This window comes from Aeromonas lacus, from assembly GCF_000764665.1.
Classification (GTDB): Bacteria; Pseudomonadota; Gammaproteobacteria; order Enterobacterales; family Aeromonadaceae; genus Aeromonas; species Aeromonas lacus.
Window position 1 is genome coordinate 1 of record NZ_JRGM01000147.1, and the last position, 57,671, is coordinate 57,671.

At 58.8% G+C, this 57,671-nt stretch carries 49 protein-coding genes and 2 tRNA genes (1 of these 51 running past the window's edge); 14 read left to right on the plus strand and 37 right to left on the minus strand.

Annotated elements, in window-relative coordinates; translation table 11 throughout:
• Nucleotides 1–20: 20 nt before the first annotated feature.
• The 3 genes from LG31_RS0115600 to plsY all read right to left on the minus strand — a co-directional run bounded on the left by LG31_RS0115600 (nt 21) and on the right by plsY (nt 935).
• A tRNA-Thr gene (locus tag LG31_RS0115600) sits at nt 21–96 on the minus strand.
• Between the two features lie 53 nt (nt 97–149).
• Nucleotides 150–225, minus strand: a tRNA-Phe gene (locus LG31_RS0115605).
• A 47-nt stretch (nt 226–272) separates the two neighbouring features.
• Nucleotides 273–935: a glycerol-3-phosphate 1-O-acyltransferase PlsY gene (gene plsY, locus LG31_RS0115610; RefSeq protein WP_033115362.1), complete on the minus strand. Its 663-nt coding sequence runs from the start codon at nt 933–935 to the stop codon at nt 273–275.
• Between the two features lie 156 nt (nt 936–1,091).
• On the opposite strand from plsY, the gene folB reads away from it, so the two are divergent.
• A complete protein-coding gene (folB, locus tag LG31_RS0115615) occupies nt 1,092–1,463 on the plus strand; it encodes a dihydroneopterin aldolase (RefSeq protein ID WP_005356584.1) in 372 nt (123 codons plus the stop codon).
• On the plus strand, nt 1,463–1,972 hold the full coding sequence (folK, locus tag LG31_RS0115620; protein WP_033115363.1) for a 2-amino-4-hydroxy-6-hydroxymethyldihydropteridine diphosphokinase: 510 nt from the start codon (nt 1,463–1,465) through the stop codon (nt 1,970–1,972). Before folB ends, folK begins: the two co-directional genes overlap by 1 nt.
• Before the next feature lie 59 nt (nt 1,973–2,031).
• Here the strand turns inward: folK and mdtD are convergent, their stop codons facing one another.
• The 6 genes from mdtD to LG31_RS0115650 all read right to left on the minus strand — a co-directional run bounded on the left by mdtD (nt 2,032) and on the right by LG31_RS0115650 (nt 13,122).
• Nucleotides 2,032–3,444 (minus strand): multidrug transporter subunit MdtD, encoded by a 1,413-nt coding sequence (mdtD, locus tag LG31_RS0115625; protein ID WP_033115364.1) that lies wholly within the window; start codon nt 3,442–3,444, stop codon nt 2,032–2,034.
• 68 nt (nt 3,445–3,512) lie between these two features.
• A complete protein-coding gene (locus LG31_RS0115630; RefSeq protein ID WP_033115365.1) occupies nt 3,513–4,640 on the minus strand; it encodes a CobW family GTP-binding protein in 1,128 nt (375 codons plus the stop codon).
• Between the two features lie 9 nt (nt 4,641–4,649).
• Nucleotides 4,650–6,044: a D-arabinono-1,4-lactone oxidase gene (locus tag LG31_RS0115635; RefSeq protein ID WP_033115366.1), complete on the minus strand. Its 1,395-nt coding sequence runs from the start codon at nt 6,042–6,044 to the stop codon at nt 4,650–4,652.
• 159 nt (nt 6,045–6,203) lie between these two features.
• Entirely contained in the window at nt 6,204–7,790 is a 1,587-nt protein-coding gene (locus LG31_RS0115640) for an EAL domain-containing protein (protein WP_033115367.1), read from the minus strand.
• 252 nt (nt 7,791–8,042) lie between these two features.
• On the minus strand, nt 8,043–10,640 hold the full coding sequence (gene acnB, locus LG31_RS0115645; RefSeq protein ID WP_033115368.1) for a bifunctional aconitate hydratase 2/2-methylisocitrate dehydratase: 2,598 nt from the start codon (nt 10,638–10,640) through the stop codon (nt 8,043–8,045).
• A gap of 229 nt (nt 10,641–10,869) precedes the next feature.
• Nucleotides 10,870–13,122 carry a patatin-like phospholipase family protein gene (locus LG31_RS0115650; protein WP_033115532.1) on the minus strand — a complete coding sequence of 751 codons (2,253 nt, stop codon included), beginning with the start codon at nt 13,120–13,122 and terminating at the stop codon, nt 10,870–10,872.
• Nucleotides 13,123–13,355: 233 nt separating this feature from the next.
• Here LG31_RS0115650 and LG31_RS0115655 point away from each other — a divergent pair, with 233 nt between their 5' ends.
• On the plus strand, nt 13,356–15,266 hold the full coding sequence (locus LG31_RS0115655; protein ID WP_033115369.1) for a methyl-accepting chemotaxis protein: 1,911 nt from the start codon (nt 13,356–13,358) through the stop codon (nt 15,264–15,266).
• Nucleotides 15,267–15,423: 157 nt separating this feature from the next.
• On the opposite strand, the gene lpdA is transcribed toward LG31_RS0115655, so the two are convergent.
• The 5 genes from lpdA to ampD form a co-directional block, all read right to left on the minus strand.
• The gene (lpdA, locus tag LG31_RS0115660; protein WP_033115370.1) at nt 15,424–16,851 is read right to left on the minus strand and encodes a dihydrolipoyl dehydrogenase; all 1,428 of its coding nucleotides are present in this window, start codon (nt 16,849–16,851) and stop codon (nt 15,424–15,426) included.
• Nucleotides 16,852–17,015: 164 nt separating this feature from the next.
• Nucleotides 17,016–18,887 carry a pyruvate dehydrogenase complex dihydrolipoyllysine-residue acetyltransferase gene (gene aceF, locus LG31_RS0115665; RefSeq protein WP_033115371.1) on the minus strand — a complete coding sequence of 624 codons (1,872 nt, stop codon included), beginning with the start codon at nt 18,885–18,887 and terminating at the stop codon, nt 17,016–17,018.
• A gap of 119 nt (nt 18,888–19,006) precedes the next feature.
• A complete protein-coding gene (gene aceE / locus LG31_RS0115670; protein WP_033115372.1) occupies nt 19,007–21,667 on the minus strand; it encodes a pyruvate dehydrogenase (acetyl-transferring), homodimeric type in 2,661 nt (886 codons plus the stop codon).
• A gap of 79 nt (nt 21,668–21,746) precedes the next feature.
• Nucleotides 21,747–22,511 carry a pyruvate dehydrogenase complex transcriptional repressor PdhR gene (gene pdhR / locus LG31_RS0115675; RefSeq protein WP_033115373.1) on the minus strand — a complete coding sequence of 255 codons (765 nt, stop codon included), beginning with the start codon at nt 22,509–22,511 and terminating at the stop codon, nt 21,747–21,749.
• Between the two features lie 278 nt (nt 22,512–22,789).
• Nucleotides 22,790–23,359 carry a 1,6-anhydro-N-acetylmuramyl-L-alanine amidase AmpD gene (ampD, locus tag LG31_RS0115680; RefSeq protein ID WP_033115374.1) on the minus strand — a complete coding sequence of 190 codons (570 nt, stop codon included), beginning with the start codon at nt 23,357–23,359 and terminating at the stop codon, nt 22,790–22,792.
• Nucleotides 23,360–23,482: 123 nt separating this feature from the next.
• Here ampD and LG31_RS0115685 point away from each other — a divergent pair, with 123 nt between their 5' ends.
• The 9 genes from LG31_RS0115685 to yacG all read left to right on the plus strand — a co-directional run bounded on the left by LG31_RS0115685 (nt 23,483) and on the right by yacG (nt 31,148).
• Nucleotides 23,483–23,953 carry a retropepsin-like aspartic protease family protein gene (locus tag LG31_RS0115685; protein ID WP_033115375.1) on the plus strand — a complete coding sequence of 157 codons (471 nt, stop codon included), beginning with the start codon at nt 23,483–23,485 and terminating at the stop codon, nt 23,951–23,953.
• A 3-nt stretch (nt 23,954–23,956) separates the two neighbouring features.
• On the plus strand, nt 23,957–24,814 hold the full coding sequence (gene nadC / locus LG31_RS0115690; protein WP_033115376.1) for a carboxylating nicotinate-nucleotide diphosphorylase: 858 nt from the start codon (nt 23,957–23,959) through the stop codon (nt 24,812–24,814).
• Between the two features lie 323 nt (nt 24,815–25,137).
• A complete protein-coding gene (locus LG31_RS20560; protein ID WP_084059653.1) occupies nt 25,138–25,518 on the plus strand; it encodes a pilin in 381 nt (126 codons plus the stop codon).
• A gap of 3 nt (nt 25,519–25,521) precedes the next feature.
• A complete protein-coding gene (tapB, locus tag LG31_RS0115695; protein ID WP_033115377.1) occupies nt 25,522–27,228 on the plus strand; it encodes a PilB family type IVa pilus assembly ATPase TapB in 1,707 nt (568 codons plus the stop codon).
• Between the two features lie 147 nt (nt 27,229–27,375).
• Nucleotides 27,376–28,617, plus strand: coding sequence for a type II secretion system F family protein (locus tag LG31_RS0115700; protein ID WP_033115378.1), 1,242 nt, complete (start codon nt 27,376–27,378; stop codon nt 28,615–28,617).
• A 61-nt stretch (nt 28,618–28,678) separates the two neighbouring features.
• Nucleotides 28,679–29,551: a prepilin peptidase gene (locus LG31_RS0115705; protein ID WP_033115379.1), complete on the plus strand. Its 873-nt coding sequence runs from the start codon at nt 28,679–28,681 to the stop codon at nt 29,549–29,551.
• A 17-nt stretch (nt 29,552–29,568) separates the two neighbouring features.
• Complete coding sequence (coaE, locus tag LG31_RS0115710) at nt 29,569–30,177, plus strand: dephospho-CoA kinase (RefSeq protein ID WP_033115380.1); 609 nt, start codon at nt 29,569–29,571, stop codon at nt 30,175–30,177.
• Nucleotides 30,178–30,221: 44 nt separating this feature from the next.
• A complete protein-coding gene (zapD, locus tag LG31_RS0115715; RefSeq protein ID WP_033115381.1) occupies nt 30,222–30,944 on the plus strand; it encodes a cell division protein ZapD in 723 nt (240 codons plus the stop codon).
• Between the two features lie 9 nt (nt 30,945–30,953).
• Nucleotides 30,954–31,148: a DNA gyrase inhibitor YacG gene (gene yacG, locus LG31_RS0115720; protein WP_005336142.1), complete on the plus strand. Its 195-nt coding sequence runs from the start codon at nt 30,954–30,956 to the stop codon at nt 31,146–31,148.
• A 73-nt stretch (nt 31,149–31,221) separates the two neighbouring features.
• On the opposite strand, the gene mutT is transcribed toward yacG, so the two are convergent.
• From mutT to mraZ, 18 genes are all read right to left on the minus strand, one after another.
• Entirely contained in the window at nt 31,222–31,626 is a 405-nt protein-coding gene (gene mutT, locus LG31_RS0115725; protein ID WP_033115382.1) for an 8-oxo-dGTP diphosphatase MutT, read from the minus strand.
• 74 nt (nt 31,627–31,700) lie between these two features.
• Nucleotides 31,701–34,421 (minus strand): preprotein translocase subunit SecA, encoded by a 2,721-nt coding sequence (gene secA / locus LG31_RS0115730; RefSeq protein WP_033115383.1) that lies wholly within the window; start codon nt 34,419–34,421, stop codon nt 31,701–31,703.
• Nucleotides 34,422–34,480: 59 nt separating this feature from the next.
• Nucleotides 34,481–35,386 (minus strand): M23 family metallopeptidase, encoded by a 906-nt coding sequence (locus LG31_RS0115735; RefSeq protein WP_033115384.1) that lies wholly within the window; start codon nt 35,384–35,386, stop codon nt 34,481–34,483.
• 140 nt (nt 35,387–35,526) lie between these two features.
• The gene (gene lpxC, locus LG31_RS0115740; RefSeq protein WP_005336146.1) at nt 35,527–36,450 is read right to left on the minus strand and encodes a UDP-3-O-acyl-N-acetylglucosamine deacetylase; all 924 of its coding nucleotides are present in this window, start codon (nt 36,448–36,450) and stop codon (nt 35,527–35,529) included.
• A 99-nt stretch (nt 36,451–36,549) separates the two neighbouring features.
• Nucleotides 36,550–37,701: a cell division protein FtsZ gene (gene ftsZ, locus LG31_RS0115745; RefSeq protein WP_005336147.1), complete on the minus strand. Its 1,152-nt coding sequence runs from the start codon at nt 37,699–37,701 to the stop codon at nt 36,550–36,552.
• Between the two features lie 39 nt (nt 37,702–37,740).
• Nucleotides 37,741–39,000 (minus strand): cell division protein FtsA, encoded by a 1,260-nt coding sequence (gene ftsA, locus LG31_RS0115750; protein WP_005336148.1) that lies wholly within the window; start codon nt 38,998–39,000, stop codon nt 37,741–37,743.
• Nucleotides 38,981–39,733: a cell division protein FtsQ/DivIB gene (locus LG31_RS0115755; RefSeq protein ID WP_033115385.1), complete on the minus strand. Its 753-nt coding sequence runs from the start codon at nt 39,731–39,733 to the stop codon at nt 38,981–38,983. The genes ftsA and LG31_RS0115755 overlap by 20 nt, the downstream gene beginning before the upstream one ends.
• A gap of 98 nt (nt 39,734–39,831) precedes the next feature.
• Entirely contained in the window at nt 39,832–41,286 is a 1,455-nt protein-coding gene (gene murC, locus LG31_RS0115760) for a UDP-N-acetylmuramate--L-alanine ligase (RefSeq protein WP_033115386.1), read from the minus strand.
• Nucleotides 41,287–41,395: 109 nt separating this feature from the next.
• Nucleotides 41,396–42,478, minus strand: a complete 1,083-nt coding sequence (murG, locus tag LG31_RS0115765; RefSeq protein ID WP_033115387.1) for an undecaprenyldiphospho-muramoylpentapeptide beta-N-acetylglucosaminyltransferase — start codon at nt 42,476–42,478, stop codon at nt 41,396–41,398.
• Nucleotides 42,478–43,659 carry a cell division protein FtsW gene (gene ftsW, locus LG31_RS0115770; RefSeq protein WP_033115388.1) on the minus strand — a complete coding sequence of 394 codons (1,182 nt, stop codon included), beginning with the start codon at nt 43,657–43,659 and terminating at the stop codon, nt 42,478–42,480. The genes murG and ftsW overlap by 1 nt, the downstream gene beginning before the upstream one ends.
• Entirely contained in the window at nt 43,656–44,939 is a 1,284-nt protein-coding gene (gene murD, locus LG31_RS0115775) for a UDP-N-acetylmuramoyl-L-alanine--D-glutamate ligase (RefSeq protein WP_033115389.1), read from the minus strand. The genes ftsW and murD overlap by 4 nt, the downstream gene beginning before the upstream one ends.
• 4 nt (nt 44,940–44,943) lie before the next feature.
• Entirely contained in the window at nt 44,944–46,026 is a 1,083-nt protein-coding gene (mraY, locus tag LG31_RS0115780) for a phospho-N-acetylmuramoyl-pentapeptide-transferase (RefSeq protein ID WP_005341701.1), read from the minus strand.
• Entirely contained in the window at nt 46,020–47,375 is a 1,356-nt protein-coding gene (locus LG31_RS0115785; protein ID WP_033115390.1) for a UDP-N-acetylmuramoyl-tripeptide--D-alanyl-D-alanine ligase, read from the minus strand. Before LG31_RS0115785 ends, mraY begins: the two co-directional genes overlap by 7 nt.
• Nucleotides 47,372–48,856 carry a UDP-N-acetylmuramoyl-L-alanyl-D-glutamate--2,6-diaminopimelate ligase gene (gene murE, locus LG31_RS0115790; RefSeq protein WP_033115533.1) on the minus strand — a complete coding sequence of 495 codons (1,485 nt, stop codon included), beginning with the start codon at nt 48,854–48,856 and terminating at the stop codon, nt 47,372–47,374. Before murE ends, LG31_RS0115785 begins: the two co-directional genes overlap by 4 nt.
• Entirely contained in the window at nt 48,837–50,591 is a 1,755-nt protein-coding gene (locus tag LG31_RS0115795) for a penicillin-binding transpeptidase domain-containing protein (RefSeq protein WP_033115391.1), read from the minus strand. Before LG31_RS0115795 ends, murE begins: the two co-directional genes overlap by 20 nt.
• Nucleotides 50,588–50,902, minus strand: coding sequence for a cell division protein FtsL (gene ftsL, locus LG31_RS0115800; protein WP_033115392.1), 315 nt, complete (start codon nt 50,900–50,902; stop codon nt 50,588–50,590). The genes LG31_RS0115795 and ftsL overlap by 4 nt, the downstream gene beginning before the upstream one ends.
• 3 nt (nt 50,903–50,905) lie before the next feature.
• Nucleotides 50,906–51,844 (minus strand): 16S rRNA (cytosine(1402)-N(4))-methyltransferase RsmH, encoded by a 939-nt coding sequence (gene rsmH, locus LG31_RS0115805; RefSeq protein ID WP_033115393.1) that lies wholly within the window; start codon nt 51,842–51,844, stop codon nt 50,906–50,908.
• Nucleotides 51,845–52,303, minus strand: coding sequence for a division/cell wall cluster transcriptional repressor MraZ (mraZ, locus tag LG31_RS0115810; protein WP_033115394.1), 459 nt, complete (start codon nt 52,301–52,303; stop codon nt 51,845–51,847).
• Nucleotides 52,304–52,462: 159 nt separating this feature from the next.
• Here mraZ and LG31_RS21290 point away from each other — a divergent pair, with 159 nt between their 5' ends.
• Both LG31_RS21290 and LG31_RS0115820 read left to right on the plus strand, forming a co-directional pair.
• On the plus strand, nt 52,463–52,783 hold the full coding sequence (locus LG31_RS21290) for a hypothetical protein (RefSeq protein WP_161785989.1): 321 nt from the start codon (nt 52,463–52,465) through the stop codon (nt 52,781–52,783).
• 164 nt (nt 52,784–52,947) lie between these two features.
• Complete coding sequence (locus LG31_RS0115820; RefSeq protein ID WP_238567530.1) at nt 52,948–53,958, plus strand: lytic transglycosylase domain-containing protein; 1,011 nt, start codon at nt 52,948–52,950, stop codon at nt 53,956–53,958.
• A gap of 380 nt (nt 53,959–54,338) precedes the next feature.
• On the opposite strand, the gene lafU is transcribed toward LG31_RS0115820, so the two are convergent.
• The 5 genes in view from lafU to LG31_RS0115845 are tightly spaced (at most 47 nt apart) and all read right to left on the minus strand, a layout consistent with a single transcriptional unit that may run on beyond the window.
• Nucleotides 54,339–55,286: a lateral flagellar motor protein LafU gene (lafU, locus tag LG31_RS0115825; protein ID WP_033115396.1), complete on the minus strand. Its 948-nt coding sequence runs from the start codon at nt 55,284–55,286 to the stop codon at nt 54,339–54,341.
• A complete protein-coding gene (gene lafT, locus LG31_RS0115830; RefSeq protein WP_033115397.1) occupies nt 55,286–56,143 on the minus strand; it encodes a lateral flagellar motor stator protein LafT in 858 nt (285 codons plus the stop codon). The genes lafU and lafT overlap by 1 nt, the downstream gene beginning before the upstream one ends.
• A 47-nt stretch (nt 56,144–56,190) precedes the next feature.
• Nucleotides 56,191–56,901: a lateral flagellar system RNA polymerase sigma factor LafS gene (gene lafS / locus LG31_RS0115835; protein ID WP_033115398.1), complete on the minus strand. Its 711-nt coding sequence runs from the start codon at nt 56,899–56,901 to the stop codon at nt 56,191–56,193.
• 7 nt (nt 56,902–56,908) lie between these two features.
• Nucleotides 56,909–57,367 carry a lateral flagellar basal body-associated protein LafF gene (gene lafF, locus LG31_RS0115840; RefSeq protein ID WP_033115535.1) on the minus strand — a complete coding sequence of 153 codons (459 nt, stop codon included), beginning with the start codon at nt 57,365–57,367 and terminating at the stop codon, nt 56,909–56,911.
• 35 nt (nt 57,368–57,402) lie between these two features.
• Nucleotides 57,403–57,671 carry the end of a flagellar hook-length control protein FliK gene (locus LG31_RS0115845; RefSeq protein WP_274518922.1) on the minus strand. Its footprint extends 820 nt past the window's final position, so only the last 269 of its 1,089 coding nucleotides appear in the window; the start codon falls outside the window, past its right edge — the gene reads right to left on this strand; the stop codon is at nt 57,403–57,405.

Genomic DNA, 57,671 nt, shown 5'->3' on the forward strand with positions numbered 1-57,671 from the left:
GACTGAGCTATCTGGGCAAATGGTGCCGGCTACCGGAATCGAACTGGTGACCTACTGATTACAAGTCAGTTGCTCTACCTACTGAGCTAAGCCGGCACACTTTAAACCATTGTGCATGAACAAGTTTTTTATTTCATGGCACCAAAATTTGGTGCCCAGAGACGGAATCGAACCGCCGACACGGGGATTTTCAATCCCCTGCTCTACCGACTGAGCTATCTGGGCGTGGGCGCTATTAAACGGATTTTAAGGCGGATGGTCAACGGGAAATTTTACTTTTTGTCTCGTTCGTCTCTTTTTTGCTCAACATCACCCATTTTTCCCACTTCCTCGCCACTGGCACACCCTTTTCGCCGCCAGACTTTGGGTTCTTCCCCCTTGAGCAGGCGGGAGATGTTCTCGTGATGGCGGATCAGGATAAGGCAGGAGAGCAGGGAGACTGGCAGGGTGTATTCGGGTTTAAGCAGATAGGTAAAGAGCGGCGTCAGCAGCACGGTAATGATGGAGGCCAGCGAAGAGTAGCCGCTTGCCAGCAACACCAGCAGCCAGGTGCCGATGACAGCGCCCCCCATGGTGAAGCCGAGCGGCATCATGGTGCCCAGCGCCGTCGCCACCCCCTTGCCACCGCGAAAATGAAAGAAGATGGGGTACATGTGGCCAAGACAGGCGGCCACCCCGATAAAGCCGAGGTAGACCGGCTTTATCTGCAGATACCAGGCGAGATAGACAGGCGCCGTACCCTTGAGCACATCGAGCAACAGCACCACCAGTGCCGCCAGCCGGCCACCGAGGCGCAGCACATTGGTTGCCCCCGGATTGTGGGAGCCATGATCCCGCGGGTCGGGCAGACCGCTGCAGCGGGAGACCAGCACAGCACTGGATAGTGAACCACCCAGGTAGGCCAGAATAATCATCAAAATCGTCAGGGCCGTCATCTTGGTCGTTTTTACCACGATATGAATGGGGTATGATGCGGGCCACAACGCTGGCATGGGCCCATGCCCAACCAGAGCGCCTCGGCAAGCCTGTTGCCCGGCCAGCATCCCTGCGCTGTCATCACAGCCCATCAAGAGTAAAGAAGAAGTACAGTCATGGACAAGGTGTTTATTCGCGGACTCGAGGTTTTGACCACCATAGGTGTATATGAGTGGGAGAAAGGCATTCGCCAGAAGCTCCGTTTTGACCTCGAGATGGGGTTCGACAACCGCCCCGCCGCTGCAACCGACGACATCAATCTGGCACTGGATTATGCCGACCTCTCCAACAAGATCTGCGAGCATGTCACCGGCAAGGTAGTCGAGCTGGTCGAGACCATGGCCGAACAGGTAGCCATGCTGGTGCTCGCTGACGAGCGGGTGCAGTGGGTCAAGGTAACCCTCACCAAGCCGGGCGCCGTGCCCAATGCCGCCGGTGTCGGCGTCGAGATCCTGCGCCACCGTACCCCAGCGGCGAGCAGCAACTGATGACTACTATCTATATCAGCCTTGGCTCCAACATCGAGCGGGAGCGCCATATCCGTGCCGGGCTCGATGCCCTGCACGCCGAGTTTGGCGAGCTGCGGGTCTCCCGGGTATTCGAGAGCGAGGCAGTGGGCTTCAATGGCCGTCCCTTCTACAACCTTGTTGCCGCTGCCGAGACCGACCTGCCGCTGGTTGCCGTCTGCCAGCTGCTGCGCGAGATGGAGTTCGCCCACGGCCGCGAGCCGGATGCCAAGAAGTTCGCCCCGCGCACCCTGGATCTCGACCTGCTGCTCTATGGCGATCTGGTCTGCGAGACGCCGCTGGTGCTGCCGCGCGGCGAGATCCTCACCAACGCCTTCGTGCTGTGGCCGCTGGCCGAGCTGGCGCCCAGGCTGCGCCACCCAATCGATGGCCGCACCATGGACGAGCTGTGGGAGAGCTACGACAAGGCCTCCCAGCAACTGTGCCCCATTCTCTTTCACTGGGAAGCGCGGGAGCTGCTGCACCACTGATCGAAAAGGGCACCTCGCGGTGCCCTTTTCGTTGATGTGACTTCTTATCCTGTTCTTTCTTATCCTCTGGCCTGAGCCGAAGTCGTGCCACCGTCTCGCGCCAGCTGAGCGAAGATCAGCGCCGCCAGCATGGAGAGCAAGCCAACACAGAGATAGGTAAGGTGGAACCCTGCCAGCCACTGGCCGTTGGCGGCCGATGTGCCCGCCGAGAAGAGCCCCAGCAGGCTGGCGGCAATCGCCACCCCTAAACTCATGGAGAGCTGCATTACCACAGAGAGCAGACCGTTGCCGCTGCTGGCCAGCGTCGGGCTCAAGTCCTGCAGGGTCAGGGTGTTCATGGCGGAGAACTGCAGCGAGTTGATGGCGCCGAAGATCGCCAGCCAGCCCAGCAGCACGCCGTAGGGAAGCTGGTTGTCGATAAAGTAGAAGCTGGCGATCATGGCGCCGAGCAGCATGGTGTTGCCAATCAGGATCCGGCGATAACCCACCCTGGGGATGAGCTTGTTCACCAACGTCTTGGTCAGCATGGCACCGAGCACCGTCGGGATCATGGTCATCCCCGCCTTGCTCGGGGAGAAGCCGAGCCCCAGTTGCAGAAAGAGCGGGGTGAGGAACGGCATGGCACCGCTGCCAAGACGGGCAAACAGGTTGCCCCAAACCCCGATGGCGAAGGTGGCGGTCTTGAACAGGTTCAGGCTGAAGAGCGGCTGCTCCGCATTGGCGGCATAGAGCCAGTAGCTCGCCATCGCCGCCAACCCGAAGATCAACGCAAACAGCGCCCAGCCGGTGGAGATACTGTGCTCCCCCAGCCCCTGCAAACCGACCGACACCAGCACCATGCCGAGACTGAACAGCACGAAGCCCTGCCAGTCAAAACGGGCGGTTGCCTGACGCAGATCGGGCATGAAGTACCAGCTCGCCATAAAGCCGATCACCCCCACCGGCAGGTTAATCAGAAAGACCCAGTGCCAGCTCGCCACCTCGACCAGCCAGCCACCCAGCGCAGGCCCCATCAGCGGGCCGAGCAGCCCGGGAATGGTGACGAACGACATCACCTGCAGCAGCTCCCGCTTGTCATAGACCCGCAGCACCGCCAGTCGTCCCACCGGCATCAGCAGCGCGCCGCCAATTCCCTGCAGCACCCGAGCTGCCACCAGCATCGAGAGCGAGCCGGAGGCGGCACAGGCCAGCGAACCGAGTGTGAACAACGAGATTGCCGCCAGATAGATGCGACGGGTACCGAACCTGTCAGCCAGCCAGCCGGAAGCCGGGATAAGCAGGGCCACCGTCAACATGTAGGCGATCACCACCGACTGCATCTGCAGCGGGCTCTCCCCCAGCGTCTCGGCCATGCTGGGCAGGGCGGTATTGAGAATGGTGCCATCCAGCGACTGCATGAAAAAGCCGACTGCCGCCAGCATGGGCAGCCACTTGCGCTGGGCCGGGGTCACCCCGAGTGAAACTTCCGCCATAACAGACCACCTCCACTTCAGGAATAAAAAGACCCGCTCTCGTTGTTACGGGCGGGTCATGTCAGACATCAGGCATCCGGCTGGCCAAGCATGGCCTTGAGCTGCTCTTCGAGGCTAGGCTCGGGAGCCTTGAGCGTATCAAGGAACAGCCGCTCTATCCCCGCCTTGTCCTGAGTTTTCACAATAAACACCAGTCGGGACTGGGCCTTGCCCTCCGGCCACTCACCCAATGCCTGCAGCGGATAGAGCTGGCCGTGGACACCGTGGATCACCACAGGCTGGCTCTCCCCTTCCAGCTGCAATATCCCCTTGAGGCGCAGCAGGGCATCGCCGTATTGGGCCTGCACCGCATCGATGGCAGCCAGCAGACGGGATGGCTTGAGCGGCTCGCCGATGCGCAAAGAGAAACTCTCGATGTTGCCATGCTCGAAGTGGGTGGGCGCCGCCGTGCCCACCTTGGCGGCGAACGGCTGCATCTTGGGTTGCATCGGTGACGCCAGCCCCTGCTTGGGGGATTCGGTGCGCAGCCAGGCCAGCAGCTGGCGCACATCGCGCCCCGCCGCCTCGTTGTAGGCCCCCAGCTTCTCCAGCACCGCTGACGAGAGCTCGCCATTGGTCACCAGCTCGATAGGCGCCGCCGGATTGAGGGCCGCCAGCTGGGTTTCAACCCGCGCCAGCTGCTCGCCATCCACCAGATCGCCTTTGCTCACCACCAGCAGATCCGCCAGCGCCACCTGTTTCACCGCCTCATACTGAGCCGCCAGCTGCTGCTCGATATGACCGGCATCCACCACGGTGACAGTGCCATCGAAGCGGTAACGCTGGGCGATAAATCCCTCTTCGCGCAGGGTAAAGAGCACAGGGGCTGGATCCGCCAGACCTGTGGTCTCGATAATGAGTCGCTTGAACGGTTTGATCTTGCGCTGGATGGCCTTCATAAACAGCCCCTGCAGCGCCTCCACCAGAGAGCCCTGCACCGAGCAGCAGATGCAGCCGGAATCGAGCAGCATCACCTGCTCATCCACCTGTTGCACCAGATGGTGATCCAGCCCTACCGAGCCGAACTCGTTGATCAGCACCGCGCACTCGCCGAGCTCCGGCTGCTTGACCCAGTGGTTGAGCAAGGTGGTCTTGCCGCTACCGAGAAAGCCGGTCAGCAGGGTCACTGGTATACGGGTATCTTGCATATCGGTCATGTCAGATCCTTACCGGTTGGCAAACAGGTCGCTGAGCCAGCGGTTTTCAAAGCGGCCGTGCGGGTCGAGCTCGGCTTTCAACGCCACAAAGTCGTTCCAGCGTGGCAGCAGGGCCGGGAAGTCGTAGAGATCCATCGCCAGATGTTTGCCGAAATGGGGAATGCCGCCGAGCGGCACCAGCAATTGCTGCAGCTCGCGCATCTGCTCCATGGAGCCGTTGACGAAGGTGCCATCCGCCGCCAGATAGACTAGAAAACCGATCCAGCAGACCGACTGATCATAAGCGGCGCTGAGCCAGGCCTCGGAGGGGCCGGTGCAGCGCAGAATAAAGGGGTAGTGCAGCACGCCCGGATTGGCCTGCTGCCACGCTTGCAGGGTCTCCAGCGCCTCGTTCATGCGATGAAGCGGCACCGCCACCTCGCAGTTGATCTGGGGCGCAGGGATCCCCTTGCAGAGGATCTGGTAGACGTTGCCCACCAGATCGGAGGCATCCTTGAAGCGGCGCACCGTCTCGAAGTGCTCACCGGCCAGCGCCTCATCCTTGGTATCTTTCGCCATCTTCTGCAGGGTGGCATCTATGGTGGCGTTCATGCGGGCGTCGATATCGCCATCCAGCAGCAGCGGCTCGCTGCCACCGGCGCGGTAGCGGGCCACCTCCTCATCGGAGGCGGGATCCACCAGCCAGATGTGGCTCTCGTCGGTCCAGGCAAACCACCAGCTCTTCACGAAGCCGTGCTCGCGGTTGAGCCGCTCGTTGTGCTCCAAGAGGAAGGGGTAGTCGGTGGTGAACTTGGTGCAGCGCATGATGCGGTTGGGCACGGTGCGCAAGGTGACGTCGAGCAGGATGCCGAGCATCCCCATCCCCATCACGAAGGCGCCGAAGCGCGGGTCAGAGCGATCAACCCGGATGATGTCGCCATTGGCCAGCATCACCGTCATCGCCTCTACCGCATCGCAGAGGGCTGACTGATGCAGCCCCTGACCGTGGGTGCCGGTGCTGAGCGCGCCGCCCAGGGTCTGGATACCGATAACGCCGGGGGATGCGGGCAGCATCCGCTCCATGGCGATCAGCTCGGCATAAACGATATCGAGGGGAGTCCCTGCCTGATAGGTCACGGTATCAGCGGTTTTGGCCAGCTGGCCGCGCAGGTGGTGCAAGTCCACCAGCAGCGCCTGACTGCCCTCGGCATAGACGCTGTGAATGGGTTCGAAAGAGAGGCCGGAACCGATAAGACGCAGCTTGCGCTCGGGGTGTTCCCGCAGCAGCGCCTGTAGCTCATCGCGGGTTTTCGGGCGCCACACCTGATCCAGCGCCCCGAGGGGATTGGTTCTCGACCAGTTGAACAGCACCTCCCGATTACCAATCGCCTTGATGCTGTGAAATGCCTGGAACTGAACCGTCATACCGCGCCTCATCTCTTGCTGACGTCAAAATGAGCGACGATTCTACCGAAAAGCGGGCGCCAAGGCATGGAAAACAAGACCCTGCCAATCTGGTGGAATTGGTCTCATTCCCGCTATCGCCACATTATCGGAATCATTTGGTACTGGTCGGCGAGTCTCTCAGACAGTACCCGGGATATCGCCCGCCAGCGCGGTGGCCGACTCTTCCTGCTCCTTTGGCAACAGCTCGTCGCAGAACTGGCGCAGCGGCATGGGACGGGCAAACAGGAAGCCCTGCAGATAATCGACCCCCTTGCTTCTGAGGTAGTCAGCCTGCCTGCTGGTTTCCACCCCTTCCGCCACCAGCGCCAACCCGAGGCGAGTCGCCAGATCGATCACGTTGTCCACGATATGCTCCGAGAGCGACTCGGTGCCGATACGGGCGATAAAGGACTGGTCGATCTTGAGGTAGTCGACATGGAACTGCTGCAGATAGATCAGGCTGGAGTGGCCAGTCCCGAAATCGTCGATTGCCAGCTTGACCCCCATCTCATCCAGCTGACGGAACAGGGAGAGAGTCTTGGGATCCGCCACCAGCAGCTCACGCTCGGTCAACTCCAGCACCAGAACCACCTTGCCGGGGGCAAAGTGATCGAGGAAGAGCCGGCACTCCTGCAGCAGGGCAAAGTCGTGACAGTGAGCGGCGCTGATATTGAAACTGATATGAAAACCATCGGGCAAAGAGCGTTGCACCCAGCTCAGCTGAGCTGCCACGTTGCGCATCATCTGGCTGGTCATGGGGACGATCAGCCCCGACTCCTCAGCCTGCGGAATAAAGAGGTCGGGGCGGATCACCCCTTCGGTGGCATGATTCCAGCGCATCAGCACCTCGGCCCCCATCATCCGCCGGGTATCGCTGGCCACCAGCGGCTGCAGATAGGGGACAAACTCTTTCGCCCGCAGTGCCCGGCGCAGCTCATCTGTCGGAGAGCCAGGTCGCCCAAGCACCCACCACACCAGCAGGGAGAGCAACAGGGATGCGCCAGCCAGCGACAGTAGCGCCGTCTGGCGAGCTTCCCACAGCGAACGCCAGTAGAGCGGCATGGTATAGCCGGCATAGATGGTGAAGGGGTAACGCTGGGAAGAGAGTTCAAGGCTGGTGCTGTGGTGCAATCTGGGCAGGCGTTCGAGATAGCGACCCGACTCGCTGAGCCAGGCCGAACCGACCTGCAGGAATAGCTCGCTCGGCTTGCCGCTCAGGGAGAGCATGAAGCTGAGCTGGGTACTGTCGATGGCGCTCAGGGCCGCATCAACTCCCTGTTCGAGACGCACCACCAGCAGCGGGTGATTCTTGCGTACCCGGTTGCCGCTCATCAAAAGCAGCTTGCGCCCGGTGTAGATAGTACCGTCGTCTGCGTCATTGGCCTCGCCAAACAGCGAGGTACAGTTGATCACCCCATCGCGCACCAGATTGACCGAACGCAGAAACGGTTCGAGCGCAACCGTCTTTCTCAGGATCAGCAGGTTCTGAGCACAGGGAGCATTGACCAGCGGCAATACCTCCCGGTTGGCCTCCTCGGCCCTGTCCAGCATCTCCTCCAGCAGCAGCCTCGCCTTGTGTGCCGAATCGTGAGAATCAGATTTCAGATCCTGCACATAAGTGCTGTGAATGATCCAGCTGCCCACCAGAAGCGGCAGGGAAAATACCAACAGGGCACTGCCAACACGCAGCCTGGTTCGGGAGAGATCGATCCGGAATAGAAACATAGAGAGCCACGCCACAGTTGGTCAGAGCCGCCCGCAGGCAGACATCCACGTCATACCGACCAACGCAGGGATCTCCCGACTGGTCATAACCAAACAACATAACGCAAAGCACTTATAAAACGAACAGCCAAAACAGTGGTTGGATCACAGCGCGCAGCAACAAGCTTCGAAAGAGGCTCAAGAATAGAAAGCCGCAAAATAGAAATGCCGCGTATTACGCGGCATTTCTCGTTACAGCTGTGCAGTGAGGCGTTAAACCGCCTGCTGCAGGATCACCGCATCGGCCTTCTTGGTATAAGAAGCGATCTCGTTGAAGTTGAGGTAGCGGTAAGTATCTGCCGCAGTGGCATCGAGCGCCTTGGCGTATTGCAGGTACTCCGCCACGGTCGGGATCTTGCCGAGGATGGCGGCAACGGCTGCCAGCTCCGCAGAGGCCAGATAGACGTTGGCACCTTTACCCAGACGGTTCGGGAAGTTACGGGTAGAGGTGGAAACCACGGAGGCCCCTTCCGCGACCCGTGCCTGGTTACCCATGCACAGGGAACAGCCCGGGATCTCGATGCGGGCACCGACCCGGCCGAAGATGCCGTAGTAGCCCTCTTCGGTCAGCTGATCCTTGTCCATCTTGGTGGGCGGCGCGATCCACATGCGGGTCGGCAGCTCGCCCTGATACTTCTCGAGCAGTTTGCCAGCGGCACGGAAGTGACCGATGTTGGTCATACAAGAACCGATGAACACCTCGTCGATCTTGTCGCCAGCCACGTCGCTCAGCAGACGGGCATCGTCCGGATCGTTCGGCGCACACAGGATCGGCTCCTTGATGGTGGCCAGATCGATCTCGATGATTTCGGCGTACTCGGCATCCTTGTCCGCTTCCATCAGGGTCGGGTTGGCCAGCCACTCTTCCATCCCCTTGATGCGACGGGTGATGGTGCGCGGGTCGCCGTAGCCTTCGGAGAGCATCCATTTCAGCATCACGATGTTGGACTTCAGATACTCGATGATCGGCTCTTTATCCAGCTTGATGGTGCAACCGGCAGCGGAGCGCTCGGCGCTGGCATCAGCCAGTTCAAAGGCTTGCTCCACTTTGAGGGTCGGCAGACCTTCGATCTCGAGAATCCGGCCGGAGAAGATGTTCTTCTTGCCCGCTTTCTCGACGGTCAGCAACCCTTTCTGGATGGCGGCGTAGGGGATGGCATGAACCAGATCACGCAGGGTGATGCCCGGTTGCAGCTCGCCCTTGAAGCGCACCAGCACGGATTCCGGCATGTCCAGCGGCATCACGCCGGTGGCAGCGGCGAAGGCCACCAGACCGGAGCCCGCCGGGAAGGAGATACCGATGGGGAAACGGGTGTGGGAGTCACCACCGGTACCCACGGTATCCGGCAGCAGCATGCGGTTCAGCCAGGAGTGGATGACACCGTCGCCCGGACGCAAGCTCACACCGCCGCGGTTCATGATGAAGTCCGGCAGGGTGTGGTGAGTCTGTACGTCGATGGGCTTGGGATAGGCCGCAGTGTGGCAGAAGGACTGCATGGTCAGATCGGCGGAGAAGCCGAGGCAGGCCAGATCTTTGAGCTCGTCGCGGGTCATCGGGCCCGTGGTGTCCTGGGAGCCGACCGTGGTCATCTTGGGCTCGCAGTAGGTGCCCGGACGAATGCCCTTCACGCCGCACGCCTTGCCCACCATCTTCTGGGCCAGAGTAAAGCCTTTGCCGGTATCGGCCACCGGCTGCGGACGGCGGAACACGGTGGAGAACGGCAGACCCAGCGCCTCGCGGGCCTTGTCGGTCAGGCCACGACCGATGATCAGCGGAATGCGGCCCCCGGCACGCACTTCATCGATCAGCACGTCGGTTTTCAGTTCAAACTGCGCCAGCACCTGCTCGGTACCGTGCTTGCAGATCTTGCCGGCAAACGGGTAGATGTCGATCACATCTCCCATCGCAAGTGCAGAGACATCCACTTCGATGGGCAGTGCGCCGGCATCTTCCATAGTGTTGAAGAAGATCGGGGCAATCTTGCCACCCAGCACCACGCCACCGGCGCGCTTGTTCGGCACGAACGGAATGTCGTCGCCCATGAACCAGAGCACCGAGTTGGTGGCGGATTTACGGGAAGAGCCGGTACCGACCACATCGCCCACATAGGCCAGCGGGAAGCCTTTCTCTTTCAGGGCATCAATGGTCTTGATGGGGCCGACGGCGCCATCCTTGTCCGGGGTAATGCCGGGACGAGCGTTTTTCAGCATCGCCAGCGCGTGCAATGGAATATCCGGGCGGGACCAGGCATCCGGCGCCGGCGACAGGTCGTCGGTGTTGGTTTCGCCGGTTACCTTGAACACGGTGACGGTGATCTTCTCTGCCAGTTCAGGACGGGAGAGGAACCACTCGGCGTCGGCCCAGGATTGCATCACCTGCTTGGCATGGGCATTACCCGCCTTGGCCTTCTCCTCCACGTCATGGAAGGAGTCAAACATCAACAGGGTGTGGGAGAGGCCCTTGGCAGCAAGAGGAGCCAGGGTCGCATCGTCCAGCAGGTCGATCAGCGGCTGAATGTTGTAACCACCCTGCATGGTGCCCAGCAGTTCAACGGCTTCGGCGGCAGTCAGGATGGGAGAGTGGGCTTCGCCCTTGGCGACGGCAGTGAGGAAACCGGCTTTGACATAGGCCGCTTCATCAACACCGGGGGGAATTCGGGAGGACAACAGCTCTTTCAGAAAGTCTTGTTCGCCGGCGGGCGGGTTCTTGAGCAGCTCGACCAGGGCGGCGACCTGCTCTGCGTCCAGAGGTTTGGCAACCACGCCCTCGGCAGCACGTTCTGCGACGTGTTTACGGTATGTTTCAAGCACGACTAATTCCTCTTTGGTCTTTTTTTGGGGTTCGCCCACGCTCGCGGCGATCGTCCTTGCGGGACACCCCGTAGGGTGCTCCCCACTATATAAGTTTTAACGACCAATTAAAATCCAAACCCTGTTAACCAATTCAACACAAAACCGTAACCAATTAAACAGGCTGGTATTTTTTGAAAATTAAATGCCTGTCATAGCTTCGAGTTAACAAATTGGCATCATTTTCCCATTATTGGAACGTAGTGCCCAATTGCAGATAGAAGACGCCATTTCCCTCCTCCGCCATGCCGTAGCCGAGGAACACCGGGCCAAGGAAACTCTCGACCCCGACATAGACGGAGCCGGCGGTGAAGGAGCTGTCAAAGCTGATATCTTCGCCCTTGTCCCACACCCCGCCCTGCTCGAGGGAGCCGCCCAGATAGAGCGGCATCTTGAGAGCACCGAAGTCGTTGTCTGCCACCCGGTAGATGTAGCGCAACCCGCCAAACAGGCTGTAGCGACCACTCAGCTGATAACGCTGGAAGCCGGAAAGACGGAACAGCCCTCCCAGATCCTGGATATAGAGCGGCAGCGCCTCCTGACTGCTGGATCCACCGCCCTCCAGCATCAGGTTGAGGCTGTGACGACCCCACGACCAGGGCTTGATCATGGAGAAGTTGTAGTTCCACCCCTCATCGCGGCTACTCTGCTCCAGCTCTCCCCCGGTCAGATCGACATGGGAATAACCCAGCTTCATATCCCACTTCTCGCCCGAGTAGGGGAAATAGAGGCTATCCAGGGTATCGTGCTCAAAACGGATGAAGGGCCCCCAGGCGGTGGCATCCACACTGGTATTCTTGAAGTTTTTCAGATCGATATTGCCCACCCTTCCCTCAAGCCCCGTGTAGATGCGGCTCCATGGCTGGCTGTTCCAGCCAACGGCCAGATCGGAACTGAAGAAGGAGTAGTCGCTGTCGAGATAGTTGAATGTATCCGGCTCGGAGCTGAAGATGCGGCGCTGGGTCTTGTCATAAGCCAGGCTTGCCTCGCCAAAGAAGGTCTGGGATGGCTCCAGCGGGGTATAGAAGTCGGTCTTGATATGTTTCGCCGTGCCAAGCGACGCTTCGGTCAGCCACTCCCCGCCCCAGTTGTTGACGTTGGTGAGGGTGTAGGACATGCCGACGTTGTAGTTGGAGGTGTTCTCGAAATCGTCGGAGAAACCGAACTGGAAGTTGAGGTAACCCGGCCCCCAGTTCTTCTCGCTGGCATCGACCACCAGCACGTTCTCGCCATCGCGCTCATCCACCTCGTAGGTGATGCGATCGAACGACTCCAGTGCATAGAGGCGGCGAATGCCCGCCTCCAGACTCTCGTTGGTCTGGATCTTGTCCGGTCGCACATCCAGCATGGCGCGCACCGTCTCGTCGGAGAGGCGCGACTTGTTGATGATCTCCACCTTGTCGATGTAGTAAGCGGGCAAGCCGCTGCGTTCGGCACGGCGACTCAGCTTGCGGTTGCGGTACTCGTTGTAGCGCTCCTTGCTCAGGGAGAGCTTGTCGAGCTCCAGCGACACCTTCTCGGCCGCCGCCTCGCCTATCTTGATCCCCTCCGGCATGCGGGCGAAGTCAGCAATCCCCATGTCGCCAAACTCGGGGGTGAGCAGGATATCCCTGGGCCCCAGCAGCGCCTTCTGCTTGTCGGTGCCGACCTGGGTCATGTAGGTAGTGAGCTGGTCGATCATGGCAAGGCCCGATTTGAGGGACTCACGGGTGCGCAGCCTGGCACTGATATCCACCGCGATCACCACATCGGCTCCCATCGCCTTGGCCACGTCCACCGGCATGTTGTTGACCGTACCGCCATCAGCCAGAATCCGGCCATCCCACTCCACCGGCTTGAGCGCCCCCGGAATGGACATGGAAGCCTGCATCGCCTTGGCCAGACTGCCGTGATCGAGCACGTAAGGGGTGACCGTCTCCATATCGGTTGCCATGGCACGATAAGGAATCGGCAGATCATCGAAGCTCTTCAGCGCCGGCAGGTTGGAGGTGGCAGTCCGCAGCAGGCTGGCCATAGATTGGCCCTGAAAGAAACCATCCGGCAGCTGAATGGTGTCGCCATTGACGCCAATATCGGTGCGCAGCTGATACTTCTCGGTCTGCTGCTTCTTGCGCAGGGAGAGTTCGTCCCGACCAACTTTGTCCTGATAACCCTTGTTCCAGTCGATGGCCAGCGTAGTGCGCTCCACCTCCTCGGCGCTGAGCCCCATGGCGTACATGCCCGCCACATAAGAGCCCATGCTGGTGCCCACTATGATGTCGACCGGGATGCGCTTCTGCTCCAGCACCTTGAGGATACCGATATGGGCCGAGCCCTTGGCTCCGCCGCCACTGAGCACCAGTGCCACCTTGGGGCGGCCACCATCAGCGGCCTGCACCAGCAGCGGCATGGCCGCCAGCATAATCAAAAGCAGTCGGGTCCATCCCGCACGAACGCTGCGCATCATATTTTCCATCTTGTTCAGGAAGCCGGTCACCAGAGATGGCCTCTACTATAAGGAGCCGGAGCACAAGCGCAACCGGCATTCCGGCCAATTCAGCGCCTCACGGATCTATTCGTCCGCCAGCCCCTTGTGAGCGCAAACGCAATCCATAAATAAAGGGCCGAAAGGCTCATGGGTGCCCCCTCTCTGCCGCTAATATGAGAGTCGTCAATCTCTACCTTTTGAGCACTTATATGCTGGCAACCCTGACCCTCAAACAGAAAATTCTGGCAACCGTCACCCTGGCCGTCGTTATCTCCTGCCTGCTGGTGGGCTACTTCAGCCAGCGCGCGGCGCAACAACTAATCGAAAAGCGGATGTTCGAACAGGAGCTGCCCAACCTGACCCAACGGATCAGCAAGGAGATCGAGCAGGATCTCAACGGCATCGCCCGCGCGGCGCAGCAGCTGGCCACCGACCGCTTTATTCTCGACTGGGTGGATCGGGGCATGCCCAAGGAGCAGGAGCCACTGCTCATCAATCAGCTCAAGGATGTGGCCAACCAGTACGGGCTAGTCACCGCCTCCTTTGCCGATCGCCAGACCGCGGCCTACTACAACCAGGATGGCTTTCTGCGCAACCTCACTCCGGCTCAGGATGCCTGGTTCTATGACTACACCAAGAGCCAGAAGGAGATGACTCTCAGCATCTTCCGCGAGAGCACTGGCGAGATGAAGCTGTTCGTCAACTTCCAGCAGCTCAATGGTCGCGGACTGGCCGGCTTTGCCAAATCCCTCGACGCCATGGTTGCCATGGTGTCCAACTTCCGGCTGGAAGATAGCGGCATCGTCTTTATGGTCGATGGCAGCGGCAAGGTGAAATTGCACCCCGATGCCAGCCGGATAGAACGTGACAACCTGAGCCAGCTGGCAGGCAGCGACAGTGGCAGCCTGCTGGCCAAACGTCCCTTTGCCGTGATCAGCGCCGAAGTGAATGGCGAGCCCATGGTACTGGCCAGCAGCTATATCCCGCTGCTCGACTGGTATCTGGTCGTTCAGGTGCCGGAAGCGGAGATCTACGCCGAGCTGTATCAGAACCGCAACCAGATCCTGATGATCTCGCTGGTCATCGCTCTGGCCATGGGGGCTATGGGTATGCTGCTGGCAGGGTCTGTCAGCCGCCCGCTCAACGAACTGGCGCGCCTGTTCAAGGAGTTGGGCAGCGGTGATGGCGATCTGACCCAGCGCCTCAAGGTGGAGGGCCGCGACGAGCTGAGCCAGGTTGCGACCGGCTTCAACAACTTTGTCGCCAAGATCCACGGCTCCATCGAGCAGGTGGCCAGCAACTCCCGTCAGCTGGCCACGACAGCCAACGAGGTGGCCAGCAAGGCCCAGCTGACCCAGCACAACTGTACCGCCCAGCGCGACCGCACCGTGCAGGTGGCTACCGCCATCCACGAGATGGGGGCCACCGTGAGCGAAATTGCCGGCAACGCCTCGCTGGCGGCGGATGTCGCCAAGCAGGCCAACGATCAGGCGGATGCCGGTGCCCACGTCGTGGCACAGGCCCGTCACGGTATCGTCGGACTCTCCGGGGAGATCGAGCAGGTCGCCGGCGTGATCGAGTCACTGGCCAGCCAGACCGACTCCATCGGCAGCATCCTCGAGACCATCCGCAGCATCTCGGAACAGACCAACCTGCTGGCGCTCAACGCGGCCATCGAAGCGGCTCGCGCCGGCGAACAGGGTCGCGGCTTCGCCGTGGTGGCAGACGAAGTGCGCAACCTCGCCAACCGCTCCGCCGCCTCTACCGCCGAGATCCAGGAGATGATCAACCGGCTGCAGGATCAGAGCGCCCGTGCTGTCAGCGCCATGGCTCAGGGCCGCAACCAGAGTCTGGAAGTGGTGGCACAGGCCGATGAAGCCAACGCCGCGCTCGGCCATATCACCGCCCACATCACCCAGATCAACGACATGAACATCCAGGTCGCCACCGCCACCGAGGAGCAGTCGAGCGTGGTCGGCGAGATCAACCGCAACGTTGAAGATATCAACCAGCTCACCATGGAGACTGCCGATATCGCCCACCAGCTCACCGAATCGAGCCGCAGCCTGCAGCAGCTCTCTACCCAGCTGGACAAACTGGTTGGCAACTTCCGGCTATAAACGGGGCCATTTGGCACGATAAAAAGGGCGCTGCGGCGCCCTTTCTCACATATCTGTTCACGCAGGCTAAAAACTGGAAAGGGATGTCTTCAACGTCTGATACCCAAAAACAAAAAGCCGCTCATTCGAGCGGCTTTTTCATGAGACAGGCAGAAGATTACTTTTTCTTCTTGGCCTTGGCGTTCGGCAGGTCGGTGATGGAGCCTTCGAACACTTCGGCAGCCAGACCCACTGACTCGTGCAGAGTCGGGTGAGCGTGGATGGTCAACGCGATATCTTCGGCGTCAGCACCCATCTCGATGGCCAGACCGATTTCACCCAGCAGTTCACCACCGTTGGTACCGACGATGGCACCACCGATGACACGGCCGCTCTCCTTGTCGAAGATCAGCTTGGTCATGCCGTCGGAGCAGTCGGACGCGATGGCGCGACCGGAAGCCGCCCACGGGAAGGTGGCGACTTCGAAGTTCAGGCCCTGTTGCTTGGCTTCCTTCTCGGTCAGACCAACCCATGCCATCTCCGGCTCGGTGTAGGCGATGGACGGGATCACTTTCGGGTCGAAGTAGTGCTTCTTGCCGGCGATCACTTCGGCGGCAACGTGACCTTCGTGAACACCTTTGTGAGCCAGCATCGGCTGACCCACGATGTCACCGATGGCGTGGATGTGAGCCACGTTGGTACGCAGCTGCTTGTCCACCTCGATGAAACCGCGCTCGTTGACGGCAACGCCAGCCTTCTCGGCATCCAGCATCTTGCCGTTCGGCACACGACCTACGGCAACCAGTACGTTGTCGTAGCGAACCGGCTCGGCCGGAGCGTGCTTGCCTTCGTAGGAGACGTACAGACCGTCTTCACGGGCTTCAACTGCGGTGACCTTGGTCTCCAGCATGATGTTGAACTTCTTGGCAACGCGCTTGGTGTAGATCTTGACGATGTCTTTGTCGGCAGCCGGAACCAGCTGGTCGGCAAATTCCACCACGTCGATCTCGGAACCCAGAGAGGAGTAAACGGTACCCATCTCCAGACCGATGATGCCGCCACCGATAACCAGCAGTTTGCCGGGAACGGTTTTCAGCTCCAGCGCATCGGTAGAGTCCCATACGCGCGGGTCGTCGTGCGGAATGAACGGCAGCTTCACCGGACGGGAACCGGCCGCGATGATGGCGTTGTCGAAGGTCACGGTGGTCTTGCCATCAGCGCCTTCAACTTCGATGGTGTTCGGGCCGGTGAACTTGCCGAAGCCGTTCACAACCTGAACTTTACGCATCTTGGCCATGCCAGCCAGACCGCCGGTCAGCTGGTTGATAACCTTCTCTTTCCACAGACGGATCTTGTCGATGTCGGTCTGCGGCGCACCGAAGACGATGCCGTGCTCGGCCAGCGCCTTGGCTTCTTCAATCACTTTGGCTACGTGCAGCAGGGCCTTGGAGGGAATGCAACCCACGTTCAGGCAGACGCCACCCAGGGTGGAGTAACGCTCGACGATAATGGTATCCAGACCCAGATCGGCCGCACGGAAAGCAGCGGAATAACCGGCAGGGCCAGCACCCAGTACTACGACCTGGGTTTTGATTTCTTTACTCATCATGACCTCTTTGTCGTTCTTGTATCCCCGGACAGCGCAGTCTTATGCCTTCTTTTCCTTGCAAAACAAGAGGCCGCTGCAGCCGTGAAAAAAACGGGGCAAGTTTACGATCATGTTAATGAAATGAGAAGTAAAAAGGGCAGGCTCTGGGCCCGCCCTCTCACTTACAGGACCAGTCGACGAATGTCGGACAGCACGCCATTCATGGTGGTGATGAAGCGAGCCCCATCGGCACCATCGATCACGCGGTGGTCGTAGCTCAGAGCCAACGGCAGCATCAGGCGCGGCGCGAACTCTTTGCCGTTCCACTTCGGCTTCATCTCGGACTTGGAGACACCGAGGATGGCCACTTCCGGCGCGTTGACGATCGGGGTAAAGCTGGTACCGCCGATGCCACCTAGGCTGGAGATGGTGAAGCAACCGCCCTGCATGTCGGAAGCGGTCAGCTTGCCGGCACGGGCCTTCTTGGAGATCTCCGCCAGATCGCGAGACAGCTCCATGATGCCCTTCTTGTTAACATCGCGCACCACAGGCACAACCAGACCGTTGGGGGTATCAACCGCCACACCGATGTGGATGTACTTCTTCATGATCAGCTTGCTGCCATCTTCGGACAGGGAGCTGCAGAAGCGCGGGTGGGCTTCCAGCGCCTTGGCAGCGGCTTTCAGGATGAACACCAGCGGGGTGATCTTCACGTCTGCCTTCTGCTTCTCGAGCATCGCGTTCTGCTCTTTGCGGAACGCTTCCAGCTCGGTGGTATCGGCTTCGTCGAACTGGGTGACATGAGGGATCATGACCCAGTTGCGGTGCAGGTTCGGACCGGAGATCTTCTGGATGCGGGTCAGCTCGACCTCTTCCACATCACCGAACTTGCTGAAGTCTACTTTCGGCCACGGCAGTACGCCCAGACCGTTGCCACCGGCTACGCCGGCAGAGGCAGGAGCGGACTCGGCACGCTTGATGGCATCCTTCACGTAGGCTTGTACGTCTTCTTTGACGATGCGGCCCTTGCGACCGGAGGCTTTCACCTTGGCCAGGTTGACGCCAAACTCGCGCGCCAGACGGCGTACCGCCGGAGAAGCGTGTACATAAGCGTCGTTGGCAACGAAGTCGGAAGAGGCAGCAGCCTGAGCAACCGGAGCCGGGGCAGCAGCAACGGGTGCAGCGGCGACCGGCGCGGCAGCTTGAGCAACCGGCGCGGCGACAGGCGCAGCGCCAGCCACTTCGAATACCATGATCAGGGAACCGGTGGAGACCTTGTCACCCGCCTTCACCTTGATCTCTTTGACCACACCGGCGAACGGCGCAGGCACTTCCATGGAGGCCTTGTCACCTTCCACGGCGATCAGGGACTGGTCGGCTTCAACCTTGTCACCCACGGCAACCATGATCTCGGTGACTTCTACTTCGTCGCCACCGATATCCGGTACGTTGACGTCTTTCGCGCCAGCAGCAACCGGGGCGGCGGCAGGAGCGGCAGCCTGAGCCGGTGCAGCAGCAACGGCAGGAGCAGCGCCAGCCACTTCAAATACCATCACCAGAGAGCCGGTAGAAACCTTGGCGCCAGCGGCAACCTTGATCTCGACCACGCGACCGGCGAACGGCGCAGGCACTTCCATGGAGGCCTTGTCACCTTCCACGGCGATGATGGATTGGTCGGCTTCAACCATGTCGCCTACGGCAACCATGATCTCGGTGACTTCAACTTCGTCACCACCGATGTCCGGTACGTTGACATCTTTGCGAGCGGCTGCGACCGGAGCTGCAGCAACAGGAGCGGCCACTTCTGCAGGAGCAGCAGCGCCTTCGGCTTCGAAGATCATGATCTGGGAACCGGTGGCAACCTTGTCGCCCACCTTGATCAGGATCTCTTTGACGATACCGGCGGACGGAGCCGGTACTTCCATGGAGGCCTTGTCGCCTTCTACCGCGATGATGGACTGGTCCAGCTCGACCTTGTCACCCACGGCCACCATGATCTCGGTGACTTCAACTTCATCGGCGCCGATATCCGGCACCATAATCTGTTTGGACATTGTGCTTTATCCTCTTGCGTCGATCCGCGTGACTGGCTGATGCTGCCACGCACATCTCGCGTTAACCGTTTTAAACCCTGGCAAGGTCGCGCCGCATGACGGCGCGACCCTTGATCCACTTACGCGTACAGCGGGTTGACCTTGTCGGCATCGATGCCGTACTTGGCGATGGCATCGGCCACAACCTGCTTGTCGATCTCGCCGCGCTTGGCCAGTTCGGTCAGGGCAGCAACCACCACGTAGAACTCGTTCACTTCGAAGTGACGACGCAGGTTGGCGCGGCTGTCGGAACGGCCGTAACCGTCGGTACCCAGCACGCGGTAGTTCTCGGTCGGAACGAAGGCACGAACCTGATCGGCGAAGGACTTCATGTAGTCGGTCGCGGCGATGGTGGCTTCGGAACCCAGTACCTGAGCGATGTACGGTACGCGGGCATCGCTAGTCGGGTGCAGCATGTTCCAGCGATCCGCGTCCTGACCATCACGGGCCAGTTCGTTGAAGGAGGTTACGCTGAACACGTCGGAGCCCACACCATATTCGCTTGCCAGGATCTGGGCAGCAGTGCGCACGTGACCCAGGATGGAACCACAACCCAGCAGCTGAACTTTCGCCTTGGCACCGGCTACGGATTCCAGCTTGTAGATACCCTTGCGGATACCTTCCTCGGCGCCTTCCGGCATGGCCGGCATGGCGTAGTTCTCGTTCAGGGTGGTGATGTAGTAGAACACGTTCTCAGGGTTCTCACCGTACATGCGGCGCAGGCCGTCCTGTACGATCACCGCCACTTCATAGGCGTAGGACGGGTCGTAGGAGATGCAGTTCGGGATGGTGCCGGCCAGGATGTGGCTGTGACCATCTTCGTGCTGCAGACCTTCGCCGTTCAGGGTAGTACGACCGGAGGTTGCACCCAGCAGGAAGCCACGGGCTTGCTGGTCACCGGCTGCCCACGCCATGTCGCCGATCCGCTGGAAGCCGAACATGGAGTAGTAGATGTAGAACGGGATCATCGGGCAGTCGTTGGTGCTGTAAGAGGTAGCAGCAGCCAGCCAGGAGGACATGGCGCCCAGCTCGTTGATACCGTCTTGCAGAACCTGACCCTGCTTGTCTTCCTTGTAGTAGGAGACGATGTCGCGGTCTTGCGGGGTGTACTGCTGACCGTGCGGGCTGTAGATACCGATCTGGCGGAACAGACCTTCCATACCGAAGGTACGGGCTTCGTCAGCCAGGATCGGAACGATGCGCTTGCCGATGGACTTGTCTTTCAGCATCACGTTCAGGGAACGCACGAACGCCATGGTGGTGGAGATTTCACGCGCCTGTTCACCCAGCAGCGGAGCGAAGGCATCCAGCGCCGGGATGTCCAGCTGAGTGGTGGTCTCACGCAGACGGGTCGGTACATAGCCTTTGAGCGCTGCGCGACGAGCGTGCAGGTATTTGTGCTCTTCACTGCCCGCTTCGATCTTCAGGTAAGGCAGATCGGCCAGCTGCTCGTCGGCCACCGGCAGGTTGAAGCGGTCACGCAGGTGACGCACGGAGTCCAGCTCCATCTTCTTGACCTGGTGCGCGATGTTCTTGCCTTCGGCCGCTTCGCCCATACCGTAACCCTTGATGGTCTTGGCCAGAATAACGGTCGGCTTGCCCTTGGTCTGGGTAGCTTTGTTGAATGCAGCGAACAGTTTGCGAGGATCGTGACCACCGCGGTTCAGGGCGAAGATCTCCTCGTCGGTCATGTCTTTGACCAGCGCGGCCGTTTCCGGATAACGGTTGAAGAAGTGCTCGCGGATGTAGCCACCGTCGCGGGACTTCATGGTCTGGTAGTCACCGTCCACGGTCTCGTTCATCAGCTGGATCAGCTTGCCGGAAGTATCTTTCTTCAGCAGCTCATCCCACTTGCGACCCCAGATAACCTTGGTCACGTCCCAACCGGCGCCGGCGAACAGGCCTTCCAGCTCGTTGATGACCTTGCCGTTACCGACAACCGGACCATCCAGACGCTGCAGGTTGCAGTTGACCACGAATACCAGGTTGTCGAGCTTTTCACGCACGGCAACGGTCAGGGCGCCTTTGGCTTCCGGCTCGTCCATCTCGCCGTCACCCAGGAAGGCGTAAACGGTCTGCTCGGAGCAATCCTTGATGCCACGGTCGGTCAGGTACTTCAGGAAGCGAGCCTGATAGATGGCGGCGATGGGGCCCAGACCCATGGATACGGTCGGGAACTGCCAGAAATCCGGCATCAGTTTCGGGTGCGGGTAGGAAGGGATACCCTTGCCATCCACTTCCTGACGGAAGTTGTCCAGCTGCTCTTCGGTCAGACGACCTTCAGCGAAGGCACGGGCATAGATACCCGGGGAGATGTGACCCTGGAAGTAAACCAGGTCACCACCATCCTTCTCGTTGCGAGCACGGAAGAAGTGGTTGAAGCAGACATCATAGATGGTCGCAGAAGAAGCGAAGGAAGACATGTGACCGCCCAGGTCCAGGTCTTTCTTGGAGGCGCGCAGCACGATCATCATGGCGTTCCAGCGGATGATGGCGCGAATGCGGCGCTCAATCTCCAGATCGCCCGGGTAGTCCGGCTCGTCGCTGGACGGGATGGTGTTGATGTAATCGCGGTTTGCCTTGGCAGCCACGTCCACACCGCTTGCGCGGGCTTTCTCGGCCAACTGTTCAAGGATGAACTGAGCGCGTTGGGGACCCTCTTCACGCAGCAGGGATTCCAGAGAGGCAAGCCACTCCAGCGTTTCTATCGGGTCCACATCGTTCTTCAGGATATCAGACATGGCTGGTTCCTATTTTGTTGTGATTGCACGGCATTGCACGGCGAAGGGCGCAAGCATTCGACAATAAAGCCTTGTGGGATTAGTTTTCCTGCTGACGGATCCGACGCATGGATCGCTGGATCCGGCTGTCTTCCCTCTGCATATCCAACAAGGTGTCCTCGATAAAGGCCAGATGCTCATGACAAGCTGTTCTGGCCCGCTCCGGAGCCCCCGACAGGATGGCTTCGATCAGATTCGCACGATGGCGTCGGATCTTGGCTACCACTCCCGGGCGGCGATTCAAAATCTCGTTATTTCTCAGAATGTTCTGCTCAAGCATCGGGCTCATGGCCCGCAGCAGATGCAGCAGCACCACATTGTGGGACGCCTCGGCCACCGCCAGATAAAACTGGGTAACGGCTGCCGATTCGGCCACCAGCGAACCTAACTGGCCCGCCTCTTCGATGGTGGTCTGCACCTGACGAATGCGTTCGAAATCAGCACCGGTCCCCCGCAACGCAGCATAGTAGGCGCAGATGCCTTCCAGCGCGTGACGAAACTCCAGCAGGTCATACTGGGCTTCCGGGTGAGTGCTGAGCAGTTCGAACAGAGGATCGGCGATCCCCTTGCTCAGGGCATTCTGCACATAAGTGCCACCGCCCTGACGGCGATAGAGCAACCCGCGAGCTTCAAGTCGCTGGATGGCTTCGCGCAGTGATGGGCGCGATACCTGAAACTGGATGGCGAGTTCGCGTTCGGGAGGCAATTTCTGCCCCGGCTGCAAACTTCCTTCCAGAATCATCTGTTCCAGCTCGGCGACAATGGAGTCGGCCAACTTGGGTTGCGTAATCTTGCGATAGGGCATGAGGCTACTTTGTTAAATTGGTATTACCAATTTCATGAATGGGGCGAAAATTAGCAGAGGCCTTGTCAAAAGTCCACTCAAAAGATGATCTGAATCAAGAATCACCACCACCCAATAAGAGGTAAAGCGGGGTAAATATGATTTGGCTCATAGAAATTGGTCTTACCAATATTCTTGAGCAAGCTCACAAATAACATTTGTGCAACCACAAACAAAAATGGCCTGCCATAGAGGCAAGCCATTGATTTTAAAACCCAAACTAAATTTGAATATTTACTTTAACTATTGAGCATCTCGCGGAAGCGTGACCACTGAAAGCTCTCCCCCGGATCCGTTTTACGCCCTGGCGCGATATCGCAGTGGCCAACAATTTTTTCCATGGTGACCGCCGGGTAACGGGCGGAGATGGCTCGGGTGAGCCCCGCCAGTGCGAAATATTGCGCATCTGTATAGGGGGTTTCGTCCGTCCCCTCCAGCTCAATGCCGATGGAGAAATCATTGCAGGCCTCCCTCCCCTGCCAGCTCGATACCCCGGCGTGCCAGGCGCGCGCGCCAAACGGCACATATTGCACCAGCTCGCCATCGCGGCGGATCAGGCAGTGGGCCGAGACCTGCAGCTGATGGATACCAGCAAAATAGGGATGGGCAGCGGGATCAAGGCGTCCCATAAAGAGATCGTCGATAAAGGGGCCACCAAACTCCCCCGGCGGCAAGCTGATGCCATGCACCACCAGGAGGGAGATATCGTCCGGCGCGGCCCGCTCGTTGTGATGGGGAGAAGGAACCCGGTGCGCCTGCTGGCACCAGCCGGCATCATCGATGGAAAAAATGGGGTCAGGATGGGTCATTGGCTACTCGATACGAGTTGAACAGAAAAGCGCGATCCGTGCTGGCATCTTGCCACCAAGCCGCTGAATCAGTGGAAAATTATGTGTTAGGCTGAGTCATCTTCCGCTCGCAATGGATGGGATATGCAGCATACGGCACGCTGGATGTGGTTACTGGCCTGGCTCTCTCTGATGGGTCTGCTGACCCTCTATTTTCACTCCCGCAGCCAACCCAGCGTCACCGCCAGCGGCGAACTGCTGCTGCAAGCTGACCAGAGCGGCCACTATCGTCTGGAGGGTGCCATCAACGGCCACCCAGTGCAACTGCTACTCGATACCGGCGCCACCCGTGTCACCATCCCGCAGCAGGTTGCCAAGCGGCTGGGTCTGACAGCCCGCGGCAGCAGCCAGGTCAACACTGCTGCGGGTCAGATCAGGGTCGGCAACGGTACCATCGAAACGCTGGCGATGGGGCCATTGACCTTGTACGATTTGGCCATCTTTATCAATCCGGCGGCTGAGGGCGACGAGGTGCTGGTTGGCATGAACGCCCTGGGCCGGCTGGAGCTGGTTCAAAAAGAGCGGCAACTGCTGCTCAGACCCTTGCAGGAATAAGGCATGTTTCAACAGGATGTCAGCCGCGCCGTACGCGCCGCACTACTCGAAGATCTGGGCGATGCCCTCACCGCATTGGACCAACCGGACGCCAGTGCCGATATCACGGCCCAGCTGATCCCGGCCGACCGGATGGCCAGCGCCCGGGTAATCACCCGTGAAGCCGGAGTATTCTGCGGCCAGCCATGGGTCGACGAGGTATTCGCTCAACTCGGCGGCGAGGTGAAGGTGGAGTGGAAGGTGCAGGATGGGGAAGTGCTCTCCCCCAATCAGGAGCTGTTCCGCCTCCATGGCCCTGCCCGCCTACTGCTGACCGGCGAGCGCAATGCGCTGAACTTTGTCCAAACCCTCTCCGGCGTTGCCACCCTCACCGCTCGCTATGTCGCCGAGCTGGAGGAGACCGACTGCCGACTGCTCGACACCCGCAAGACTATCCCGGGACTGCGCACGGCCCAGAAGTACGCCGTCACCTGTGGCGGTGGCAAGAACCACCGCATCGGTCTCTATGACGCCTACCTGATCAAGGAGAACCATATCCTTGCCTGCGGCGGCATCGCCGAGGCGATTAATGAGGCTCGTCATCTCAATCCGGGCAAACCGGTAGAGGTGGAGGTCGAATCGCTGGCCGAACTGGAGCAGGCGCTGGCCGCCGACGCCGATATCGTGATGCTGGACAACTTCGATGTGACCATGATGCGGGATGCTGTCGCCCTCAATCAGGGCCGCGCCAAACTGGAGGTCTCCGGCAATGTCACACTGGAGACTCTGGCCGACTATGCCGCCACCGGCGTCGACTTTATCTCCGTGGGAGCCCTGACCAAGCATGTGCGGGCACTGGATCTCTCAATGCGCTTTCTCTGACAGGAGGATGCACGCAACTCCCTCGTAAAACGGGAAGATAGATAACAGATCATGGACTTGCAAAAGGCGCCTCAGGCGCCTTTTCTTTATGGCAGGAACCCTCAGCATAAGGAGTGTGATGGCGGGCCCTTTACAACTAGCAAAAAGAGTCGATAGAAGCTGCTTGCTATATGATTTTCATCATGTTTTTAGCAAATGACAGAAAAGTGGTTAACAAAGGCAGCGATCTCTGTTGCCACCCTTGATAGCTCGGATAAGATACTGACGTGTGGATGATTTTCCATCGGCACTTCCCAGGAACCAAGGACAAAAGGATATTTGAAATGAAGAAACAATCAGGCTTTACCCTTATCGAACTGATGATCGTTGTGGCGATCGTCGCAATTCTTGCAGCCATCGCACTGCCGGCATATCAAAACTACGTCAAGAAGGCTAAAGGAACAGAACTAAGTTCCTCTATGTCCTCATTAAAAACTACATTAGAAGTCTGTGCTGCAGCACAAAACTTTACCACTTGTACGCCCCCCACTTTTACAGCCACTCAGTACGTTGCTAGTGTTTCAGCCACAACCTTTACTTCCGCTGCCGCCGCCATTACGGCTACAGGTACCGGGGACCTTAGTGGAGAAAGTTGCGTGCTAAACGGCACAATTACTAATGGACAAATAAAATGGTCCGCAGTATCCGGTGCTGTTTGTCAGTAATCTATGACTTCTAGCCCTAATAGCGGCCTGGCATTAAGCCTGGCCGCCTCTTCACTGATAAGTGAGGAGGACTCCCAGCGCTATCTGAGCCAAGCCAAGGCTCAGCGTAAACCCTTTGTAACCTTCCTGATCGAGAATGAGATCCTTGAGAGCAAGGCTCTCGCCGATTTTTGCGAGCTGGAGTATGGGGTACCTCTGCTGGATCTTGCAGCCTTCGATTTGGCCGAGATCCCGCAGAAGTACCTCAATCAGAAGCTGATTGAGAAGCACCATGTGCTGCCTATCTACACGCAAGGGCACACCCTCTATATCGCGATGTCCGACCCGACCAATGTGTCGGCGCTGGAAGATTTCGGCTTCAGCTTTGGCCTTCATACCGAAGCCTTGCTGGTTGAGGAGAACAAACTCACAGCGGCAATAGGAAAATTGCTGGAGAGTGAGAACGACGCCCTCGGAATGGAGGATATCGATGAATCTGAAATATCCGACCTCGAGGTATCCGATGAGAGCAGTAGACTGGATGAAAGCGTCAACACCGCTGATGATGACGCCCCCATAGTCAAATACATCAACAAAATCATGATGGATGCCATCAAGCGTGGCGCCTCCGACCTGCACTTTGAGCCCTACGAGCAGAAATATCGCATTCGCTTTCGTATCGACGGCATCCTGCATGAAGTGGCAACCCCGCCAGTCAATCTGGCCAACCGTTTCTCTGCCCGCCTCAAGGTAATGGCGCGGCTCGATATCGCCGAACGGCGGCTGCCACAGGATGGCCGTATCAAGCTCAAACTGTCGCGCAACAAGTCGATGGATATGCGGGTCAATACCCTGCCTACCATGTGGGGCGAGAAAATTGTTATTCGTCTGCTCGACTCTTCGGCTGCCCGCCTCAACATTGAACAACTTGGTTTTGACGATCGCCAAAAGGCGCAATATCTACGTGCACTGTCAAAACCTCAAGGCATGATCTTGGTCACCGGCCCGACCGGCTCGGGCAAAACAGTCTCTCTCTACACCGGCCTGAACATTCTCAACACCACTGAGGTCAATATTTCTACCGCGGAAGATCCGGTGGAGATCAACTTGCCCGGCGTCAATCAGGTGCAGGTCAATCCCAAGGCTGGGCTGACCTTTGCCAGTGCCCTGCGATCCTTTCTGCGGCAAGACCCGGATGTGGTGATGGTGGGGGAGATTCGCGATCTGGAGACGGCAGAAATAGCTATCAAGGCCGCCCAGACTGGTCACCTGGTGCTCTCCACCTTGCACACCAACTCAGCCGCCGAAACCCTCACCCGGATGATGAACATGGGGGTGCCAGCCTTTAATATCGCCTCCTCGGTGACCCTGATCATGGCCCAGCGGCTGGCACGCAAACTGTGTGACCACTGCAAGGCTCCCGAAGTAGTGCCGGAAGCAGAATTACTGGAGCTGGGCTTCACTCAGCAGCAACTGGCGGCGGGGCTGCGACTGTTCAAACCGGTCGGCTGCAAGGAGTGCTCGGGCGGATACAAGGGGCGGGTCGGTATCTACGAGATCATGCTGATGTCGGAAAACATCGCAAAGCTAATCATGCAGGGCGCCAATTCACTACAGATCGCGGCGATAGCCCAGAAAGAGGGGATGCGCACCTTGCGTATGTCAGGATTGGAAAAGGCTCGCCTTGGCGTCACCAGTCTGGCAGAGGTCAACCGAGTGACAACGAATTGATTTTGCTCATCCCGATAGCAAGCATCAGAGTGCATAAACACGGGTAAAAGATATTGACCGGGTAGCTGTCAGTCGCTTAGGCAAGACATCAAATCCGACGGTTCAGGGGTTATCCTCTTCCCTCCAGTCCATTTGCAGGATGCATCGATGGCAACGCTGACCAAGAAAACCAATGCCCCAAAAAAAGTCTTCGCCTTTCGCTGGCAAGGGGTCAACCGCAAAGGACAAAAAGTCTCTGGCGAGCTTCAGGCCGAGAACATTGCCACTGTAAAGGCCGAGCTGCGCAAGCAGGGCGTCAATGTCACCAAGGTTGCCAAGAAGAGTCAGGGACTCTTCTCCAAGGGCGGCGCCAAGATCAAACCGATGGATATTGCCATCGTATCGCGCCAGATCACTACCATGCTCTCCGCCGGTGTCCCTCTGGTACAAAGCCTGCAAATCATCGCCCGCAGTCACGAAAAGGCATCCATGCGCGAACTGATGGGGGAGATAGCCGCCGATGTAGAAACCGGCACCCCCATGTCGGAAGCGCTGCGCCGTCATCCTCTCTATTTCGATGACCTCTATTGCGATCTGGTGGAAGCTGGCGAGCAATCCGGCGCACTGGAAACCATCTATGACCGCATCGCCACCTATCGGGAAAAATCGGAAGCACTCAAGTCGAAGATCAAAAAGGCGATGTTCTACCCAACCATGGTTATCCTGGTTGCGATTGTCGTTACCTCCATCCTGTTGCTGTTCGTCATCCCGCAATTCGAAGATATCTTCAAGAGCTTTGGCGCCGAGCTGCCGGTGTTCACCCAGTTTGTTATCGGCATCTCCCGCTTTATGCAGAACTGGTGGTATGTCTTCTTTGGTGGCACGGCCCTTGGCATCTTCCTTTACGTGCGGGCCTGGCGGGCCTCCCAAAAGGTAAAAGACAACACCGACAAGTTCGTCCTCACCATTCCGGTGGTCGGGATGATCCTGCACAAAGCAGCCATGGCCCGCTTTGCCCGCACCCTTTCCACCACCTTCTCGGCCGGTATCCCGCTGGTAGATGCACTTATCTCGGCAGCCGGCGCCTCCGGTAACTATGTCTATCGCACCGCGGTGATGGCCATTCGCAACGAGGTGGTAGCCGGTATGCAGATCAACGTGGCGATGCGCACCGTCGATCTTTTCCCCGACATGGTGATTCAGATGGTAATGATCGGCGAGGAGTCTGGCGCCATAGATGATATGCTCTCCAAGGTCGCCACCATCTTCGAACAGGAGGTAGACGACCTGGTCGATGGCCTCACCAGCCTGCTGGAACCTCTTATCATGGTAGTTTTGGGGGTACTGGTTGGCGGCATGGTTATCGCTATGTACCTGCCCATCTTCAAACTTGGCGATGTAGTAGGTTGATTCATGAGGGCATGGCGCCATAGTCATACCCTCCCCCTCATTTAATGACTGACGGTTGGTTATGACACTTCTTCTCGAGCTGGCTCACGGATTGCCCTGGCTCTACTTCTCGCTGGTTTTTCTCTTCTCCCTGACGATCGGCAGTTTTCTCAACGTAGTGATCCACCGCCTGCCCATCATGCTGGAACGGGAATGGCAGGCAGAATATCGCAGCTACTTCACCCCTGAGGAAGAGCTAGCATCCCCCCCCCGCTACAACCTGATGGTACCGCGCTCGGCCTGCCCCCATTGCGGCCATGCCATCACAGCACTGGAAAACATCCCGCTGTTGAGCTGGCTCTGGCTCAAGGGACGCTGCAGTGAGTGCCAAGCCCCTATCTCGGCCCGCTATCCGCTGGTTGAACTGCTGACAGCCCTGCTCTCGGTGGCCGTAGCCATGGTGATTTCACCGGGTTGGGGTACCCTTGCCGCCCTGCTGCTGACTTGGGTATTGGTGGCCCTCACCTTTATCGATCTCGACAAGATGTTGCTGCCAGACCAGCTCACCCTGCCGCTGCTGTGGGGCGGTTTGCTGTTCAACCTGAGCGGTGGTTATGCACCGCTTGCTGATGCTGTGATCGGTGCCATGGCTGGCTATCTGGTGCTCTGGAGTCTCTACTGGGCTTTCAAACTGCTGACCGGCAAGGAGGGGATGGGCTATGGCGACTTCAAGTTGCTGGCGGCACTGGGAGCCTGGCTCGGCTGGCAGGCACTGCCGATCATACTGCTGCTCTCATCCTTGGTCGGAGCCATCATCGGCATCTCGCTCATTGCCTTGCGCAAACACCATCAGGGCAACCCCATTCCCTTTGGCCCCTACCTCGCCATTGCTGGCTGGATTGCGCTGCTATGGGGCGATACCATCACCCGCTGGTATCTCACCACCATCCTCTGAGAAAGGCGCTCTGACTCATGTATGTAGTTGCAATAACCGGCGGCATCGGCAGCGGCAAGACGACGATTGCCAACCAGTTTGCCGAGCTGGGTATCGAAGTCGTGGATGCCGATGTCATTGCCCGCGAGGTCGTTGAGCCCGGCACCCCGGCTCTCGCAGCCATCGCCGACCACTTTGGCCCTGATGTCATCACCCCCGACGGTCAGCTGGATCGCCGCCGCCTGCGCGAACGGGTCTTCAGTGCCCCATCGGCCAAAGCATGGCTCAATGCCCTGCTCCACCCCCTCATTCGCAGCGAGATGCAGCGCCAGTGTGCCGCAGCCCGCTCCCCCTACTGCCTGCTGGTCGTGCCGCTGCTAGTGGAAAACAAGCTCACCGGCCTGGCAAATAGGGTACTGGTAGTCGATGTGGATGAAGCGACCCAGATCGAGCGCACCTGCCGCCGGGATGGCGTTACCGCCGAACAGGCCAAGGCCATCATCGCCGCACAGGCGAGCCGTTCGGAGCGCCTCGCCGCGGCAGATGATGTCATCGAGAACGCCAATGGCAGCGAAATGGCGATAAAAGCGCGAATTTTAACGCTGCACGAAACATATCTGGCATTTGCCTCTCAACAAGCTGGTTAACTGTGAGTACACTAGGCCGGATTTATGGCTGGCCAGGATTAGGCATGATTTACGATTTCCCCCTCAATGAAAAAAGCCGGACCTATCTTCGTCTGGAATCCCTGTTTTCCCAGATCCGCGACAATCTGGAGAACGACCAGCCCTGGGCTCATATCGCCTTCTTCAAAGGGTTGTTCGATCTGCAGGAGCTGCTGGAGCGTGGTGACCTGCGTGCCGACCTGATCAAGGATCTCGAGCGTCTCAGCCAGCGCCTGAGCCACTGGGCCAGCCTGCCCGACGTCGATCTGGAGCAGATCAAGCAGATGCAGCACGAGAGCAGCCAGCTCTCTCGCAGCCTGCTCAACTCCCCACGTCCCGGCGCTCGCCTGAAAGAGGATCGCCTGCTCGGCTCCATCCGTCAGCGCTTCTCCATCCCGGGTGGTCTGTGTGCCTTCGACGTACCGCAGTTGCACCACTGGCTCGGTACGCCAGCCATCACCCGTCATCAGCAAATGCAGCTGTGGCTGAGCGACATCACCCTGCTGATGAATGCCATCACCCTGTTGCTGCGCCTGTGGCGCGAATCAGGCAGTTTCAGCGAGCAGGTTGCGACCAATGGTTTCTTTCAGGATACCGCCGAGAGCGCCGAGCTTATCCGCATCAAGCTGCCAGGCAATCTCTGCTGCTACCCCACCCTGAGCGGCCACAAGAACCGCTTTGCGCTGCGCTTCCTGCCAACCGGCGAACAGCCGATTGGCGATGTGCCATTCCAGCTCGCCTGCTGCTAAGGAGTGCTTATGGTCACCAAGGTAAAGTGCCCGACCTGCCAGAGCGAAGTGGAATGGGGCCCGCAGAGCCCGTTTCGCCCTTTCTGCAGCAAGCGCTGCCAGCTGATCGATCTCGGCGAGTGGGCCGATGAAGAGAAGCGGATCCCCGGGGAGATCAACCCGGACCTGCTGCCAGAGCCGGAAGAGGGTGACCAGTGGCTATAAGCCTACGGCCTCTCGCCTCTGCCAAATGAAAAAAGGGCCAATTGGCCCTTTTTTATAGCTAGATAACGGCAGGTTACACCTGAACCGCCTGCAGACGCGCCACAATCGGGCCGTTGGCATCGGGGAAGTGGTAGTTGTGCAGTTCGGCAACCGGCACCCACAAACACTCCTGACCCTCTTTGCCGAAGGGCTCACCGCTGAAACGGGTCACTTTCCAGATATCGAGTAGTACCTGCTTCTCAGGGTAGTCGTGATGCAGCTCCATGAAGGGGGCACAATCCTGCACCCGGATCCCGATCTCTTCCCACAGCTCCCGATCCAGCGCTGTCAGCAGATCCTCACCGGACTCCACCTTGCCACCGGGAAACTCCCAGCGATCCCCCTGATGACGGTCGGAAGAGCGCTTGGCAATGAAGATATCGCCCTGTTCGTTCTCGATGACGCCAACAGCCACCCAGATCCGTTTTTTCTGTTCCATCTCTTACCTCTGTTCGCTTGTTGCCACCAATAACAAGGCGGGCACTGGGCCCGCCTTTTATGGCATCGGGTCGATCAGGTCAACTGACCGTGGCAATGCTTGTACTTCTTGCCGGAGCCGCACGGGCAGGGATCGTTGCGACCGACCTTCTGCTCGTCGCGCACGAAGGTAGTGTGACCCTCGGCAGCACTTTCCTCTTCGTCCGCCAGCTGGTTCTCAGCGGCAGCGTGGGTGTAGGTGCGGGGGGCAGACTCGGCCTGCTGGCGCTGCTGCTCTTCCATCGCCTCTACATCGCGCTCCTGCACCTGAACCCGGCTCAGGATGCTGACCACGTCGCGCTTGAGGGTTTCCAGCATCTGGGTGAACAGATCGAAGGATTCGCGCTTGTACTCCTGCTTGGGGTTCTTCTGGGCGTAGCCGCGCAGATGGATGCCCTGACGCAGGTGGTCCATGGCCGCCAGATGCTCTTTCCAGAGGCCATCCAGAGTCTGCAGCATCACCGCTTTCTCGAAGTTGCGCAGCACCTCTTTGCCAACCAGCTCTTCCTTGTGGGCATAGAGCTTGGTGGCTTCGTCCAGAATGCGCTCGCGCAGCTTCTCTTCGTACAGCTTGTCATCTTCCGCCAGCCACTGCTGCAGGGGCAGATCCAGCGCGAAGTCGGCCTTCAGGCGAGCTTCCAGACCCGGCACATCCCACATCTCCTCCAGAGACTGGGGCGGGATGTACTCGTCAATAATGGCGCCATAGACGTCATCGCGGATAACGTGAATGGTCTCGGAGATGTCGTTGGTGTCCAGCAACTCGTTGCGCTGCTCGTAAACCACCTTACGCTGGTCGTTGGCCACGTCGTCAAACTCCAGCAAGCTCTTGCGGATGTCGAAGTTGCGACCTTCCACCTTGCGCTGGGCATTTTCAATCGCCTTGGTCACCCACGGGTGCTCGATGGCCTCACCCTCTTCCATGCCCAGCTTCTTCATCATGCCGGTCACGCGATCGGAGGCGAAGATCCGCATCAGGGTATCTTCCATGGAGAGATAGAAACGGGAGGAGCCCGGGTCACCCTGACGACCGGAACGGCCGCGCAGCTGGTTGTCGATACGACGGGATTCGTGACGTTCGGTACCGATGATATGCAGACCGCCAGCAGCCAGCACTGCATCGTGACGCACCTGCCAGGCCGCTTTGAGCTCGGCAACCTGAGCCTCGGTCGGATTCTCCAGCTTGGCGATCTCCGCCTGCCAGTTGCCCCCGAGCACTATGTCGGTACCACGACCCGCCATGTTGGTGGCGATGGTGACCGCGCCAGTCTGGCCAGCCTGAGCGACGATCTCCGCTTCCATGGCGTGGAACTTGGCGTTCAGCACCTGGTGCGGGATCTTCTCCTTGTTGAGAATGCCGGAGAGCAGCTCGGAGTTTTCGATGGAAACGGTACCCACCAGCACCGGCTGGCCGCGCTCCACGCATTCGCGGATGTCCTTGACGATGGCGGCATACTTCTCGTTGGCGGTCAGGTAGACCAGATCGCCCATGTCCTTGCGCACCATCGGCTTGTTGGTCGGGATAACCACGGTATCCAGGCCATAAATCTGCTGGAATTCAAAGGCTTCGGTATCAGCTGTACCGGTCATGCCCGCCAGCTTGTTGTAGAGACGGAAGTAGTTCTGGAAGGTGATGGAAGCCAGAGTCTGGTTTTCGTTCTGGATCTTGACCCCTTCCTTCGCCTCGACCGCCTGATGCAGACCATCAGACCAGCGACGACCCGGCATGGTACGGCCGGTATGCTCGTCTACAATGACGATCTCGTCCTTCTGCACAATGTAGTCGACGTTGCGCTCAAACAGGGTATGGGCGCGCAGACCGGCGTTGACGTGGTGCAGCAGGCTGATGTTGGTGGCGGAGAACAGGGAGTCGTTCTCGTCGAGCAGCCCCTCTTTCTTGAGCAGCTCTTCCACGAAGATCTGGCCGTTTTCGGTCAGCAGCGCCTGACGGTTCTTCTCGTCTACCGTGTAGTGACCGTCGCCGGTGTACTCCTCGGTATCTTCCTTGTCCTGCTTGACCAGCAGCGGGATCAGCTTGTTGACGCGAATATAGAGCTCGGAGCTGTCTTCGGCCGGGCCGGAGATGATGAGCGGGGTACGGGCTTCATCGATGAGTACCGAGTCCACCTCATCCACCAGCGCGTAGTTGAGCGGACGCTGGACGCGCTGCTCGGGCGAGAACGCCATGTTGTCGCGCAGGTAGTCGAAACCGAATTCGTTGTTGGTACCGTAGGTGATGTCGGCCGCATAGGCGTCACGCTTCTGGGACGCATCCATGCCCGGCACGTTGCACGCAACGGTCATGCCGAGGAAGGAGAACAGCGGGCGGTTTGCCTCGGCGTCACGCTTGGCCAGGTAGTCGTTCACGGTCACGACGTGGACGCCACGGCCGCTCAGGGCATTCAGGTAAGCCGGCAGGGTCGCGGTCAGGGTCTTACCCTCACCGGTTTTCATTTCAGCGATGCGGTTGGAGTTCAGCACCATGCCGCCGATCAGCTGCACGTCGAAGTGACGCATGCCAAATACACGCTTGGAGGCTTCGCGCACAGTGGCGAACGCTTCCGGCAGCAGCTGCTCCAGGGTCTCGCCCTGCTCCAGACGCTGACGGTACTCTGCCGTCTTGGCCTGCAGCTCGGCATCCGAGAGAGCCTCGAACTGCGGCTCCATGGCATTGATCTGTTTTACAATTTTGCGCAAAGCCTTGAGCGTTCTGTCGTTCCGGCTGCCGATAATCTTGGTAAGCAGTGTGCTAATCATGGGTACCAACTATTTCTGGTTATATAAAGCGTTCCGTCACTGGAACCTGAAGAAAAAACCTAACCCCGGCTGGCACTGAGAAAGCGTGCGGGGTTTACCTGACGACCATCTTTCAACACTTCGTAATGCAAATGGACCCCGGTCGCGCGACCGGTGCGTCCCATCAAGGCAATCTTCTGTCCCTGATCAACCAGGGTGCCCACCTCGACCAGCAACTTGGAGTTGTGGGCATAGCGGGTGACCAGACCATTGCCATGATTAATCTCCACCATGTTGCCAAATTCCGGATGACGGCCGGCCCAGCTGACAATGCCAGGCCCTGTAGCCAAAATAGGGGTCCCGGGTTTGCCACGGTAATCCACCCCTTTGTGCATCTTGGCACGCCCGTTGAACGGATCGACCCGTCCACCAAAGCCGGACGAGACCCAAACTCGCTCCTGCTTGACCGGCGTGCCGGAAATAAAACCGGCATCGGTGATATGGTGATTCATGATGAAAGATTCAAGTACCGACAGCTGCTCTTCCCGACTGCTGAGCTGTTGGCTGAGATGTTTCATGGAGGCTTGCAGCTCGTTGAGGCTCACTTCCAGATCTTCATCGTAAGAGGGGCCGCCCATCGGGGGCAGCTCTTTGAAATTGAACTCTTCGGGATCGAGGTCGGCCTGCTCGGTCAGTCGTTCACCAAGAGCATTCAGACGGCCAAGCTGCCCCTGCATGGTGCCCACCTGGGCTGCCAGCATCGCCAGCTGCTCGCGGGCCTCATCGCCGCTCTGGTCTACGGAACGCTGTTCGGCCATGGCCAGCGCCACTTCCAGCGCGTCCATCTTCTGCTGCCAGCTCTGCCAGAGCCAGCCGCCGCCAAGGGCCAACAGGGAGAAAACAATACCGCCGACCCATGCCAGACGTTGTTTTGGTAAGTGCAACCTGCGTCGCTGCTTGCCGTGGAGGATCAGGGTAATGCTCATAGAAATCAGTCTGCTCGGTCAGGTGCGGCCATGGGCCTGCACGGGAAATAAAACCGGGAGATAGTCGGTATTAAAGGATGGAGTGAACAAATGACGGAACGTCGGTGCGGAGAGGGGACCGACGTTCCGTTGCACAGCTATCAGGCCAGAACCAGACCGTTATCGTAGTAAGCGATAGGCGCTTTGTCGCCCTCACCCTCGAAGGTCACCAGTTCCCAAGCCTCCTGCTCGGCCAGCAGGGCACGCAGCAGTTTGTTGTTCAGGGCATGCCCTGTCTTGTAAGCGCGGAACTCACCGATAATGCTGCGGTTGCACATATAGAGGTCACCGATTGCATCCAGCATCTTGTGCTTGACGAACTCGTCCTCGTAACGCAGACCATCTTCGTTCAGAACCCGGTAGTCATCCAGCACCACGGCGTTTTCCAAGCTTCCGCCCAGCGCCAGGTTCTGGGAACGCAGGTACTCGATATCACGCATGAACCCGAAAGTACGGGCTCGGCTGATCTCTTTCACGAAGGAGGCACCGGAGAAATCCAGTACACAACGCTGGTTGCGCCCTTCAAAGACCGGATGCTGGAAATCGATCTCGAGATCCATCTTGAAGCCATTGCGATAGGGGTGGAATTCCGCCCACTTGTCGCCATCTTCAACCCGGATGCTCTTCTTGATCCGCACAAACTGCTTGGCAGCATTTTGCTCACGGATCCCGACTTCCTGCAGCAGGTAGATAAAGGGATGCGCGCTGCCGTCCATTACCGGGATCTCGGGCGCGTCAACCTCGACGTAGAGGTTGTCGATCCCCATCCCGGCCAACGCGGCGGAGAGGTGCTCAATGGTAGAGACACGCACGCCGGCTTCGTTGACCAGAGCGGTACAGAGCACGGTATCACGCACCTGATCGGCATTGGCTGGCAGCTCCACCACAGGATTCAGGTCGGTACGCAAGTAAACGATCCCTGTATTCACAGGAGCCGGACGGAATGTCATGGTGACTTTCCGGCCCGAATGCAGGCCGACGCCAGTCGCCTGAACACTCGTTTTCAAGGTTCTTTGTCTAATCATGGGTGTACCCTAAACAGCTTAAAATCCGGACCAGATGGTCGTTGGCAGACCATCTTAGCACATTCCTTAAGCAACAGACAAACACGCCTCATAAGAGACTTAGTCTGCCTGCTTGCGCAGGAACGCCGGAATATCCAGATAATCCGGTTCACGACGGGCTTGCGGCTCGGCGTTAACCACCTTGGCCGGAGCTTCGTCCATCACGCGGCCCTGCATCATGTCGCTAACCAGCGGCTGACGTACCGGGCGCTCTTGCACCTGGCTGCTCTTGACCAGAGTGATGTCCGGCTTGCGCTCGGCACCGATACCGGTCGCAACCACGGTCACACGCAGTTCGTCGTGCATTTCCGGATCGATTACGGTACCCACTACCACAGTAGCGTTCTCGGAGGCGAAGGCCTTGACCGCGTTACCGACGGTTTCGAACTCTTCGATGGTCATGTCCATGCCGGCGGTGATGTTGACCAGGATGCCACGGGCACCGGCCAGATCCACGTCTTCCAGCAGCGGGCTGGAGATAGCCTTCTCGGCAGCTTCTTCGGCACGGTCATCACCGGAGGCTGAACCGGTACCCATCATGGCGGTACCCATTTCGCGCATAACGGTACGCACGTCCGCAAAGTCGACGTTGATCAGGCCAGGACGGGTGATCAGCTCGGCAATGCCCTGTACCGCGCCAAGCAGCACATCGTTGGCAGCCTTGAAGGCATCCAGCAGGGAGATACCGCGACCCAGCACCTTCAGCAACTTGTCGTTGGGGATGGTGATCAGGGAGTCGACGTTCTTGGAGAGCTCTTCGATACCGTGCGCAGCAAAGCCCATCCGCTTCTTCCCTTCGAAGGAGAACGGCTTGGTCACCACAGCAACGGTCAGGATGCCCATTTCGCGAGCCACTTCAGCCACAATCGGCGCAGCACCGGTACCGGTACCACCGCCCATACCGGCAGCGATGAACACCATGTCGGAACCGGTCAGCAGCTCACGCAGCGCTTCACGATCTTCCATGGCCGCGTCACGACCCACTTCCGGATTGGCGCCAGCACCCAGTCCCTTGGTGATGCCACCGCCGATCTGCAGAGTAGTGTTGGCACTGGAGTTGCGCAGTGCCTGGGCGTCGGTGTTGACGGTAATAAACTCGACACCTTCGATGTTTTGACGAACCATGTGTTCGACAGCGTTGCCGCCGCCGCCACCTACACCGATCACTTTAATGACGGCTTCGTCAGTGTGGCTATCCATAAATTCAAACATGTTGTCTCTCCGCTTTATTTGCCTGACTCAGCAAAATTCTTAAAACTCGCCACGCAGCCAGTTGCTGACCCGTTTGACCAGCCCACCGACGCTTGCCTTGGCGGCATATTCTTTGTTGCTACCTGTTGCCTGATGTGTACGGCCGTACTGCAGCAACCCGACCGCAGTCGAGTACACCGGCGCCTGCACATAATCACTCAAGCCACGAATATTCATGGGCTCCCCTACCCGAACCTGGCTCTGGAAGATCTGCTCTGCACACTCCACAATGCCTTCGATCTGGGCAGCGCCGCCGGTCAAGACCACACCGGCTGCCAGCTGATGCTTGACCCCCTGCGCTTTCAATTCGCTTTGTACCCGCACCAACTCATCATTCACCATGGAGAGCAACTCGGTGTAGCGGGGCTCGATTACTTCAGCCAGTGTCTGCCGCTGCAGGCTGCGCGCCGGACGACCGCCGACACTGGGCACTTCAATATTGTCTTCTTTGCTGACCAGACGACCGAGGGCGCAGCCGTAGCGCACCTTGATCGCTTCTGCGTCGAGCGGCGGCGTGCCGAAGGCGTAGGCGATGTCGCTGGTAACCGTGCTGCCAGCGTACGGGATCACCTTGGTGTGACGCAGGGCACCGCCAGTAAACAGCGACATATCCATGGTGCCACCACCGATGTCCACCACGCAGACACCCAGCTCTTTCTCGTCTTCGGTCAGCACGGCATAGCTGGAGGCCAGCGCGGAGAAGATCAGCTGATCGACTCGCAGACCCACTTTCTCGACACACTTCTCGATGTTGCGAGCCATGTCGTTATGGCAGGTGATGAGATGCACCTTGGCCGCCATCCGCACGCCAGAGAGACCGACCGGATTCTTGATCCCTTCCTGATAGTCGATGGCAAACTCCTGCGGCAGCACATGCAATACCCGCAGTTCGTCCGAGAGGCGGACCGACTTGGCGGTATGGATCACGTTATCCACATCCTCCTGGGTCACCTCTTCGTCAGAGATGGGTACCATGCCGGTCTCGTTGCGGCAGTCGATATGCTTGCCGGACAAACCGAGGTAGACCGAGCTGATCTGGCAATCCGCCATCATCTCGGCCTCTTCCACCGCACGGCGCAGTGACTTGACCACGGAGTCGAGGTCGTTGACCCCGCCCTTCTCCATCCCGCGGGAAGCGTGACTGCCCATACCGATGACGTTCAGTTCACCGTCCGGCAATACTTCACCGACCAGAACCGCCACTTTGGTTGTGCCGATATCCAGTCCGACAATCAAATTCCTATCTGCGGTGTTGGTCATGCACTTTCTCTTCGCTCTTCTTCCAGCCAACTGCCACTCCGGTATCGTATCGAAGATCCACGTACGCAACCTGCGCGCGGGGTTCGATAGCCGGGAAGGCATCGATAAACCGCTGCAACCGGAGCGCTATGTCGTTGCGCCCCAGAAACAGCTTGATATTGCCATCCAGGGTCAGTTCCCAGGCATGGCGGGGGGTCAGATTCACCCCCAGCAACTTGTATCCCTTGGCAGCCAGTTGCGCTTCATACTGCCGACTCTCTTTCAACACCATGGCGGCCTGGTCATCCGGCCCCGACAGCTGCAACAGCGGTGTCTTGACCCGATCAGGTGCACTGAATACCTTGCCTTTGGTGTTGACGAAGCGGTTGCCGTTCCAGCGCGCCGCCACGTCCTGTTCTGTCAGGTAGACCTTGATCTTATTCGGCCACTTCTTGCGTACCGATACCGAGGCTACCCATGGCAAGGCATTAAGCCGTGCCTGCAATTCGTTAACATCCAACTCGAAGAAGTTGCGTGACTCGGCGCCATCCAGCACGGCAAGTCGCAGCTCTTCGGTTTCCAGATACTGGTGTTGCCCCTGCAGCAACAGCTCGCTCATGGGCAACCGGTTGGCATCCGTCAGCCAACCTTTAACATCCAGCGCAGTCCGATAGCAGCCCCATATCACCAGCAGGAAAAACATAACGCCTGCGATGAAGCCGCCCTTGGTGCGCCCCTGTGCCCTTGCCTCCACCCGCTCGATCCCCGTGTAACGCGCTAAACCGGCCTTTTGACAGACCGGTTCGCCATTATATAGGCCCCGGCTTGGCGGTCAAAATACTCATTGGGCCCTCAGGCACCAGATTTCATGCTATCTATGCTCAATTTCATCTCGCCGAGACGCCGGGCCAGAGCCCCGACGTTCCCTGCCCCCTGAGTCAGCACCAGATCCCCTTCGCCAACCAGATCTGCCAGCACCGCTGGAACATCATCCGGCGTCGCCACAAAGATGGGTTCCAGATTGCCGCGCGAACGGATGGAGCGGCACAGCGCACGACCGTCTGCCCCGGGGATCGGATCCTCGCCGGCAGCATAAACCTCCAGCATTACCAGTACGTCCACCTTGGAGAGCACGTCAGCGAAGTCTTCGTAAAGGTCGCGAGTGCGGGTGTAGCGATGCGGCTGGAACACCATGACCAGACGCTTCTCCGGCCAGCCGGCACGAGCGGCATTGATGGTCACCTTCACTTCGCTCGGATGGTGACCATAATCGTCCACCAGCATCGCCTTGCCGCGACCAGTTTCGAACTCACCATACTGCTGGAAGCGACGACCGACCCCTTCAAATTTGGCCAGCGCACGGATGATGGCATCGTCGCTAACCCCATCTTCCGTCGCGACAGCAATCGCCGCGGCAGCGTTCAAGGCGTTGTGGATCCCCGGCAAGTTGAGGGTTACCTGCAGCTCACCCGCCTCTTTGCGGCGCACCCGGAAGCAGCTGTGGTTGGTGGTCTGGACAAAATCCAGCACCTGCACATCCGCATCCTCAGAGAGACCATAGGTCAGGGTCGGGCGCGCAATCTCGGGCTGCATGCCACGAATCACCGGATCATCGATGCAGACCACCGCCAGACCGTAGAAAGGCAGGTTGTGCAGAAACTCGATGAAGGTGGCCTTCAGCTTGGAGAAATCACCGCCGTAGGTATCCATGTGATCCGCTTCGATGTTGGTCACGATAGAGACCATCGGCTGCAGATGCAGGAAGGAGGCATCACTCTCGTCCGCCTCGGCGATCAGGTAACGGCTGCTGCCCAGACGTGCATTGGTGCCGGCGCTGTTGAGCAGGCCACCGATAACGAAGGTCGGATCGCGGTCGGCTTCGGCATAGATGCTTGCCACCAGACTGGTCGTAGTGGTTTTGCCATGAGTACCAGCGATGGCGATGCCGTGACGAAAACGCATCAGCTCGGCCAGCATCTCGGCACGGCGCACTACCGGGATCCGCAGTTCGCGGGCAGCCAGCAGCTCCGGGTTGTCCTGCTTGATCGCGGTGGAAACAACGACCACGCTGGCACCATTGACGTGCTCGGCGCTGTGGCCAGTAAAGATATGTGCGCCCAGAGCCTCAAGCCGCTCGGTCACTGCATTGCGAGCCAGATCAGAACCCGTTACCTGATACCCTTCGTTGGCAAGCACTTCGGCGATACCGCCCATACCGGCACCACCGATGCCGATAAAATGGATGCGACGCACGCGGCGCATTTCGGGGATCACAGTACGCAGTTTTGCCAGTTCAACCTTGGTCATAATCGTCTCTTTAGTCTGCAGCAAGCCGTTTGTTCTCAAAGGGCCTCATCTCACAGCATCAATCTACAAAGGGGTGAGGCTGCACGGCGTGGCCAGTGCAATCTCATCCTTACTCTTTATTTGTCTGCCCTTCGGCGAGTCGTTTGCACTCGTCAGCAACCCGCTCTGCCGCATCGGTAATAGCGACGCGACGGGCGGCCTTGGCCATGTTAAACAGAGTCTCCCTGCGCCCGGCGAGCCAAGAGAGACGGGCAGCCAGCGAGGCTGTGGTCAACTCGGACTGGGGCAGGAACTCAGCCGCACCGCCATCGACCAGCGTCAGGGCGTTGCGAGTCTGGTGATCATCCACTGCATGGGGCAGCGGCACGAAGATGGCAGCCACACCGGCAGCGGCCACTTCGGAGACGGTCAGTGCACCCGCCCGGCAGACCACCAGGTCGGCCCAGGCATAGGCTCCCGCCATATCCTTGATAAATTCACTTACCTCGGCATTAATACCGTGCTGGGCATAGGCCGCGCTGACGGCTTCGCCATTACCCTTGCCGCACTGATGACGCACCTCGATAGGTACACCAGCTGCAGCGACCGCAGCGGGCACCTGCTCGTTGAGCACGCGAGCCCCCAGACTTCCGCCCACGATCAGAAGGTGCAACGGCTCGCTGCTGCTACGCAGTTGGGGATCCGGCAGTGCGACCACTTCGGGGCGAACCGGATTGCCCACCACGGCAGTGCGGCGGCTCGGAGCAAACGCCCCCGGGAATGCCATCAACACCCGCTTGGCGATACGCGCCAGCAGCTTGTTGGTCATACCGGCTGCAGCATTCTGTTCGTGCAGCAGCAACGGGATCCCGGAGAACCAGGCCGCCACGCCACCCGGGCCGGAGGCAAAGCCGCCCATACCGAGCACCACATCCGGACGAATGGTCTTGAGCACCTGACGCGCCTGCAGCACGGATTTCACGATGCGATAGGGCGCCGCCAGCAACCGCTTGATGCCGTTGCCACGCACCCCCTGAATATCGATAAAGGAGATGGGATAGCCATGGGCTGGCACCAGCTCGGCCTCCATCCGGTCGGCAGTGCCCAGCCAGTGAACTGTCCAGCCCTGCTCCTTCAATCGATCGGCTACGGCCAGACCCGGGAAGACATGTCCCCCGGTACCACCTGCCATCACCAACAGCGTCTTGCTCACTAAACCTCCCGCACCCGCGCCTGGGCTGTCGCCTGACGCAACTCAAAATCGATTCGAATCAACATGCTCACTGCCACCGTCATGATGATGAGACTGGAGCCACCGTAACTCACGAGCGGCAAGGTCAACCCTTTGGTCGGCATCATGCCGCTGGCCGCGCCAACGTTAACGAAGGTCTGGAAACTGAACCAGATCCCGATACCGATGGCCAGATAACCGTCATAGAGGCGATCGGCAGCAAGAGCCTTGTGGCCCAGTTTCAGTGCCTTGACCGCCAGTGCGAAGATCAGGAACAGCGCACCCAGAACACCGGCATAGCCGAGCTCTTCACCGAGGATCGCAAAGACGAAGTCGGTATGCGCTTCCGGCAGATACTCCATCTTCTGGATGGAGTTGCCCAGCCCTTCGCCAAACCAGCTGCCGCGGCCAAACGCCATCAGCGACTGGGTCAACTGGTAGCCACTGCCAAACGGATCGGCCCAGGGATCCATAAAGGAGGTAACCCGTCGCATCCGGTAAGGCTCGACGATGATCAGCATCACCACGGCACCGACCCCGGCACCGATCAGAGTCAGGAACTGCCCGAGTCGGGCGCCAGCCAGAAAGAGCATGCCGAACGAGGTAACAAACATCACCACGGTGGAGCCCAGGTCAGGCTGCAGCAGCAACAGGACGGCCAGCACCCCGAATACCGCCAGCGGTTTGAGGAAGCCAATCCAGGCTTCACGCACCTCGTTCTGGCGCCGCACCAGATAGCCGGCCAGATAGACAAAGAGCGCCAGCTTGCCGAACTCGGCAGGCTGCAGGTTGAACGGGCCGAGCGGCAACCAGCGTACCGCACCGTTGACGTTGCGCCCCACCAGCAGCACCAGCACCAGCATCAGAATGGCCAGCAGCAGCATGGGGCCGTTGTGTTCCTGCCAGCGAGCCATCGGCACCTGCAGCACGAACCAGGAGATGCCGAGCGCCATCACCAGAAACATGGCGTGACGTTTCACGAACATGAAGGGATCGTTGCCCAGAGAGATCCCCTCGGGGATCGAGGCAGATGCCACGATCACCACCCCAAGCGCCATCAGCGCAAGCGCCAGCACAACCAGCTGACGATCATAGAGACCAGCTGGACGCGCCGGTAACAACCAGCGCTGGAAAAGACCTGCTACTGCACGAAGGGCGTTCATAGCGCCATCACCATCTCGGTAAAGCGATCGCCGCGCACCTCGAACGACTTGAACTGATCGAGGCTGGCACAGGCCGGCGCCAGCAGCACCCAGTCACCGGGTGTGGCATCGGCAGCCGCCTTGGCAACGGCGGCAGCAAGGTCGGCAACCCGTTCGGTCTGCTCACCCAGCGCCAGCAGCACCTCGGCATCCTGGCCAAAGCAGTACATGTGATCGATCTGGTTGCCCAGCAGCGCCTGAATGGGGCCAAAATCCTGCCCCTTGCCCTGACCACCGGCCAGCAGCAACAGACGACCCTTGACCGACTCGCGCACTCCAGCCACGGCAGCCAGAGTCGCGCCAACGTTGGTCGCCTTGGAGTCGTTGATCCAGCGCACCCCGTTTACCTCGCGCACGAAGCGGGCTCGGTGCGGCAGACCTTCAAAACGGCGCAGCACGGTGAGTTGTGCCGCGCGGGGAATGCCAACCGCATCGCACAGCGCCATGGCGGCAAGGGCGTTCGCCTGATTGTGGGCGCCGACGATCTTCATCTCGTCCACCGCGATCAGGGGCTCGCCGTGCAGGGTCAGCCAGTAGCGGCCATCCAGCAGACAACGGCCGTAACCATTGCAGTCGAGACCAAAGCTTTGCCACACCTGACCGACATCGGGCAGGGTCTGGGCATCGTCGCGGTTGACCAGAATATGTTTGGAGTTCTGATGGATCTCCATCTTGGCGGCGCGATAATCGGCCATGCCCTGATAGCGATCCATATGATCTTCGGAGAGGTTGAGCACCACGGAGGCGGCAGCGCGCAGGCTGTAGGTAGTCTCCAGCTGAAAACTGGAGAGCTCCAGCACACAGAGATCCATCGGCTGCTTGAGCAAGTCCAACGCCGGAGTCCCTATGTTGCCGCCAACACCGACATTGAGTCCGGCTTCGGCAATCATCTCGCCCACCAGCGTGGTCACTGTGCTCTTGCCGTTCGAGCCGGTGATGGCAATGACCGGTGTCTGGGTCTCTCGCACAAACAGCTCGATATCCCCGATGATCTGCACACCCCGTTCGGCTGCGGCTTTCAGCTCGGGCGTGGCAAGGGCAATGCCCGGGCTCGCTACGATCATGTGTGCCTGCTTGAGCAGCTCTTCATCCAGCCCGTGGATAAGTTCCACTTCTGGTGGCAGCTGCTCCTTGCCGGGCGGGTTGGCACGGGTATCCATCACCAGCGGCGTGACGCCACGGCCGAGGAAGTAGTCGACGCAGGAGAGTCCGGTTTTACCCAATCCGATGATGATGACCATGGCCTTACCTCACCTTCAGGGTGGCAAGACCCAGCAGCACCAGCACGAGGGTGATGATCCAGAAGCGCACGATAACGCGCGGCTCCGGCCAGCCCTTCTTCTCGTAGTGGTGATGGATCGGCGCCATGCGGAAGATCCGCACGCCGCGCAGCTTATAGGAACCCACCTGCAGGATCACCGAAACGGTCTCCATCACGAAGACCCCGCCCATGATCACCAGCAGAAACTCCTGACGAACCAGCACGGCAATGGTACCGAGCGCGCCACCCAGCGCCAGCGAGCCAACATCGCCCATGAAGACCTGTGCCGGATAGGTGTTGAACCAGAGGAAGCCCAGACCCGCACCGACGATGGCGGTACAGACGATCACCAGCTCGGAGGTATAGGGAACATAAGGAATATGCAGGTAGCTGGCGAAGTTGACGTTACCGGTTGCCCAGGCGATAAACGCAAAGCCGCCAGCAACCATCACGGTCGGCATTATGGCCAAGCCATCCAGACCATCGGTCAGGTTGACCGCGTTGGAGGTACCGACGATGACAAAGTAGGTCAGCAGGATGAACATCAGGCCGAGTTGCGGCATCACATCCTTGAGGAAGGGCACCACCAGCTGGGTCTGACCGTCGTGAGTGGCAGTAGCATAGAGGAATACCGCCACTCCCAGCGCAACGGCAGATTGCCAGAAGTACTTCCAGCGAGCGATCAGACCGTCAGTGTTCTTGCGCACCACCTTGAGGTAGTCGTCGGCAAAGCCGATGGCACCGTAGGCGCCCAGCACAAACAGCACCAGCCAGACATAGGGGTTGTCGAGACGGCACCAGAGCAGCACGGAGGTGAAGATGGCGGCAATGATCATCAGGCCCCCCATGGTCGGGGTACCTCGCTTGCTGAGGTGAGACTCGGGACCATCGTTGCGGATCACCTGACCGAACTTCAGGATCTGCAGGCGACGGATCAGGCGAGGCCCCATCCAGAGCGCAACACCCAGACCGGTAATGATCGACAGGATGGCGCGAAACGTCAGGTAGGAGAAGACGTTGAAGAAGGTGAAGTGCGGAGTAAGCAGTTCAGCCAGCCAGACTAGCATGCCGCTGACTCCTGATGGTCGACGACCATCTTGACGATATCTTCCATGCGGGAGCCACGGGCCCCTTTGACCAGAATCGAAATTTCCTGATGTGTATTAATCATTTGCGCAAGCACTTCAAACAACGACGCCTTGTTATCGAAATGTCGGCCAGCCGCGGCATCTGCGGTATGGCGACTCTCTTCCCCCACTGTCAGAACGGCATCCAGACCGCACTCGCGGGCATGATGGCCAACCCGGGCATGTTGCTCGGCAGACTCTTCACCCAGTTCCCGCATGTCACCGAACACCAGCACCTTGAAGCCGCTCATGGCGGTCAACGCATCGATGCCCGCCAGCACGGACTCCACGCTGGCATTGTAGGTATCGTCCACCAGGGTCAGACCGCCCCAGCGCTGAACGCAGAAGCGTCCCTTGACCGGAGCCATCTGCTCCAGACCGGCTTTGACCGAGGCCAGAGAAGCACCGAGCGCCAGGGTGCCGGCAGCAGCAGCCAGCGCATTGGCCACGTTATGGCGGCCGGGGATCGCCAGAGTCAGGCTCACCTCGCCCTGCGGGGTCACCATAACGAACTCGGCACAACCCTGAGCGTTGAGAATCACATCGCGAGCATGGAACGGCTGGCTCTGATCTTCGATGGAGAAGGCGCAGCGAATGCCACGCTCACGCCACTTAGGCCAGAATTCGTTGTCGGCGTTGACGATGGCGCTGCCGCCTTCGCTCAAGCCCTCAAAAATCTCGCTCTTGGCGTGGAACACCCCTTCCAGCGAGCCAAAACCCTCCAGATGAGCCGCAGCCACGTTGTTGATGATGGCGGCATCCGGTTTGGCCAGCGAGGTAGTCCAGGCGATCTCGCCCGGGTGATTGGCACCCAGCTCCATCACCGCAAACTTGTGTTGCGGTTCGAGGCGCAGCAGGGTGAGCGGCACGCCCACCTCATTGTTGAAGTTGCCAGCGGTGGCCAGCACTTCCCCTTCATTGCGCAGGATGGCGGTGGCCATCTCCTTCACCGTGGTCTTGCCGCAGCTGCCAGTGATAGCCAGCACTTTCGGGTTAATGCGCTCACGCACCAGCTTGCCGAGACGGCCCAACCCCTTGAGGGTATCGGCTACCACCAGTTGGGGAATGGCCAGCGGCAGTTCACGCTCGACCAGCAGGGCAGAGGCCCCCGCCGCCAGCGCCTGATCGCAAAAATCGTGGGCATCGAAGCGCTCGCCGCGCAGTGCAACAAACAGAGCGCCAGTACCCAGAGTACGGGTATCGGTGCTGACCGCAGTAATCTCGCCATCTTCACCAATCAGACGGGCATCGAGCACCTGCGCCAGGTCGGCAAGCCTGAGGGTCATCATTTGAATGACTCCATTAATGTGTGCAAAGCGGCGGCGACGGTTTCCCGGTCGCTATAGTGCCGCTTGTCGGTTCCAATAATTTGATAATCCTCGTGACCTTTACCGGCCACCAGAATGATGTCCTGTTTGCTCGCCTGACGGATGGCCAGGTTGATCGCCTTGACCCGATCGTGCTCGACCTGCACCGCAGCAGGATCGCGAAGACCCGCCACCATGTCGGCCATGATCCGGGCCGGCTCCTCGGTACGGGGATTGTCGTCGGTCAGGATCACGCGATCCGCATACTGTTCAGCCATGGCTGCCATCATGGGGCGCTTGCCGCGATCTCGGTCGCCACCACAGCCAACCAGACACCAGAGCTGGCCTTTGCAGTGCACGCGCAGTGCCTGCAGCGCCTTGTCCAGCGCGTCCGGAGTGTGGGCATAGTCGACCACGGCAAGGGGCGCCTCACCACCACCAAAGCACTCCATGCGACCGGTCACCGGCTGCAATTTCGGAGCAGTTGCCAGCAGCTCGTCGAAGTGATAGCCGAGCACCAGCATGACTCCCATCGCAGCCAGCACATTGCTGACGTTGAAGCGCCCGAGCAAGGGGGCGGATAATACACCATTCCCCCAGCTGGAGTTAATCTGCGCGCGAAAACCTTGCTGGTGAAAATCGAGTTGCTGCGCCGTTAACTGACGGCCGGAATGGTTTTCAATCGGGCCATTAACGCTGAGCGCCACCGCTGAGGGGTATTTTTCGAGCCACTTGGCACCCAGCTCGTCATCGCGGTTGATCACTGCGTTCGCTTCGTCGACCAGCTGCAACAGTTGCTCCTTGGCGGCCCCATAGGCCTCCATGGTGCCGTGGTAGTCGAGGTGATCCCGACTCAGGTTGGTGAAGACCGCAGCAGCAAACGGCAAGGCTGCAACCCGATGTTGCACCAGACCGTGGCTGGAGACCTCCATCGCCACCAGATCCGCCCCCTGCTCTTGCAGGGCGGCCAGATTGGCTTGCACCTGAACAGCGCTGCCAGTGGTGTTTTCCGCTTCGATCAGATTGCCAAACAGACCGTTGCCGATGGTACCCATCACGCCAGCCTTGCCACCCAGCAGGGTACGCCAGTTGGCGACCAGCAGCGCAGTGGTGCTCTTGCCGTTGGTCCCCGTGATCCCCACCAGCTCCAGTTTTGTGGCTGGCTGATCGTAGAAATAACCTGCGAGGGCGGAGAGATGTACTGGCAAATCGCGCATTCCGATGCAGGGAACGGAAACCGCTGGCGCGATAAATTCACCGTCCTCCTCAAACACAACAGCGGTCGCTCCCTGAGCCACCGCCTGTTCGATAAACCGTCTGCCGTCCACCTGATGGCCGCGAATGGCCACGAAGAGAGAGCCGGGGCCGACCCGCCGGCTATCCAGCTGGATATCGGTCAGGGCAAGCGCCGGCGCCGTAATGCAGAAGGGGCGCAGTAATGAATCAAGTGCGCGGTGCAACAGGAGCCTCCGTACTGGCGAGTTTGGTGGGTACCGAAGGGGGTACCGCATCCGGACGAATATTGAAGAGTTGCAGCACCCCGCCCATGGCCTCTGCAAACGGTGGGGTCGCCACGGCGCCACCATAGTAGGCGCTGCCCTTTGGCTCGTTGATTACCACCACCATGACAAAACGGGGATCACTGGCCGGGGCGAAGCCGGCAAACCAGGCCATGTAATCCTTGCCATAGCCACCTGCAACGGCGACCTTGGCGGTACCACTCTTGCCGCCTACCCGGTAGCCCGGGATCTTGGCCTTGGGAATGGCGTTGTCGACCACGTATTCCAGCGCCTGCAGCATGGCGGAGGCGTTGTTGTGGTCGATCACCTGCTCGCCCTTGGGCGGCGTGGTGACCTTGACGATGGAGATGGGCACCCGCTTGCCCTTGTTGGCCAGGGTGGCGTAGGCGGAAGCCAGTTGCAGCGGGGTAACCCGCAGACCATAACCAAACGAGAGGGTCGCCCGCTCGATATCGGACCAGCGGCGACGCTGGGGCAGCATGCCGCTGCTCTCGCCCATCAGGCCGCTACCGGTATCCATGCCGAAGCCGAACATGCTGAGGGTGTTGATCATCTCCTGCGCCGGCATCCGCAGCGCGATGCGCGACATACCGATGTTGGAGGAGTAGCGCAGAATGTCGTAGAGGTTGGTCGCCCGGTGGATACTGACGTCCTTGATCTGCTTGGCGCCGATAAAGAGCGGCCCGCCCTGAATGAAGTCTTTCCAGCTGGTGACACCGGCTTGCAAGGCACTGAGCAAAATCAATGGTTTGACAGTGGAGCCCGGCTCGTAGGTATCGGTGACCACCCGGTTGCGCACCCGGAAGCTCTGATACTGACCGCGGTTGTTCGGGTTGTAGGAGGGGGTGTTGACCATGGCGAGTACTTCGCCGGTCTTGATATCCAGCATCACCATGGAGCCGGATGTCGCCTTGTTCTCGTCGGTGGCCCGCTTGAGCGCACGATAAGCCAGCGCCTGTACCCGTTGATCGATACTGAGCTGCAGATCGTTGGCGTTCTTGCCCTCCTTGACGATGCCAAGGCGTTCGATGACCCGTCCCTGACGATCCTTGCGCACCCGCATCTCGCCCGGTGTTGCGGTCAGCCACTCGTCATAGCTGCGCTCGATACCTTCGATACCGTGGCCATCGATGTTGGTCACCCCAACCAGATGGGCACTGATCTCGCCGGTCGGATAGAAACGGCGCGACTCGGGACGCAGATAGACACCACCCAACTTGAGCCCCTTGATATATTCCGAAACGGCAGGGGTTACCTGACGCTGCAGATAGACAAAACGCTTGCTGGGATTGGCGATCCGTTGTTTGAGGGTATTGATGTCGATCTTGAGCACGGCAGAGAGCGCCATCCAGGCTCGCTCGTTGTGAATCGCGCCAGACTCGTGCACCGTCTTGGGGTCTGCCCAGACCGCTTCGACCGGCACGGATACTGCCAGCTGTTCACCGTTGCGATCGGTGATCATGCCGCGCACCGCCTGGGTGGAGGTGGTACGCAGGGAGCGCATGTCCCCCTCCTGGCGCAGGCGGTCAGGGTTGATCACCTGGATCCAAGCCAAGCGCAGGATCAGCCCAACAAATGCGATGCCGATGAACACGACCAGCGTGCGAAAGCGCCACGGATAGATCGAGGGCGCTTTGACGTTCGCTTTGGCAGCTTTGGCTGTAGCCTTGCGTTTCATGGCAGGGTAATTACCTTCTCGGTGGTCACCAGAGGGCGACCCATTTGTAACTTGTCCATCGCCAGAGTGGCTACCCGGGAATGTTCCGCCAGGGTGCCCTGCTCCAGCAGGAGGTGACGCCATTCGATATTGAGGCGATCCTCTTCGGCCATCAGGTCGTTCTGTTGGGCAGTAAGGCCGCGCGTCATGTTGGTCACCAAAATCACGGCAAATGCAGTCACCAGCACGGCGACCGACAGCAGGATCTGCAGCTTGTGCCGCCAGAGATCCGCAACGATCTCCTTGGCAAGGTGGACACGCACTTCGCTCATCGCTTACTCCGCCAGACGCTCGGCGACCCGCAGCACGGAGCTGCGCGACCGGGTGTTTTCCGACACTTCATGATCAGAAGGCTTGAGGGCCTTGCCGACCGACTTCAATTTGCGACCGCCAGCCAGCTGGGCCTCGGTCAACGGAATGCCGTAGGGTACTTCCGGCCCCTTCTCGTGCTTGCGAATAAAATGCTTCACCAAGCGGTCTTCCAGCGAATGGAAACTGATCACCGACAGACGACCGTGAGGAGCCAGCACCTCCAGCGCACCGTTGAGCGCAGTTTCGATCTCGTCCAGCTCGCTGTTGATGTAGATGCGGATAGCCTGGAAGCTGCGGGTCGCCGCATGCTTGCCCTTCTCCTTGCTCGGATTGACCCGGGCAATCATCTCGGCCAACTGGCGGGTACGCACGTAAGGCTCGGTAACGCGATCGTGGACTATAGCGCGAGCAATCTTCTTGGCAAAACGCTCCTCACCGAAGGTCTTCAATACCCAAGCGATATCGTCCACATCAGCCTTGGCCAGCCACTCGGCGGCGCTCTGACCGGAAGTGGGGTCCATCCGCATATCGAGCGGACCGTCTTTCATAAAGCTGAAGCCACGCTCGGCATCGTCCAGCTGGGGAGATGAAACCCCCAGATCGAGCAGAAAACCATCCACCTTGCCCAGCAAACCGCGCTCGCTCAGATAGCTGGTAATACCGGAGAAGGGGCCATGGACGATCTCGAAACGAGGATCCTGGATCTTGGCGGCTTCTGCGATCGCCTGCGGATCGCGATCAATGGCGATCAAGCGGCCGTTAGGGCCAAGGTGTTGCAGGATCAGACGAGAATGACCACCACGGCCAAAAGTACCGTCGACGTAGACACCGTCCGGCTTGATGGCCAGACCTTCGACGGCTTCGTGCAGCAGCACTGTGATGTGTTCAGCGGCTTGGGTCATTTATAAAGAGAAATCCTGTAGTCGTGGTGAGCTTGCCCAATCGTCCCCGGGCAGACCCAAGATGTCGTCATTGACCTGTTGCTGCCAGCGGGCTTCATCCCACAGCTCAAATTTGTTGAGCTGGCCCACCAGCATGATCTTCTTATCCAGCCCCGCATGGTTACGCAGTGGCTGGCTGAGCAGCAGACGGCCATTGCCATCCAGCTCGCATTCGGTCGCATGCCCGAGCAACAGCCGCTGCAAGCGGCGTTCGGCGGGATTCATGCTGGAAAGGGTCTTGAGCTTGCGCTCGACCTCTTCCCACTCGTTCAGGGGGTAAAGCAGCAGACAGGGGTGGGCAATATCGATGGTGCAGACCAGCTGGCCGTCGCTTTCATCGCGCAGCCAGTCACGAAACTTGGTCGGAATCGCCAGTCGCCCTTTGCTGTCCAGGCTGATGGCGTGAGCGCCACGCAACAAATTTCTGTCCCTGAAGGTGAGTAAGTGGGCGAATCGCCCCTTTTAAAACCACTTTGATCCACTTTTCCCCACCTTGAAGTTTAAGGACGTGGAGGGGGCTTTTCAAGCAAGGAGATCGGCCAGAGGGAACATATTGACGCAGCATTTGCGGGTTACGGATTGAGTGGGTTGATTTTCCACAAGTTATTTGTGGCGAAAGAAAATACGATTAATAAAAAAGCTGTGGGTGAGCAGTTACTATCTGGGAGAGATGATGAAACGGAACAGCACAACGGCGCAGAGCAAAATACTGACGCAGATCACCGGATAGATGATATAGCCATCTTTGGAACGGCGAGCGCGCAAAGAGACCAGATGACAAAGCAGCAGGTTGTAAATTATCAGCAGCGCGGTCAGCAGGATATTGACGGCAAACGTCAGCTCTTGGGCAAACGCGATGTAAAGCCCCATGAGAATAAAATTGGCGAGGATCAGATATAGCAAAAACTTCTGGATTGCTTTACCCGCATTTGGGCTCTTTTTTACTCGTGTTATCATGCTTGCCACGTCCTGGATTACACATGATGAGACGACCCTAAATTCAGAAAACTGTTGAGATACATGATGTTTTTATTATTGTGCAATCCTTGTTCAACGAATTCACAATGACCAGGTTCATTTTCTTTTTACTAAGCGTGATGTTAATAACATCCACATCTTGTCACGCCTATCACAATTATCAATGGCAAACCGGCTTCCCTCTCCCGATACGTGGAGAGGGGGCCGAACTGGTTAATCAACAGCAAGCCTTTCTGCTTGCCCAGCGCCCCTATCTGCAACAGCGCCTTGCCGAAACCCAACCCATCATCCGCTGGATCTCGGAACAGGTGCAGGAACGCAAACTTCCGCCCCTGCTGGCTTTTGTCCCCTTGCTGGAAAGCAGCTACCGCCTCGATGTTGTCTCTGCCGCTGGCGCAGCAGGCCCCTGGCAACTCATGCCCGATACGGCCAAGCGCTTTGCCGTGCCTATCAATAGTTCATTCGATGGCCGTTATTCACTGCCATTGGCAACCGAGGCAGCTCTGACTTACCTTGGCTGGCTCTCTCGTTTCTTTGGGGGGGACTGGTTGTTGGCGCTGGCCGCTTATAACGCTGGAGAAGGGCGAGTGCTGAATGCAGTGTTGAAAGCCGGCACCCGAAATATCTGGGCTCTGGATCTGCCGACGGAAACCCGAGTTTACGTTGCCCGCTTTATTGCCCTTGCCAGAGTGCTCGACATGGCAACTACCCACCACTTCCAGTTGCCGCCATGGCAGAGTGGCAACGACCTGAAGGTTTTTCGCAATCCGGAAGGCTGTTCGCTGCCTGCCTGGGCTCAGGCCAAAGGTGTGTCCATGAATGAGGCCAGCCGCTGGAATCCGGCATGGCAGCTCCCGGTACCGGCGGGAATAACCAATTGCCCGGTTGTTTACAGCAAAGCAAAAGCCCCGGTCACGACACAACAGCGGGGCAGCGGCAAGCTCATCTTCAAAGCCGTGTCACTGGAGAGCCTGCATGACCCGCTGCTGCTGAAGACAGCCAGAGGTCTTGATATGAGCCGTGGTGAGCTCAGGTTGGAACGTCAGCCAGATCCTCTTGGAATGACTCTGAAACGCCCGTTGATTGCGGTACCCTGAAGCTGTGCCGCCAATGGCTCAATACCGGCGCAAGGTCAATTTGCTCCGGATATGACCAGCGAGCCCCATAAAAACAGAGGTGCTGGCCAATAGGACGGCGATGGGTAATGCGGCATGTCAGTGTAATGCGTGGCAACAGAGAAAGGGTTACTGTCTCGGGCAAAATGAATCGGGCAGGAGCAAGAAAGCCTACCCCACCCGGCCCGATATCCTTGATGACGGCCCGGCCAATGCTCTTGTCAAACAGCAAACCGGATATCAGCAGGCGAGCTGCAATACCACAACTCTGCGATTCGAAGGGTGTTGCGCCATCATGGAGATACCAGCGAGGCACCTTTCTTCTCGGATCATTGTGTGCGGTATGGAACAGAAACTCTGTTTCAGGGGCGTCCATTAACTGTCTTTTCCTTGGCTTGAGTGGCAGCCGCTTTGGTCTCGGCACTGAACAGCTGCTCCAGATTCTGTTCCGCTCTGGTCGTCATAATCAGCAACTCGATACGACGGTTCCGGCTACCCTGCGGATTTTCGCTATCTTCCAGCATGGTGTCAGACATGGCCACTACCTGGGCAATACGCTCTGGCGGCATGCCCCCCGCCAGCAACACCCGTCTCGCCATCATGGCGCGATCCGATGAAAGCTCCCAGTTGCTGTAGTTTTCACCCGCGAAAGGGGTGCTGTCGGTATGACCCGAGATCATGACCCGGTTTTCTACCCGCTGAAAAATCGGGGCGAGCGCCATCAGCATATGACGAAAGAAGGGGCTAATGCGGGCACTGCCGCGGCTATACATTTCGCGATCGGCGTCATCACGGATCAGGATGCGCAAACCTTGCGGCACAATCTGAATCTCCAGATTGTTCTTGGCCTGCATCTGCTCAGCAAGATTACCGATAAACCCGGCAAGCTGCTTCATCTGGTGCTCCCCTTCCAACTTGCCGACCAGCAGCTGCTCGTATCCACCGCCGGGCCCCTCAGAAAAGATGCTCTGATTGCGATCCATATGCCTAGGGGTCAGCTGCCCTCGCTGATCAAATTTTGGATTCAACTCATCCAGGACCGAAGGATTACCGCCCAGATCGACCGGATAGGGGCTATTGCGAATATCAAACGGGTTGGCCTCGTTATCCATGATGCTGTAATCGCGCAAGCGGCTGGCAACCATCTCCCGCTCCTCCTGGTTGGAGACCGCCAAGATCCAGAGCACCATGAAAAACGCCATCATGGCCAGAGTAAAGTCGGCAAATGCCACTTTCCACGCGCCGCCGCTTTTGGGGGAGCTGTTACGCCGCTGCTGGCGCTTGACGATGATCTGTTCGTGGTTGCGCATTACATCGCCCTGTTGGTCACCCAGTCTTCCAGTTCCAGGAAGCTGGGTTTGACATCAGGTTCGAGAATTTTCCGGCCGGAATCGACCGCCAGCAGAGGCGTCTTGCCACGTAGCTGGGCAATCAGAATGGATTTGATGCACATCAGCAGACCGACCCGGCGCTTGACCATCTCTTCCATGGCGTTGCTGATAGGCTCGAGCAGACAGTAGCAGAGGAAAATACCGATAAAGGTACCAACCAGCGCCGCCGCCACATGCACACCGATATTGCTCAGAGGGCCATCGAGTTGCTGCATGGTGATAATGATCCCCATAACAGCCGCCAAAATACCGAAGCCGGGGCAGGCCTCGCCGGTTTTGTGAAGTGCATGGGCAGGCTTGAGCATATCCTCCTCAATCGCCATGATCTCCTGCTCCAGGATGGTATCGAGCTCATGAGGAGTAATCTTGCCCATCCCCAGCAGACGGAGGTTGTCGATGATAAAACCGAGCAACTGGGGATCTTCCGAAATTTGCGGGTACATCAGGAACACCGAGCTTTGCTGGGGGTTTTCAATGTGCTCGTCCAGCGCTTTCATCCCCTTGTTGCGAGTTTCTTCCAGCAACTGGTGCATCAGTGTCAGCAACTCGCGATAGACCTCGCGCTCTTCCTTGTTGGGCTTGAAGCACATCTTCAATTGCGCCCACATCTCGTGCATCACCTCTTTCGAGTTGCCAAGAAACATGGAACCTGCAGCAGCACCCACAATAATGATCAGCTCGGCAGGCTGCCATAAAGCCGCAAGGTTGCCACCTGCCATCATGAAGCCACCCAGCACGCATATTAATATGACGCCGATGCCAATCTGTTTTTGCATGAATGCTCCCGAATTCTACAACCACCCCCACGAATCATGGGGCACTACTATATGGAGTCGACCAATCGCTGCTTGAGCTGAAGTACACATTGCTTGTGCAATTGGCAAACCCGCGACTCGGTCAGTCCAAGCACCAGAGCGATCTCTTTCATATTCAGCTCCTGCTGATAGTAGAGAGAGAGCAGCAGCTGTTCCCGCTTGTCCAGGAGGGTCAGCGCCTTGCTGATGGTCATGGCCATATCGACATCATCTGATTCGGTTGCTGGCGCCCTTCCACCGTTTTCCAGCCACTCTTCAAGGCTCTGCAAAGCCTCAGCCTGGCTGGCATATGCAAGCTGGCGTACCTCTTCGATGGTGCAGTTCAACGCAGCAGCAAGCTCTTGCTCGGTTGGCGCCCGGCCCAACCGGTTATGCAGGTCTCGCTGGACTTGATTGTGGCTATGAACCTGCTGGCGCAGTTGACGAGGCCGCCAGTCGAGTCGACGCAATTCATCGAGCATGGCGCCCCGGATCCGCTTGAAGGCATAGCTCTCAAACTGGACATCCGGTTCGCTACCGTAACGACGCCAGGCCTCCAGCAACCCCATCATGCCGACCTGCTCCATATCCTCCTGATCAAAGCAGGCGGAAACCTGGCTGCGCAGGTGGCTGGCGGCTCGCTTAACCAGCGGCAGATAACGGGTCAGAATGGCCTGCTCGCCGGTACGTGGCGGAGAAGAAGTGAACTCGTGAGGGGCATCCCAGTCGACATCGATCATATCTGTCTTATTGCACCAGAACCTTGGTGATCAGCACTTCGTCGAGGTAGGTCTTGTAACCGTAACCTTGCAAGGTGGTGACCAGTTTGGCGAGCAGGGAACTCTGCAAAGAGGTGATATTCTGCAGCTCTTTTTTCACATCATCGTGGGTACGGTGACTGAAATACTGCACCATGGCGTTCCGGATGAGTGGTGTCAGCTCGTTCAGCGTGTTCAGATGCGCCTTGTTGTGAGTCACCAGAGCCAGCTCAAGTACCAGATAGTGAGACTCAACCCCGCCATCCAGACTGATGACGAAGCGCTCCATCGGCTTGAACAACGGAGTGGCACTCAACTCTGGCTTGGGCTCTTCAAGACCTAGCCAGACAGCAATGGTATCGCGCTTGAGATAGGCGCCATAGGCAAGCACAAGCAACAGGCAAAGAGCCATGACAACCAACATCAACCACTTCATGATACGGCGCATCATTTTGATTTCACTCTCGATTTGGCCGGTTTAGATCACACCAGGGTGTTGAGCCATGCATGCTCATCCTGCCCGGCAGCTTCAAATTCATCTTGCCATTGGCGACGGCCCGCCAGGATTTTCTCCTGTTGCCACTTTCCTTGCGCATCGCCTTGTCCCCCGCCCTGCCCGACGTTGACTTCAACGCCACCAGCATGGTGAGGAGCCAAACTCATGCGCAATCGCTCCATCGACTGGATCAGCGCGTCCCGAACGGCGGGATTGGTCACATTGAGTTGAACATTGAGCCGGTCACCCTCGACCC

What these genes read in the sequence shown, in the direction of transcription:
- lafF (WP_033115535.1), bottom strand. Translation starts at nt 57,367, where the DNA reads ATGCGCCGTATCATGAAGTGGTTGATGTTGGTTGTCATGGCTCTTTGC.
- lpdA (WP_033115370.1), bottom strand. Translation starts at nt 16,851, where the DNA reads ATGAGTAAAGAAATCAAAACCCAGGTCGTAGTACTGGGTGCTGGCCCT.
- LG31_RS0115655 (WP_033115369.1), top strand. Translation starts at nt 13,356, where the DNA reads ATGCTGGCAACCCTGACCCTCAAACAGAAAATTCTGGCAACCGTCACC.
- plsY (WP_033115362.1), bottom strand. Translation starts at nt 935, where the DNA reads ATGACGGCCCTGACGATTTTGATGATTATTCTGGCCTACCTGGGTGGT.
- murD (WP_033115389.1), bottom strand. Translation starts at nt 44,939, where the DNA reads ATGGTCATCATCATCGGATTGGGTAAAACCGGACTCTCCTGCGTCGAC.
- LG31_RS0115735 (WP_033115384.1), bottom strand. Translation starts at nt 35,386, where the DNA reads ATGAGCATTACCCTGATCCTCCACGGCAAGCAGCGACGCAGGTTGCAC.
- mutT (WP_033115382.1), bottom strand. Translation starts at nt 31,626, where the DNA reads ATGGAACAGAAAAAACGGATCTGGGTGGCTGTTGGCGTCATCGAGAAC.
- mraY (WP_005341701.1), bottom strand. Translation starts at nt 46,026, where the DNA reads ATGCTAGTCTGGCTGGCTGAACTGCTTACTCCGCACTTCACCTTCTTC.
- LG31_RS0115795 (WP_033115391.1), bottom strand. Translation starts at nt 50,591, where the DNA reads ATGAAACGCAAGGCTACAGCCAAAGCTGCCAAAGCGAACGTCAAAGCG.
- ftsL (WP_033115392.1), bottom strand. Translation starts at nt 50,902, where the DNA reads ATGAGCGAAGTGCGTGTCCACCTTGCCAAGGAGATCGTTGCGGATCTC.
- folB (WP_005356584.1), top strand. Translation starts at nt 1,092, where the DNA reads ATGGACAAGGTGTTTATTCGCGGACTCGAGGTTTTGACCACCATAGGT.
- zapD (WP_033115381.1), top strand. Translation starts at nt 30,222, where the DNA reads ATGATTTACGATTTCCCCCTCAATGAAAAAAGCCGGACCTATCTTCGT.
- lafU (WP_033115396.1), bottom strand. Translation starts at nt 55,286, where the DNA reads ATGCGCAACCACGAACAGATCATCGTCAAGCGCCAGCAGCGGCGTAAC.
- LG31_RS0115630 (WP_033115365.1), bottom strand. Translation starts at nt 4,640, where the DNA reads ATGACCGATATGCAAGATACCCGTATACCAGTGACCCTGCTGACCGGC.
- LG31_RS20560 (WP_084059653.1), top strand. Translation starts at nt 25,138, where the DNA reads ATGAAGAAACAATCAGGCTTTACCCTTATCGAACTGATGATCGTTGTG.
- coaE (WP_033115380.1), top strand. Translation starts at nt 29,569, where the DNA reads ATGTATGTAGTTGCAATAACCGGCGGCATCGGCAGCGGCAAGACGACG.
- LG31_RS0115785 (WP_033115390.1), bottom strand. Translation starts at nt 47,375, where the DNA reads ATGATGACCCTCAGGCTTGCCGACCTGGCGCAGGTGCTCGATGCCCGT.
- mdtD (WP_033115364.1), bottom strand. Translation starts at nt 3,444, where the DNA reads ATGGCGGAAGTTTCACTCGGGGTGACCCCGGCCCAGCGCAAGTGGCTG.
- tapB (WP_033115377.1), top strand. Translation starts at nt 25,522, where the DNA reads ATGACTTCTAGCCCTAATAGCGGCCTGGCATTAAGCCTGGCCGCCTCT.
- LG31_RS0115700 (WP_033115378.1), top strand. Translation starts at nt 27,376, where the DNA reads ATGGCAACGCTGACCAAGAAAACCAATGCCCCAAAAAAAGTCTTCGCC.
- ampD (WP_033115374.1), bottom strand. Translation starts at nt 23,359, where the DNA reads ATGACCCATCCTGACCCCATTTTTTCCATCGATGATGCCGGCTGGTGC.
- LG31_RS0115650 (WP_033115532.1), bottom strand. Translation starts at nt 13,122, where the DNA reads ATGCGCAGCGTTCGTGCGGGATGGACCCGACTGCTTTTGATTATGCTG.
- lpxC (WP_005336146.1), bottom strand. Translation starts at nt 36,450, where the DNA reads ATGATTAGACAAAGAACCTTGAAAACGAGTGTTCAGGCGACTGGCGTC.
- pdhR (WP_033115373.1), bottom strand. Translation starts at nt 22,511, where the DNA reads ATGCCCTATCGCAAGATTACGCAACCCAAGTTGGCCGACTCCATTGTC.
- murC (WP_033115386.1), bottom strand. Translation starts at nt 41,286, where the DNA reads ATGACCAAGGTTGAACTGGCAAAACTGCGTACTGTGATCCCCGAAATG.
- LG31_RS0115640 (WP_033115367.1), bottom strand. Translation starts at nt 7,790, where the DNA reads ATGTTTCTATTCCGGATCGATCTCTCCCGAACCAGGCTGCGTGTTGGC.
- ftsW (WP_033115388.1), bottom strand. Translation starts at nt 43,659, where the DNA reads ATGAACGCCCTTCGTGCAGTAGCAGGTCTTTTCCAGCGCTGGTTGTTA.
- ftsZ (WP_005336147.1), bottom strand. Translation starts at nt 37,701, where the DNA reads ATGTTTGAATTTATGGATAGCCACACTGACGAAGCCGTCATTAAAGTG.
- aceE (WP_033115372.1), bottom strand. Translation starts at nt 21,667, where the DNA reads ATGTCTGATATCCTGAAGAACGATGTGGACCCGATAGAAACGCTGGAG.
- LG31_RS0115635 (WP_033115366.1), bottom strand. Translation starts at nt 6,044, where the DNA reads ATGACGGTTCAGTTCCAGGCATTTCACAGCATCAAGGCGATTGGTAAT.
- aceF (WP_033115371.1), bottom strand. Translation starts at nt 18,887, where the DNA reads ATGTCCAAACAGATTATGGTGCCGGATATCGGCGCCGATGAAGTTGAA.
- secA (WP_033115383.1), bottom strand. Translation starts at nt 34,421, where the DNA reads ATGATTAGCACACTGCTTACCAAGATTATCGGCAGCCGGAACGACAGA.
- LG31_RS0115685 (WP_033115375.1), top strand. Translation starts at nt 23,483, where the DNA reads ATGCAGCATACGGCACGCTGGATGTGGTTACTGGCCTGGCTCTCTCTG.
- nadC (WP_033115376.1), top strand. Translation starts at nt 23,957, where the DNA reads ATGTTTCAACAGGATGTCAGCCGCGCCGTACGCGCCGCACTACTCGAA.
- LG31_RS0115705 (WP_033115379.1), top strand. Translation starts at nt 28,679, where the DNA reads ATGACACTTCTTCTCGAGCTGGCTCACGGATTGCCCTGGCTCTACTTC.
- ftsA (WP_005336148.1), bottom strand. Translation starts at nt 39,000, where the DNA reads ATGACCAACACCGCAGATAGGAATTTGATTGTCGGACTGGATATCGGC.
- LG31_RS0115820 (WP_238567530.1), top strand. Translation starts at nt 52,948, where the DNA reads ATGACCAGGTTCATTTTCTTTTTACTAAGCGTGATGTTAATAACATCC.
- lafT (WP_033115397.1), bottom strand. Translation starts at nt 56,143, where the DNA reads ATGCAAAAACAGATTGGCATCGGCGTCATATTAATATGCGTGCTGGGT.
- yacG (WP_005336142.1), top strand. Translation starts at nt 30,954, where the DNA reads ATGGTCACCAAGGTAAAGTGCCCGACCTGCCAGAGCGAAGTGGAATGG.
- rsmH (WP_033115393.1), bottom strand. Translation starts at nt 51,844, where the DNA reads ATGACCCAAGCCGCTGAACACATCACAGTGCTGCTGCACGAAGCCGTC.
- folK (WP_033115363.1), top strand. Translation starts at nt 1,463, where the DNA reads ATGACTACTATCTATATCAGCCTTGGCTCCAACATCGAGCGGGAGCGC.
- lafS (WP_033115398.1), bottom strand. Translation starts at nt 56,901, where the DNA reads ATGATCGATGTCGACTGGGATGCCCCTCACGAGTTCACTTCTTCTCCG.